Annotated in this window: 51 protein-coding genes and 1 pseudogene (1 of these 52 running past the window's edge); 35 read left to right on the forward strand and 17 right to left on the reverse strand. The window is 64.5% G+C overall.

The annotated features are described in order from the left end of the window. Positions 1 to 173 precede the first annotated feature (173 nt). Positions 174 to 1,604, forward strand: coding sequence for a sugar porter family MFS transporter (locus FB548_RS09960; protein ID WP_142124642.1), 1,431 nt, complete (start codon positions 174 to 176; stop codon positions 1,602 to 1,604). A 75-nt stretch (positions 1,605 to 1,679) separates the two neighbouring features. Here FB548_RS09960 and FB548_RS09965 read toward each other — a convergent pair whose 3' ends face one another. Continuing rightward, positions 1,680 to 2,747: a LacI family DNA-binding transcriptional regulator gene (locus FB548_RS09965; protein ID WP_142124643.1), complete on the reverse strand. Its 1,068-nt coding sequence runs from the start codon at positions 2,745 to 2,747 to the stop codon at positions 1,680 to 1,682. A gap of 194 nt (positions 2,748 to 2,941) precedes the next feature. On the opposite strand from FB548_RS09965, the gene FB548_RS09970 reads away from it, so the two are divergent. The 9 genes from FB548_RS09970 (at position 2,942) to FB548_RS10010 (ending at position 16,379) form a co-directional block, all read left to right on the forward strand. Further along, on the forward strand, positions 2,942 to 5,062 hold the full coding sequence (locus FB548_RS09970; protein WP_142125036.1) for an alpha-glucuronidase family glycosyl hydrolase: 2,121 nt from the start codon (positions 2,942 to 2,944) through the stop codon (positions 5,060 to 5,062). Next, complete coding sequence (locus FB548_RS09975) at positions 5,059 to 7,044, forward strand: sialate O-acetylesterase (RefSeq protein ID WP_142124644.1); 1,986 nt, start codon at positions 5,059 to 5,061, stop codon at positions 7,042 to 7,044. The genes FB548_RS09970 and FB548_RS09975 overlap by 4 nt, the downstream gene beginning before the upstream one ends. Next, entirely contained in the window at positions 7,041 to 8,807 is a 1,767-nt protein-coding gene (locus FB548_RS09980; RefSeq protein ID WP_142124645.1) for a glycoside hydrolase family 43 protein, read from the forward strand. The genes FB548_RS09975 and FB548_RS09980 overlap by 4 nt, the downstream gene beginning before the upstream one ends. Beyond that, a complete protein-coding gene (locus FB548_RS09985; RefSeq protein ID WP_142124646.1) occupies positions 8,807 to 11,509 on the forward strand; it encodes a glycoside hydrolase family 3 protein in 2,703 nt (900 codons plus the stop codon). The genes FB548_RS09980 and FB548_RS09985 overlap by 1 nt, the downstream gene beginning before the upstream one ends. A gap of 66 nt (positions 11,510 to 11,575) precedes the next feature. Next, positions 11,576 to 13,060, forward strand: coding sequence for an MFS transporter (locus tag FB548_RS09990; protein WP_142124647.1), 1,485 nt, complete (start codon positions 11,576 to 11,578; stop codon positions 13,058 to 13,060). A 17-nt stretch (positions 13,061 to 13,077) separates the two neighbouring features. Then, entirely contained in the window at positions 13,078 to 14,115 is a 1,038-nt protein-coding gene (locus tag FB548_RS09995; RefSeq protein ID WP_142124648.1) for a glycoside hydrolase family 43 protein, read from the forward strand. Next, complete coding sequence (locus FB548_RS10000; RefSeq protein WP_142124649.1) at positions 14,105 to 14,959, forward strand: aldose epimerase; 855 nt, start codon at positions 14,105 to 14,107, stop codon at positions 14,957 to 14,959. Before FB548_RS09995 ends, FB548_RS10000 begins: the two co-directional genes overlap by 11 nt. Then, the gene (locus FB548_RS18985) at positions 14,956 to 15,369 is read left to right on the forward strand and encodes a hypothetical protein (RefSeq protein ID WP_255470492.1); all 414 of its coding nucleotides are present in this window, start codon (positions 14,956 to 14,958) and stop codon (positions 15,367 to 15,369) included. Before FB548_RS10000 ends, FB548_RS18985 begins: the two co-directional genes overlap by 4 nt. Before the next feature lie 92 nt (positions 15,370 to 15,461). After that, entirely contained in the window at positions 15,462 to 16,379 is a 918-nt protein-coding gene (locus FB548_RS10010; protein WP_255470493.1) for a glycoside hydrolase family 43 protein, read from the forward strand. A 291-nt stretch (positions 16,380 to 16,670) separates the two neighbouring features. Here the strand turns inward: FB548_RS10010 and FB548_RS18880 are convergent, their stop codons facing one another. The 3 genes from FB548_RS18880 to FB548_RS10025 all read right to left on the reverse strand — a co-directional run bounded on the left by FB548_RS18880 (position 16,671) and on the right by FB548_RS10025 (position 18,360). Further along, positions 16,671 to 16,865 (reverse strand): hypothetical protein, encoded by a 195-nt coding sequence (locus FB548_RS18880; protein ID WP_221625938.1) that lies wholly within the window; start codon positions 16,863 to 16,865, stop codon positions 16,671 to 16,673. A 226-nt stretch (positions 16,866 to 17,091) separates the two neighbouring features. Continuing rightward, entirely contained in the window at positions 17,092 to 17,577 is a 486-nt protein-coding gene (locus FB548_RS18780) for a hypothetical protein (protein WP_221625939.1), read from the reverse strand. Positions 17,578 to 17,733: 156 nt separating this feature from the next. Then, complete coding sequence (locus FB548_RS10025) at positions 17,734 to 18,360, reverse strand: YkvA family protein (protein ID WP_185742069.1); 627 nt, start codon at positions 18,358 to 18,360, stop codon at positions 17,734 to 17,736. 380 nt (positions 18,361 to 18,740) lie between these two features. On the opposite strand from FB548_RS10025, the gene FB548_RS10030 reads away from it, so the two are divergent. Further along, the gene (locus FB548_RS10030; RefSeq protein ID WP_185742070.1) at positions 18,741 to 19,928 is read left to right on the forward strand and encodes a sodium/glutamate symporter; all 1,188 of its coding nucleotides are present in this window, start codon (positions 18,741 to 18,743) and stop codon (positions 19,926 to 19,928) included. 88 nt (positions 19,929 to 20,016) lie between these two features. On the opposite strand, the gene FB548_RS10035 is transcribed toward FB548_RS10030, so the two are convergent. Then, positions 20,017 to 21,129, reverse strand: coding sequence for an AI-2E family transporter (locus tag FB548_RS10035; protein WP_142124652.1), 1,113 nt, complete (start codon positions 21,127 to 21,129; stop codon positions 20,017 to 20,019). A 319-nt stretch (positions 21,130 to 21,448) separates the two neighbouring features. Here FB548_RS10035 and FB548_RS10040 point away from each other — a divergent pair, with 319 nt between their 5' ends. Further along, positions 21,449 to 21,937: an acyl-CoA thioesterase gene (locus tag FB548_RS10040; protein WP_142124653.1), complete on the forward strand. Its 489-nt coding sequence runs from the start codon at positions 21,449 to 21,451 to the stop codon at positions 21,935 to 21,937. 237 nt (positions 21,938 to 22,174) lie between these two features. Here the strand turns inward: FB548_RS10040 and FB548_RS10045 are convergent, their stop codons facing one another. Genes FB548_RS10045 through FB548_RS10050 form a run of 3 tightly spaced genes read right to left on the reverse strand, consistent with a single transcriptional unit; the run spans position 22,175 to position 24,256 of the window. Further along, a complete protein-coding gene (locus FB548_RS10045; RefSeq protein WP_142124654.1) occupies positions 22,175 to 22,960 on the reverse strand; it encodes a 3-hydroxybutyrate dehydrogenase in 786 nt (261 codons plus the stop codon). Between the two features lie 11 nt (positions 22,961 to 22,971). Next, positions 22,972 to 23,112 (reverse strand): hypothetical protein, encoded by a 141-nt coding sequence (locus FB548_RS18785; RefSeq protein ID WP_185742071.1) that lies wholly within the window; start codon positions 23,110 to 23,112, stop codon positions 22,972 to 22,974. Between the two features lie 4 nt (positions 23,113 to 23,116). After that, a complete protein-coding gene (locus FB548_RS10050; protein WP_142124655.1) occupies positions 23,117 to 24,256 on the reverse strand; it encodes a patatin-like phospholipase family protein in 1,140 nt (379 codons plus the stop codon). Positions 24,257 to 24,700: 444 nt separating this feature from the next. Here FB548_RS10050 and FB548_RS10055 point away from each other — a divergent pair, with 444 nt between their 5' ends. The 5 genes from FB548_RS10055 to FB548_RS10075 all read left to right on the forward strand — a co-directional run bounded on the left by FB548_RS10055 (position 24,701) and on the right by FB548_RS10075 (position 30,496). Then, the gene (locus tag FB548_RS10055; protein WP_185742072.1) at positions 24,701 to 25,987 is read left to right on the forward strand and encodes an OprD family outer membrane porin; all 1,287 of its coding nucleotides are present in this window, start codon (positions 24,701 to 24,703) and stop codon (positions 25,985 to 25,987) included. A 241-nt stretch (positions 25,988 to 26,228) separates the two neighbouring features. Then, positions 26,229 to 27,725 (forward strand): efflux transporter outer membrane subunit, encoded by a 1,497-nt coding sequence (locus FB548_RS10060; protein ID WP_185742073.1) that lies wholly within the window; start codon positions 26,229 to 26,231, stop codon positions 27,723 to 27,725. Further along, entirely contained in the window at positions 27,718 to 28,881 is a 1,164-nt protein-coding gene (locus tag FB548_RS10065; RefSeq protein ID WP_185742074.1) for an HlyD family secretion protein, read from the forward strand. The genes FB548_RS10060 and FB548_RS10065 overlap by 8 nt, the downstream gene beginning before the upstream one ends. Continuing rightward, the gene (locus tag FB548_RS10070; protein WP_185742075.1) at positions 28,878 to 29,912 is read left to right on the forward strand and encodes a DUF2955 domain-containing protein; all 1,035 of its coding nucleotides are present in this window, start codon (positions 28,878 to 28,880) and stop codon (positions 29,910 to 29,912) included. The genes FB548_RS10065 and FB548_RS10070 overlap by 4 nt, the downstream gene beginning before the upstream one ends. Positions 29,913 to 29,986: 74 nt before the next feature. Next, positions 29,987 to 30,496, forward strand: coding sequence for a hypothetical protein (locus FB548_RS10075; protein ID WP_142124660.1), 510 nt, complete (start codon positions 29,987 to 29,989; stop codon positions 30,494 to 30,496). 60 nt (positions 30,497 to 30,556) lie between these two features. Here the strand turns inward: FB548_RS10075 and FB548_RS10080 are convergent, their stop codons facing one another. Both FB548_RS10080 and FB548_RS10085 read right to left on the reverse strand, forming a co-directional pair. Beyond that, positions 30,557 to 30,988 carry a response regulator gene (locus FB548_RS10080; RefSeq protein WP_221625940.1) on the reverse strand — a complete coding sequence of 144 codons (432 nt, stop codon included), beginning with the start codon at positions 30,986 to 30,988 and terminating at the stop codon, positions 30,557 to 30,559. A gap of 280 nt (positions 30,989 to 31,268) precedes the next feature. Further along, the gene (locus FB548_RS10085; protein WP_142124662.1) at positions 31,269 to 31,781 is read right to left on the reverse strand and encodes a hypothetical protein; all 513 of its coding nucleotides are present in this window, start codon (positions 31,779 to 31,781) and stop codon (positions 31,269 to 31,271) included. 305 nt (positions 31,782 to 32,086) lie between these two features. Here FB548_RS10085 and FB548_RS10090 point away from each other — a divergent pair, with 305 nt between their 5' ends. The 9 genes from FB548_RS10090 (at position 32,087) to FB548_RS10130 (ending at position 41,541) form a co-directional block, all read left to right on the forward strand. After that, positions 32,087 to 33,445, forward strand: a complete 1,359-nt coding sequence (locus tag FB548_RS10090; RefSeq protein ID WP_185742077.1) for a HAMP domain-containing sensor histidine kinase — start codon at positions 32,087 to 32,089, stop codon at positions 33,443 to 33,445. Positions 33,446 to 33,481: 36 nt separating this feature from the next. Continuing rightward, complete coding sequence (locus tag FB548_RS10095; RefSeq protein WP_221625941.1) at positions 33,482 to 34,213, forward strand: response regulator; 732 nt, start codon at positions 33,482 to 33,484, stop codon at positions 34,211 to 34,213. Between the two features lie 396 nt (positions 34,214 to 34,609). Beyond that, positions 34,610 to 35,371, forward strand: a complete 762-nt coding sequence (locus tag FB548_RS10100; RefSeq protein WP_185742078.1) for a DUF2092 domain-containing protein — start codon at positions 34,610 to 34,612, stop codon at positions 35,369 to 35,371. 275 nt (positions 35,372 to 35,646) lie between these two features. After that, positions 35,647 to 36,069: a hypothetical protein gene (locus tag FB548_RS10105; RefSeq protein ID WP_221625942.1), complete on the forward strand. Its 423-nt coding sequence runs from the start codon at positions 35,647 to 35,649 to the stop codon at positions 36,067 to 36,069. A gap of 168 nt (positions 36,070 to 36,237) precedes the next feature. Then, on the forward strand, positions 36,238 to 38,520 hold the full coding sequence (locus FB548_RS10110) for a patatin-like phospholipase family protein (protein ID WP_142124666.1): 2,283 nt from the start codon (positions 36,238 to 36,240) through the stop codon (positions 38,518 to 38,520). 44 nt (positions 38,521 to 38,564) lie between these two features. Beyond that, the gene (locus FB548_RS10115; protein WP_142124667.1) at positions 38,565 to 39,317 is read left to right on the forward strand and encodes a DUF2092 domain-containing protein; all 753 of its coding nucleotides are present in this window, start codon (positions 38,565 to 38,567) and stop codon (positions 39,315 to 39,317) included. A gap of 251 nt (positions 39,318 to 39,568) precedes the next feature. Beyond that, positions 39,569 to 40,396, forward strand: a complete 828-nt coding sequence (locus FB548_RS10120) for a hypothetical protein (protein WP_142124668.1) — start codon at positions 39,569 to 39,571, stop codon at positions 40,394 to 40,396. Positions 40,397 to 40,473: 77 nt separating this feature from the next. Further along, entirely contained in the window at positions 40,474 to 41,064 is a 591-nt protein-coding gene (locus FB548_RS10125) for a DUF4136 domain-containing protein (protein ID WP_142124669.1), read from the forward strand. Positions 41,065 to 41,193: 129 nt separating this feature from the next. Continuing rightward, a complete protein-coding gene (locus FB548_RS10130; RefSeq protein WP_142124670.1) occupies positions 41,194 to 41,541 on the forward strand; it encodes a hypothetical protein in 348 nt (115 codons plus the stop codon). Between the two features lie 13 nt (positions 41,542 to 41,554). Here the strand turns inward: FB548_RS10130 and FB548_RS10135 are convergent, their stop codons facing one another. The 7 genes and pseudogenes from FB548_RS10135 to FB548_RS10165 form a co-directional block, all read right to left on the reverse strand. Next, positions 41,555 to 41,848: an I78 family peptidase inhibitor gene (locus FB548_RS10135; protein ID WP_185742079.1), complete on the reverse strand. Its 294-nt coding sequence runs from the start codon at positions 41,846 to 41,848 to the stop codon at positions 41,555 to 41,557. A 32-nt stretch (positions 41,849 to 41,880) separates the two neighbouring features. After that, positions 41,881 to 42,654: a DUF4239 domain-containing protein gene (locus FB548_RS10140; protein ID WP_142124672.1), complete on the reverse strand. Its 774-nt coding sequence runs from the start codon at positions 42,652 to 42,654 to the stop codon at positions 41,881 to 41,883. Positions 42,655 to 42,928: 274 nt separating this feature from the next. Then, positions 42,929 to 43,126, reverse strand: a pseudogene (locus FB548_RS10145) (IS30 family transposase); the annotation flags it as partial. Positions 43,127 to 43,576: 450 nt separating this feature from the next. Continuing rightward, positions 43,577 to 43,996, reverse strand: a complete 420-nt coding sequence (locus FB548_RS10150; RefSeq protein ID WP_142124674.1) for an organic hydroperoxide resistance protein — start codon at positions 43,994 to 43,996, stop codon at positions 43,577 to 43,579. 135 nt (positions 43,997 to 44,131) lie between these two features. Next, positions 44,132 to 44,353: a DUF2798 domain-containing protein gene (locus tag FB548_RS10155; RefSeq protein WP_142124675.1), complete on the reverse strand. Its 222-nt coding sequence runs from the start codon at positions 44,351 to 44,353 to the stop codon at positions 44,132 to 44,134. Positions 44,354 to 44,398: 45 nt separating this feature from the next. After that, positions 44,399 to 44,809, reverse strand: a complete 411-nt coding sequence (locus FB548_RS10160) for a cupin domain-containing protein (RefSeq protein ID WP_142124676.1) — start codon at positions 44,807 to 44,809, stop codon at positions 44,399 to 44,401. 108 nt (positions 44,810 to 44,917) lie between these two features. Beyond that, on the reverse strand, positions 44,918 to 45,844 hold the full coding sequence (locus tag FB548_RS10165; RefSeq protein ID WP_142124677.1) for a LysR family transcriptional regulator: 927 nt from the start codon (positions 45,842 to 45,844) through the stop codon (positions 44,918 to 44,920). A gap of 108 nt (positions 45,845 to 45,952) precedes the next feature. On the opposite strand from FB548_RS10165, the gene FB548_RS10170 reads away from it, so the two are divergent. From FB548_RS10170 to FB548_RS10220, 9 genes are all read left to right on the forward strand, one after another. Beyond that, positions 45,953 to 46,684 carry an SDR family NAD(P)-dependent oxidoreductase gene (locus tag FB548_RS10170; protein WP_142124678.1) on the forward strand — a complete coding sequence of 244 codons (732 nt, stop codon included), beginning with the start codon at positions 45,953 to 45,955 and terminating at the stop codon, positions 46,682 to 46,684. Between the two features lie 55 nt (positions 46,685 to 46,739). Further along, a complete protein-coding gene (locus tag FB548_RS10175) occupies positions 46,740 to 46,952 on the forward strand; it encodes a 4-oxalocrotonate tautomerase family protein (protein ID WP_142124679.1) in 213 nt (70 codons plus the stop codon). 1,454 nt (positions 46,953 to 48,406) lie between these two features. After that, positions 48,407 to 50,092, forward strand: a complete 1,686-nt coding sequence (locus tag FB548_RS10190; protein ID WP_142125040.1) for an AarF/UbiB family protein — start codon at positions 48,407 to 48,409, stop codon at positions 50,090 to 50,092. Positions 50,093 to 50,430: 338 nt separating this feature from the next. Then, positions 50,431 to 51,333 (forward strand): Ku protein, encoded by a 903-nt coding sequence (locus FB548_RS10195; protein WP_142124682.1) that lies wholly within the window; start codon positions 50,431 to 50,433, stop codon positions 51,331 to 51,333. 184 nt (positions 51,334 to 51,517) lie between these two features. Continuing rightward, complete coding sequence (locus FB548_RS10200) at positions 51,518 to 51,865, forward strand: CBS domain-containing protein (RefSeq protein WP_142124683.1); 348 nt, start codon at positions 51,518 to 51,520, stop codon at positions 51,863 to 51,865. A gap of 9 nt (positions 51,866 to 51,874) precedes the next feature. After that, the gene (locus FB548_RS10205; protein WP_142124684.1) at positions 51,875 to 52,501 is read left to right on the forward strand and encodes a GIY-YIG nuclease family protein; all 627 of its coding nucleotides are present in this window, start codon (positions 51,875 to 51,877) and stop codon (positions 52,499 to 52,501) included. Between the two features lie 83 nt (positions 52,502 to 52,584). Further along, positions 52,585 to 55,155: a DNA ligase D gene (gene ligD, locus FB548_RS10210; protein WP_142124685.1), complete on the forward strand. Its 2,571-nt coding sequence runs from the start codon at positions 52,585 to 52,587 to the stop codon at positions 55,153 to 55,155. A 354-nt stretch (positions 55,156 to 55,509) separates the two neighbouring features. Further along, positions 55,510 to 57,339 (forward strand): sensor domain-containing diguanylate cyclase, encoded by a 1,830-nt coding sequence (locus FB548_RS10215; protein WP_255470521.1) that lies wholly within the window; start codon positions 55,510 to 55,512, stop codon positions 57,337 to 57,339. A gap of 128 nt (positions 57,340 to 57,467) precedes the next feature. Continuing rightward, positions 57,468 to 57,671: the 5' end (the start) of an EAL domain-containing protein gene (locus tag FB548_RS10220; RefSeq protein ID WP_142124687.1), read on the forward strand. 2,754 nt of this gene lie beyond the right edge of the window; only the first 204 of its 2,958 coding nucleotides appear in the window; it begins with the start codon at positions 57,468 to 57,470; its stop codon lies off the right edge, out of view.

Below are 57,671 nucleotides of genomic sequence, written 5' to 3' on the forward strand. Positions count from 1 at the left end.
GCGCTGGCGGCCAAGCAGGGTGAACCGAAGCAGATCAGCGGCAAGCAGGAGCGTTACGAGAACCTGCTCAACCAGTACCTGCTGCGCTGAGCGCGTGATGACGGCCTCCGCCCCCGTGGTTCGGGCGGAGGCATTGGCAGCAGGTCGATTCGAAGCCTGGAGGGGCGCAACGAATGAACAGCACCACGCTTGAGGGTGGCAACATCGCCAGTGGCGAAAACACCCGCTTCATCATCCTGATCAGCTGCGTGGCCACGATCGGCGGCTTCCTGTTCGGGTTCGATAGCGGCGTGATCAACGGCACCGTGGACGGCTTGCAGGCGGCCTTCGAATCGGACTCGGTCGGTACGGGATTCAACGTTGCCTCGATGCTGTTGGGCTGCGCGATCGGCGCCTTCTTCGCCGGCCGCCTTGCGGACATGTACGGCCGGCGCAACGTGCTGATCGTGGCCGCCATCTTCTTCATCGTCTCCGCATGGGGGTCGGGCATCGCCACCGGGTCGCTGGAGTTCGTGATCTATCGCGTACTGGGCGGGTTCGCCGTGGGCGCGGCCAGCGTGATGTCGCCGGCGTACATCAGCGAAGTCTCCTCGGCACGCTATCGCGGGCGGCTGGCCACGGTGCAGCAGATCGCGATCATCGGCGGGCTCTTCGCTGCCTTCCTGAGCAACTATCTGCTGGCGAAGGTGGCCGGCGGATCGGTGACACCGTACTGGCTGGGATACGAAGCCTGGCGCTGGATGTTCTGGGTGGAGATCCTGCCGGCGGGCCTGTTCCTGGTGGCGCTGCTGTTCATCCCCGAGAGCCCGCGCTATCTGGTCGTGAAGGGCAGGCACGAGGAAGCGCTGGCGGTGTTGCAGCAGCTCTACGGCAGCGAAGAGGGGCAGCGGAAGCGGGTGGAGATCCAGGGCAGCCTGGTGTCGGACCACCATCGTCCACGCCTGTCGGATCTCATCAGCAAGACCACCGGAAAAGTGCGACCCATCGTGTGGGTCGGTATCGGCCTGGCCACATTCCAGCAGCTGGTCGGCATCAACGTGGTGTTCTACTACGGCGCCGTGCTGTGGCAGGCCGTCGGCTTCTCGGAGAATGACGCGCTGCTGATCAACGTGCTGTCCGGTGCGTTGAGCATTGGTGCGTGCATCGTCACCGTGCTGCTGATCGACCGGATCGGCCGCAAGCCACTGCTGTGGACAGGCTCGGTCGGCATGGCGGTTTCACTGGCCGCGGTGGTGGTGGCGTTCGCCAGTGGTTCGCTGGACACGGCGGGCACGCTGCAGTTATCCGGCAGCATGGGCGTGCTGGCGCTGGTGGCCGCGAACCTGTACGTGGTGTTCTTCAACATCTCGTGGGGCCCGGTGATGTGGGTGATGCTGGGCGAGATGTTCCCCAACCAGATCCGCGGTTCGGGACTGGCTGTCGCGGGCCTGTTCCAGTGGAGCGCGAACTTCCTGGTCACGATGACCTTCCCGATGCTTCTGGCCGGCATCGGGCTGGCGACCACCTATGGTCTCTACACGTTGGCGGCCATCATCTCCGTCTTCTTCGTGCTGAGGTTCGTCCACGAGACGAAGGGCAGGGAACTCGAGCAGATGGAAGGCTAGGAGCGGAGCATGCCTTTGCCGGCGCGCCAGCCCAGTCGTCCCGTCGCGCCATGTGCACGGCGGGACCGTGGCGTGTCAGCGGCGCTTGGCCTTGGGCGGAACCGAGACCGAATCGCGCACGACCAGCCGGTGCGCCGCCACGTGGTCGGCGAGCACGCGGGTCGTGCCATCCTGGCGGCGGATGCTACGCAGCAGGACGTCGATGGCGTCGTTGGCCATCGAGGCGATCGGCTGGTGGATGGTGGTGAGTTCCGGCCATACCGTCGTGGCGGCCGAGGTGTCATCGAAGCCCACCACCGAAAGATCACGCGGCACATCCAGCCCGCGCCGGTGCGCCACCGAGATGACGGCGGCGGCCATGTCGTCGTTGCTGGCGATGATGGCGCTGGGCATCCGGCGCAGCGACAACAGTTTCTCCGCTGCCTTAAGCCCCGCGCGATACGTGTAGTCGCCGGGCTGCACCAGGCCGGGCTCCAGTGCCAGGCCCGCCTCATGCAGGGCCGCTTGGAAACCCTCGAAGCGCCGTGCACTGGCGCTGAGATCGGACCTGCCCTTGATGAATCCGATGTGGGTATGGCCGTGCTCGATGAGGTGTTCGGCCATTTCCTTGCCCGCGCGGAAGTCGTCGATGCGCACGCAGGAGATCTCGTTGCTGAATCGTCCGGACGCGATGGCGACTACCGGGACACCGGCGCGAACCAGTTCGCTCACCGCCGCGCGGGATTCGCACAGGGGCGGCGGCAGGATGACGCCATCGACACGTTTGGCCAGTTCGCGCGCGGCCTTGCGCTCGGATTCGGCATCCAGGTCGTCCCAGTATTCGCTCACCAGCTGGATGGTCGTCCGCGAGGCGACGCGCAGCAGGCCAAGCAGCAATTCGCGCAGATAGGCGCCGGTGGGATTGGTATAGATCAGCGCGATGCGGGTGTGCTGGGCGGCCGCCAGCGAGCTGGCCGCCAGGTTGGGCGTGTAGTCGAGCTTGCGGACGGCGCGCATGACCCGTTCGCGCGTCGCATCCTTGACCTTGGTCTTGCCGTTGATCACGCGCGACACGGTCATCGGGGAAACGCCCGCGAGCGCGGCGACTTCGTCGATGGTGATGCCGCGGCTCTTGCGTCGCACGGCTCTCGTCGGCTTTTCCAAAACGGGTTCCTTTCAGGGGTCGGAAGGCGGGCGACCCATGACCGCTCCGCGCGACAGCAGCCAGCGCGGGGACGGCCATGAAATCCGCGTTCTGGCCCGGTTTGCTGTCGTGCCTCATGGTATCGCCAACGCGGCGGGGCGACGAGGGGCGTGCCTTTCGGCGCGGCCTCCACCTGCTTGTCGTGGGCTGCCTGATGTGCGTGCAGGCGGTCGGTGTGCAGGCGGAGGACGGCTACGACCTCTGGTTGCGCTATGCGCCCGCCGCACCGGCAACGGCGGAGCACTACCGGTCACGCACCACGCAGTTGGTGATGCCGGCGCCGTCGGCCACGTTGGCGGCCGCGCACGCGGAGCTGCGGCGTGGCGTTGCCGGTCTGACCGGGCAGGCACCCGATCCTGCAGTGGCGGTCACGCGCGATGGCGCGGTCGTGGCGGGCACGGCCGCTTCATCTCCCGTCGTCGCCGGCCTGCGGCTGGACACGCGTGCGCTGGGCGCCGAGGGTTACCTGATCGGCAGTGTGCGCGTCGGTGGCCACGCGGCCACGGTGATCGCGGCGAACACCGATGTCGGCGTGCTCTACGGCAGCTTCCATTTCCTTCGCCTGCTGCAGACGGGGCAGACGATCGATGCGCTGGACGTGCGCGAATCGCCGCGCGTGAAACTGCGCGTGCTGAACCATTGGGACAATCTCGACGGCTATGTCGAGCGTGGCTACGCCGGTGCTTCGATCTGGGACTGGCACACGCTGCCCGACTACCTGGATCCCCGTTACACCGACTACGCCCGCGCCAATGCATCGCTGGGCATCAACGGCACGGTGCTCAACAACGTCAACGCCAATGCACTGAGCCTGACGCCCATGTACCTGGACAAGACCCGGGCGCTGGCATCGGTGTTCCGTCCTTATGGCATCCGCGTCTACCTGAGCGCCCGCTTCAGCGCACCGATGGAGATCGGGGGACTGCAGACGGCCGACCCGCTGGACCCGGCCGTGCGGCGCTGGTGGAAGGACAAGGCCGACGAGATCTATCGCCTCATTCCGGATTTCGGCGGCTTCCTGGTGAAGGCGAACTCGGAAGGCCAGCCCGGTCCGCAGGACTACGGCAGGTCCCACATCGATGGCGCGAACATGCTGGCCGAGGCGCTGGCGCCCCATGGCGGCACGGTGATGTGGCGCGCGTTCGTCTACTCGCATGAGGAACCCGAAGATCGCGCCAAGCAGGCGTATACAGAATTCGTGCCTCACGACGGCAAGTTCCGCGACAACGTCCTGGTCCAGGTGAAGAACGGCCCCGTCGATTTCCAGCCGCGCGAGCCGTTCCATCCGCTGTTCGGCGCCATGCCGCGCACGCCGTTGATGCTGGAGCTGCAGATCACCAAGGAATATCTCGGGTTCGCCACGCATCTGGTCTATCTGGGGCCGCTGTACGAAGAAGTGCTCGCCGCAGACACGCATGCGCGCGGCACCGGTTCCACGGTCAGGAAGGTCATCGACGGCACGCTCGAGGGACACGCGCTCACCGGCATGGCCGGTGTGGCGAACATCGGCGCGGACCGCCAATGGAGCGGGTCGCACTTTGACCAGGCCAACTGGTACGTGTACGGCCGGCTTGCGTGGAATCCCTCACTGACCGCGCGCGGCATCGCCGACGAGTGGGTACGCATGACCTTCTCCGACGATGACCGCGTGGTGGCACCCGTCGTGGAGATGATGATGGGGTCGCGCCAGGCGGCCGTGGACTACATGACGCCGCTGGGCCTGCACCACCTGATGGGGCGCGGGCATCACTACGGTCCGGGGCCGTGGGTGCAGGGCGGTCCGCGTGCCGACTGGACATCGGTGTACTACCACCACGCCGACCTGCAGGGCATCGGCTTTGACCGGTCCGCGACGGGGAGCAACGCCGTGGCGCAGTATTTCCCGCCGGTGGCGCGGCAGTTCGGCGATGTAGAGCGCGTGCCGGAGGAGTTCCTCCTGTGGTTCCACCACGTGCCCTGGGATCACCCGATGGCATCGGGCCGGCCGTTGTGGGACGAACTGGTGATGCGCTACGCCCGCGGCGTGGCCTACGTAAGCGGCATGCGGTCCACGTGGGACGGATTGGCGCCGCATGTCGATGCGCCGCGGCATGCGCAGGTGGCGGCCTTCCTGGGCATCCAGCAGAAGGAAGCGCAGTGGTGGCGCGACGCCAGCATCGCGTACTTCCAGACCTTCGCGCGCCGCCCGCTGCCGGAAGGCCAACTCCCGCCACTGCATCCGCTGGCGTACTACGAAGCCCTGCAGTTCCCGCATGCGCCGGGGGACGGTCGATGAAGGCTTCCAGCATCACGGGGTTGCTGCTGGCGGTCGCGCTGCTGGGGAGCGGCGCGACCGTCGCGCACGCCCGCGAGCCCGATGGCGCACTGCTGCATGCCCTGTTCCAGGACCACATGGTGCTGCAACGCGACGCCACCATCCGCGTCTGGGGTCATGCCGATCCGGGCGAACAGGTCAGCGTGATGCTGGACGGCACGAAGGCGCGTGCGCGTACTGCGGCCGATGGCACGTGGGAGGCGACACTGCCGACACGCGCCGCCGGCGGACCCTACGATCTGGTGGTGGAAGCCGGCGCGGGCGCGCAGACGGTGCGCGACGTATACGTGGGCGACGTCTGGCTTTGCGCCGGGCAGTCGAACATGGAGTTACCGGTCTGGCGGGCGCTGGATGCGAGTTCGGAGATCGCATCCGCGGCGCATCCGCGGATCCGGTTGTTCACGGTGCCGCAGGCAGGTGCCGTCGCACCCCAGTCCCGTTTCCAGGGTGATGCACGCTGGCAGGTGGCGTCGCCGGATTCCGTGCGGGATTTCTCCGCCGCCTGCTTTTACTTCGCGCGGGAACTGCAGAAGACGGTCGACGTGCCGATGGGCCTGATCCAGGCGGCCTGGGGCGGCTCGCGGATCGAAGCCTGGACCAGCGCCACGGCACTGCGTACCGGTGGCGGGAGCGCTGAAGCGCTCGACGTGCTTGCGCTTTACGCCACGGATACGCCTGCTGCGCTCGCGCGATGGGGCCGTCATTGGGAGCGCTGGTGGACCGTGCGCGAAGGCGCCACGCCGGGCGACGCCCCCTGGCGTGCAGATGCGCCCGACACCGGGTGGCGCACGGCGCCCGCAACGCTCGGCGCATGGGAGCGCTGGGGCGTGCCGGCGCTCGACGACTACAACGGCATGGTGTGGTATCGCACGCAGGTGACGTTGACGGCGGCGCAGGCGACACGTGGCGCAACGCTGGAGCTCGGGCCCGCCGACGAGACCGACATGACCTGGGTCAACGGCACCGCCGTGGGCAGCCGCTACGGCGCCGGTGAGCCGCGTCGCTATCCGCTGCCGTCCGGATTGTTGAAGGCGGGCATCAACACGGTGGTGGTCAACGTGCTGGACACCTATCGCGACGGCGGGCTCGCGGGCCCGGCCAGTGCGCACGCGCTGACCTTCGACGATGGCACGCGCGTGGTGCTGGACAGCCGCTGGCGCTACCGGCCCGAGCCCGGTGCCGATGAGCCCCCCCGTGCGCCGTGGCATACGGCATCGGGGGTGTCGACGTTGTACAACGGCATGATCGCGCCGCTGGGCGCGGTCGGTCTGCGCGGCATGCTCTGGTACCAGGGCGAATCCAATACCGGTGACGGCGCTGCCTATGCCGTGCGGCTGCGCACGCTGCGTGATGACTGGCGGCAGCGCTTCGGCGCGCAGGTGCCGTGGGTGGTGGTGCAGCTGGCCGGCTATGGCCTGCCACCGTCGGCGCCGGTGGAAAGCGGCTGGGCACAGGTGCGCGAGGCGCAGCGGCGGGTCGTTGCTGAAGATCCGCACTCCGAGCTGGTGGTCGCCATCGACATCGGTGACGCCTACGACATCCATCCGCCGAACAAGCAGGAACTCGGCCGCCGCCTGGCGCGCGTGGCACGCCATGTCGTCTACGGTGAACGTGCGCTTGCGCCGTCCGGACCAACCGCGCGTGCTGCAGCACGCGCGCCGGACGGCGTCAGGGTGGCGTTCGACGATGTCACCGGCGCACTGGTGACGACCGGCGCGAACGGCCCCATCGGCTTTGAACTCTGCGATGCGGCGAAGCGCTGCGACTACGCGGATGCCGCCCTCGACGGGCGGTATGTCGTGTTGCGCAGCCCGCGCGCTTCCAACGCCATGTACGTGCGCTACTGCTGGGCGGATGGCCCGGTATGCACGCTTCGCGATACCGCCGGGTTGCCGGCAGGTCCCTTCGAACTTCCCGTCCCTGCCGTCGAGGTGCCCCGATGAAGCTGTTCTCCCCGCGTCGCCACCAGAACGACCGCCGACATGCCAGTGCGCAGGGTGCAACCCGCCACGCCGCGCGCGGCCTACTGGCCGCCGCGCTCCTGCTGCTGACGGTCACCGGCAACGCCCAGCCATACGACGGGGCGCCGCCGGTCTACTTCGACTGGTTCGAATACACCGGCCGCGATGCGGCATTCGAACCGCCGCTGCCGTCCGGCCACTACCGCAACCCCATCCTGGCCGGTTTCCATGCCGACCCCAGCATCGTCAGCGCGAACGGCAAGTTCTACCTGGTCAATTCCAGCTTCACCTTCTTCCCGGGCATCCCGGTGTTCGAGAGCACGGACCTGGTGCACTGGAAGCAGATCGGCAACGTCATCGACCGGCCGTCGCAGCTCGACTTCGACGGCCTGAGCGTGTCGCGGGGCATCTTCGCGCCCGCCATCGAATTCCATGACGGCATGTTCTACCTGGTGACCACGGCCACGGACAGTGGTGGCAACTTCATCGCCACCGCCCGCGATCCGGCGGGTCCCTGGTCGGACCCGCACTGGCTGCCCAGCATCGGTGGCATCGACCCGTCGCTGTTCTTCGATACCGATGGCAAGGTCTACCTGCTCAACAACGACGAGCCGCCCGGACCGGCGCGCTATGACGGCCACCGCGCCATCTGGATGCAGCAGATCGACATCGCCCGCTTCCAGCCCATCGGCCCCCGCAAAGTGCTGATCGATGGCGGTGTCGAACCTGAAAAGAATCCGATCTGGATCGAGGGGCCGCACATCTACAAGCGCGACGGCTGGTACTACCTGTCCGATGCCGAAGGCGGCACGGGGCCGCAACATTCGCAGGTGGTGTTGCGCAGCCGCGATGTCTGGGGCCCGTATGCCCCGTACGCAGGCAATCCGATCCTGACCCAGCGCGACCTGGCGCCGGACCGGCGCCTGCCGATCACCAATGCCGGCCACGCCGATCTGGTCGAAGGCCCTGACGGGACGTGGTGGGCGGTGTTCCTGGCCAGCCGCAACTACCAGCATCGCCACTACAACACCGGGCGCGAAACCTATCTGCTGCCGGTGCAGTGGCGCGATGGCTGGCCGGTAATCCTGCCGGCGGGGCAGACCATCCCCTACATTGCCGCCGCGCCCTCGTGGATGCGCGGGAATGCCACGCAGGCGCCGTTCACCGGCAATTTCGTGCATCGCGACGAGTTTGACGGCACCACGCTGCGGCCCGAGTGGCTGCGCGTACGCGTGCCCAAGCAGGCGTGGGCCGACCTGGCCGCGCGCCCGGGTGCGCTCGCCGTGCATCCACTGCCGGAAGGACTGGACACGCTGCGCAACCCGGCGTTCCTCGGCCGGCGCCAGCAGCACCTGCGCTTCGAGGCCAGCACGGCGATGACGCGGCCCGCGCCTGGCATCGCGGCGGGTATGGCTGCCTTCCAGAGTGAGGCGTACTGGTATTTCCTCGGGGTGCGGCCTGCGGCCGATGGGCGCATGGCCGTCTTCCTTGAAGGCCGCGACGGTGGCGGCACCACGCGCACACTCGCCACGCGCGAGGTCGAGGGCAGCGACACGCTGCGGCTGAAGATTGAAGGCGATGAAGGTGCCTACGGGTTCGCGTTCGATACCGGCGATGGCCGGGGCTGGCAATCGCTGGCGCGCGATGTCGATGGCACCGTGTTGAGCACCGATCGCGCCGGCGGCTTCGTTGGCACGCTGCTGGGCCCTTTTGCACGCGATGAACGTCCCTTGAGGAGCGAATGATGAAGACCGTGAGCCGTCCCCTTCCTGCGTACCGGCGTGCCGGCCCCGGCCTGTGCGCGCTCGCGCTGTGTGTCTTCGCGCTGGTGGCGCGGCCCGGATGGGCGGCGGACGCAAAGCCCTGGCTCGATACGTCGCAGAGCTTCGAAGCACGCGCGGCCGCGCTGGTCGGGCAGATGACGCTGGAAGAAAAAGCGGCGCAGATGCAGAACGCCGCGCCTGCCATCGAGCGCCTGGGGGTGCCTGCCTACGACTGGTGGAATGAAGCGCTGCACGGCGTGGCGCGCGCGGGCCAGGCGACGGTGTTCCCGCAGGCCATCGGCCTGGCCGCGACCTTCGACGTGCCGCTGATGGGCGAAGTGGCCACCACCATCAGCGACGAGGCGCGCGCCAAGCATCACCAGTTCGTGCGCGACGGCTCGCATGGCCGCTATCAAGGCCTCACTTTCTGGTCGCCGAACATCAACATCTTCCGCGATCCGCGCTGGGGTCGCGGCCAGGAAACTTACGGCGAGGATCCGTACCTGACCGCACGCATGGGGGTGGCGTTCGTACGCGGCCTGCAGGGCGACGACCCGGTCTATCGCAAGCTGGACGCCACCGCCAAGCACTTTGCCGTACACAGCGGCCCCGAGGCCGACCGTCATCACTTCGATGCGCGCCCGAGCCAGCGCGATCTGTACGACACCTACCTGCCTGCCTTCGAGACACTGGTGAAGGAAGGCGACGTGGACGCGGTGATGGGCGCCTACAACCGCGTCTATGGCGAATCGGCCAGCGCCAGCCGTTTCCTGCTGCGCGACATCCTGCGTCGCGATTGGGGATTCAAGGGGTACGTGGTATCCGACTGCTGGGCCATCGTGGACATCTGGAAGAACCACAAGATCGTCGCCACCCGCGAGGAAGCCGCGGCGCTGGCGGTCAAGAACGGCACCGAACTGGAATGCGGCGAGGAATACGCCACGCAGCCCGCTGCGGTGCGACAGGGACTGATCAGCGAAGCCGAGATCGACGACGCGGTGACCCGGCTGTTCGCGGCGCGGATGCGGCTGGGCATGTTCGACCCGCCGGAGCGCGTGCGCTGGGCGCGCATTCCGTACTCGGTCAACCAGGCACCGGCGCACGATGCGCTGGCACTGAAAGCGGCGCAGGCATCGCTGGTCTTGCTGAAGAACGACGGTACGCTGCCATTGCCGCGCACCCTCAAGCGCATCGCGGTGATCGGCCCGACCGCCGACGACACCATGGCGCTGCTCGGCAACTACTACGGTACGCCGGCCGCGCCAGTGACCGTGCTGCAGGGCATCCGTGACGCCGCGAAGGGCATCGAGGTGACTTACGCGCGCGGCGTGGATCTGGTGGAAGGGCGAGACGACCCGGCGGCCACCCCGTTGATCGAAGCGGCCTTCCTGCGGCCCGCGGACGGTTCCCCCGAGCGTGGCCTGCGCGGCGAGTACTTCCGCACGGCGGATCTGTCCGGTACGCCGGCACTGGTGCGCACCGATGCGCAGATCGGCTTCCGTTGGGATCGCGGTTCGCCGACCGACAACCTGCTGGCGCGCGGCGAGGCGGCGCCGGGGCAGGGCATTCCGAACGACGGCTTCAGCATCCGCTGGAGCGGCCAGCTGCTGCCGCCGGTGTCCGGTCGCTACCGGATCGAGGCGGCCGCGGACGACGGCTACCGCCTGTACCTGGACGGCAAGCGCGTGCTCGACCGCTGGACGAACAGCGACCGACTGCGCAGCGATGGCGTGGAATTGGATCTGCAGGCCGGGCGCGCCTACGACCTGCGCCTTGAGTATTACGACGCCGAGCGCGATGCCGGCGTGCGCTTGGCCTGGCGCATGCCGGGCGCGAAGCCGCCGTTCGAGGAAGCGCTCGACGTGGCACGCAGGGCGGATGTGGTGGTGTTCGTCGGTGGCCTGACCGGCGACGTGGAAGGCGAGGAGATGACGGTCAACTATCCCGGGTTCGCCGGGGGTGATCGCACCGACATGCGCCTGCCGTCGCCGCAACGCGCATTGCTGGAAGCGCTGCATGCCACCGGCAAGCCGGTGGTGCTGGTGCTGACCGGCGGTTCCGCCCTCGCCGTGGACTGGCCGCAGGCGAATCTGCCCGCGATCCTGATGAGCTGGTATCCCGGGCAGCGCGGCGGAACCGCCGTGGCGGATGCGCTGTTCGGCAACATCAATCCTGCTGGCCGCCTGCCGGTGACGTTCTACAAGGCCGACGAAACCATGCCCGCGTTCGACGACTACGCGATGGAGGGCCGGACATACCGGTACTTCCGCGGCACGCCGCTGTACCCGTTCGGCCATGGTCTGTCCTACACGCGGTTCGACTACAGCGACCTGCAGCTGGACAAGCGTGTCGTCGCGCCCGATGGGCGCATGACGGTGCGGGTACAGGTGGCCAACACCGGCAGCCGTGCCGGCGAGGAGGTCGTGCAGCTGTACGTGCGGCCCTTGCAGGCCACGCCCGGCGCCGCGCTGCAGGAGCTGCGCGGTTTCCAGCGCATCCACCTGAAGCCAGGCGAGCGGCGCACGGTGTCGTTCGAGCTCGCGGCCGATACCGCCTTGCGTCGCTACGACGAAGCAAGCAGGGCCTACGCCGTGGCACCCGGGCGTTACGAGGTCCGGGTGGGCGCGTCCAGCGCCGACCTGCGCGCCAGCGGACAGTTCGACGTGCAGGCGGCCGGCCGATGACATCCCTTTCATCCTGTGCCCGCGACGCGGCACGTGCACGCCATCGAACACCTTCGGAAGAACCGCATGTCCAGCCTTGAACAACCGTTGTCGGTCCGGGAGAAAGTGGGTTACAGCCTGGGCGACCTGGCGGCGAACCTGATCTTCCAGACGCTCATCACCTATCTCGCGTTCTTCTACACCGATGTCTACCGGCTGCCACCGGCGACGGCGGCGACCATCATCTTCGTGGTGGGACTGCTGGGTGCGTTCGTATTCACGCCCGTCATCGGCATCCTCGCCGACCGCACGGCGACGCGCTGGGGCCGGTTCCGTCCGTGGATCCTGTGGACGGCGATCCCGTTCGGCGTGCTTTCGCTGCTGGCCTTCAGCACGCCTGATTTCAGCGAGCGGGGCAAGGTCGCGTATGCATTGCTGACCTACAGCTTGCTGGTGTTGGTCTACGCGGCCAACAACCTGCCGTACTCCGCACTGAGCGGTGTGCTGACCGGCAGCATGGCCCAGCGCAACAGCCTGTCGGCGTATCGCTTCGTGGCGGTGATGATCGCGCAGTTCATCATCCAGGTGCTGCTGATGCCGCTGGTGCTGATCCTCGGCGACGGCGACCGCGTGCAGGGTTTCGAACGCGTGATGACCGTCTTCGCCGTGGTGGGCACGGTGTTCTTCCTGATCACCTTCGCCACGACCCGCGAACGCATCGTGCCGACGAAGGCACAGTCCGGCGGAGTGATGCAGGATCTCGCTGATCTGGCACGCAACCGGCCCTGGCAGGTGATGCTGGCGCTGACCGTGCTCGTGTTCATCAACCTGGCGTTGAAGGGCGGCACGTACATCTACTACTTCCAGTACTACATGAGCGAAGCGTCCTTGGCGGCCTTTCTCGACAACTCGGGTTTCAACGGCTTCATCGCGGTACTGAACGCGGCGCTCACCGGCATGGGCCTGTCCGGCTTCACCTGGCCCGAAGATCCGGCCACCTCCACCTTCAGCCTGTTCAACGGCAGCGGGATCATCTGCATGATCCTCGGCATCGGCGTGTCGCGCCGGTTGGCCGACCGCTTCGGCAAGCGGGATGTGTTCGGCGGCGCGCTGCTCGTGTCGACGTTGTTCCTGCTTGCGTTCTACGCCTTTCCTCCCACGGCGGTGGCGTTGGCGTTCGGCGCGTTCATGCTACATGGCTTCTGCTACGGCATCACCATTCCGCTGCTGTGGGCGATGATCGCCGATGTCGCGGACTACTCCGAGTGGAAGAACCACCGGCGCGCCACCGCCATCATCTTCTCCGCCATGTTGTGCGGCCTGAAGATCGGGCTCAGCGTCGGCGGCGCGCTGGTCGCCGGCATCCTGGCGCATTACGGCTACCAGGCCGGCGCTGCCGAGCAGTCCCCGGCCGTCGTCGACGGCATCCGCATGACCGTCAGCGTCTATTGCTCCATCCCCTTCCTGGTCGCGGTGGCGCTGCTCTTCATCTACCAGATAGACAAGCAGATGGAGACGCGTATCGAGCACGACCTCGCCCAGCGTCGCCGCGAAGCAGGCGCAGCCGCGTGACCCCTACCTCTGCAACCATGAACGACACTTCCATCCACGACGAAACCCAGCCCAGCGAAGCCGAGCTCGGACTACTGGCGGAACGCGCCATCTCCCAACCGCTGGTCACCCATATCTACACGGCCGATCCCTCCGCGCATGTGTTCGAGGGGCGGCTCTACATCTATCCCTCGCACGACATCGACGGTGGCGGGGCGTTCGATGACGAAGGTGGCCACTTCGGCATGGAGGACTACCACGTGCTGCGGATGGACAGCCCGGACGGCGAGGCCATCGACTGCGGCATGGCATTGCATCTGCGCGACGTGCCGTGGGCCGACAAGCAGATGTGGGCACCCGATGCCGCGTGTCGCGATGGCCGCTACTACCTCTATTTCCCCGCCAAGGACGGCGGCGGCCTGTTCCGCATCGGCGTGGCCGTCGCCGATCGACCGGAAGGCCCGTTCACTGCCGAGCCGGAGCCCATCGAGGGGGCGTACTCGATCGATCCGGCCGTCTTCGAGGACGACGACGGAACGCATTACCTGTACTTCGGCGGCATCTGGGGCGGCCAGTTGCAGAAGTACCGCGACAACCGCTACGACATGGCGCACGAGGAACCGGTAGGCGATGCGCCCGCGCTGGGACCTCGCGTCGGCCGGTTGGACGCGGGCATGACCAGGCTGGCCGAAGCCACGCGCGAGATCGTGATCCTGGACGAACACGGGCAGCCGCTGCGCGCCGACGACCACGCGCGCCGGTTCTTCGAAGGTCCCTGGGTACACAAGTACGAAGGCCGGTACTACCTGTCGTACTCCACCGGCAACACGCATCTGCTGTGCTATGCCGTGGGCGATGATCCGTATGGCCCGTTCACCTACGGTGGCGTGATCCTGAAGCCCGTTGTCGGCTGGACCACCCACCACTCCATCTGTGCCTTCGATGGCCGGTGGTATCTGTTCTATCACGATGCCTTGATGTCGGGCGGCGTGACGCACCTGCGTTCCGTCAAGTGCACCGTGCTGTACCACGAAGCGGATGGGCGCATCCGCACCATCGATCCCTATGGCGGCTGACCGGCTTTCGCCTTGCGACGATGCGCTCGCACCGATGCCGGCCGGTCCGTTGCACTCGTTGCGCGCAGGTCGGCTGCAGGTCGCGCTGGCGCCGGACGCCGGTGGTCGCCTCGCGCAGATACGTTTCGACGGAATGGACTGGCTGGTGGGGCCTGACGACGGCTGGCCCGCGACCATCGCCTGGGGCTGCTATCCGATGGTGCCCTGGGCAGGACGTCTGCGCGGCGGGCGATTCGATCTCGACGGCATGGCCCATGCCTTGCCGGTCAACTTCGGCGGTCATGCGATCCATGGCATCGGATTCTCGCGGCCCTGGCAGATGGATGTGCTCGATGCGAACCGGGCAGAGATGTCGCTCGTGCTTCCGGAGGACGACTACTGGCCCTTCGGAGGCACCGCGACGCAATCGGTGCGCTTGGAGGGCGATCGGCTGTTCCTGCAACTCGCTGTGCAGGCGGGGACTCAGGCGATGCCCGCCGTGCTCGGTTGGCATCCGTGGTTCCGCAAACCCGATCGGCTGGTCTTCGAACCCACCGCCATGTATCCGCGCGACGCCGACGGTATCGCCACGCTGCCGCGCATACCGCCCAGCCCGGGCCCGTGGGACGACTGTTTCGTGGCGGGCGGCGAGATCGCCCTGCATCGGGCCGACCAGGTGTTGCAGCTGCGTGCCGACACCGATCACTGGGTGGTGTACGACGGTGCCGCGCATTCGACCTGCGTCGAACCCCAGACCGGCCCACCCGATGGGTTCACGCTTGTGCCGCGCGTGTTGTCGCCGGGCCAGCGCCTGCACCTGGCATTCGAACTCGCTTGGCAGGCGGGTGCGGGGAGGGCGGCATGACGCCGCAGCTGCGATGGCTCTCTCGCATCAATCCGTTCGCATGCGGTGTTGGCACCGATGTCGTCCGCTCTGTCGCGCTCGCGTTATTGACGTGGATGCTTGCCATCTCCGCGCATGCGCAGGGCGACGCGATGACCGCCATTGCACCACCGCTGTTCCTCGCGATCGCGGCCGACGACGGTCTGTTCGCCGATGGTGGTTTCGGCCTGGTCGAAGGGTGGCGCGCCGCAAGGCGGCCGGTGGAATTCCATCTCTACGAACAGGGCGGCCACGGCTTCGGCATGTATCGCAAGCCGACGACGAGCACGGGCTGGTTCGATGCGTTCGCGAGCTGGATGGCGATGCACGGCTGGCTGGCGCGGGTCGGGCAGAGGCGTGAACCCGGGACGGAGGAGGAAATGACGCGATGATGTTCCGTTGCTTGGCATGTGCATCGCTGTTGACGGTCCTGTTGCCGCTGCCGTTTGCATCGCGGGCGACCGGGGAGGGGACGCATGTCACCATGCCGCGGTCGAATCCGCTGATACGCGACAAGTTCACCGCCGATCCGGCGCCGCTCGTGGTCGGCGACCGTCTCTATCTTTACGTCGGGCACGACCAGGCGCAGCGCGACGAGATGTTCAACATGCGCGAGTGGCTGGTCTATTCGACCACGGACATGTCGACCTGGGTCGACCATGGCCCGATCATGAAGGTGGCCGACTTCGCTTGGGCCAAGGCGGACGCGTGGGCGTCGCAGGCCATCGAGAAGGACGGCCGGTTCTGGTTCTACGCAGCCGTCGAACATGACGACTCGCATCCAGGGAAGGCCATCGCCGTAGCGGTGGCCGACAGCCCGACGGGCCCCTTCGTCGATGCGAAGGGCGAAGCGTTGATCACCAACGAGATGACGCCCAAGGGCACGCACAGCTGGGAGGACATCGATCCGACGGTCTTCACCGACGACGACGGCACCACCTGGATCGCGTGGGGCAATCGCCAGTGCTACATCGCGCGACTCAAGCCGAACATGATCGAGCTCGACGGCCCGATCACCGAAATCACGCCACCGCATTTCGAAGAAGGCCCGTGGCTGCACAAGCGTGGCGACCTCTATTACCTCACGTACGCCTCGCTGGACCGTGCCACGCACCGCGATGAGAAGGTGTCCTATGCCACGGCGGCATCGCTGGCGGGCCCGTGGAAGTACCGCGGCGAACTGACGGGCTCCGGCAAGTACAGCTTCACGATCCATCCGGGCATCGCCGAGTTCAAAGGCCGCTGGTACCTGTTCCTGCACAACGCCGCACTCGCCATCGGCGACCAGAACGGCGCGATCGGACGGCGCGCGGTCACGGTCGAACACCTGCAGTACAACCCGGACGGGACGATGAAGCCGGTAGTGCAGACGGAGGCGGGGATATCGGTGGGGGCGCCGTAGGGGTGCCGACAGGGGGTAGTGATTAGGGATCGTTATCAGGGGTAGGGAAGGGCAGCTAGCGACCTGTTCCGTTGAGAAACTCGGTTCATGACCTCGGCTGCGGCATTGCCGGATCGTCAGGGCCTGAATCTTTCAGAGAAGGATGACTGGATTGAGGAGCGTAAGCGCCCTTGAACATCATATGGGCACCGCCGTCGAGCCATGTGCGGCAAGGTCCCGCCTCGGCTTTCACGGGAACAATGTGTTGAAGAACTACAGCTAGATCAGGGGCCTCAGCTCGTCCGCACACCACTACCGAAAGCCGGTCACTGTGGTGTTCTCGGATGTCCGGGTTTCGACCTTGTCGATGCCCGCGTTCTTGGCCGCGTACATGTCGGCCATGCCCTTGGCTACGGCATCTGACATCCCGAAGCCCAGGAAGCCGGCCTTGTGATCCTCGTACGAGATTTGCTGGTGGCGCACTGGCTTGCCCAACACATCAGACATGCTCCTGACTTTTCGCGGGGATGTTCGGTGGAACCATCCGCGCCCTCGAACGCACGTTGGACGACCTCCAGCTCGCTGTGTGATCCCTCAATGACCTCGACATGAGCGCGCGTCCCCTCTGAAAGTCGTGAGGGATCCCGCGCGATCACCCGCACCGGCTCGTTGGTCGGCAGGAGTGGGCGTTGCTCAAGGCGCGCGGCTGGGGCGAGACTCGGAGCTGGCGCGTCTACACAGCGCTCAAGCTCAACCCGCTGCGCCGAACCAAGAAGCGCCTCCTCACCGCGCGCGACCGGCTGGAGATCCCGGCGGCCGCCAGCGATACGTGGTCGGAGGACTTCATGGCCGGCGCACTGCGTCGGGCAGGCGCTTCCGGACCTTCAATGTCAACGACGACTTCAACCGCGAGTGCGTGAAGATCGAGATCGACACCAGCCTGCCGTTGGCAAGGGTCATCCGTGCTCTGGATGAACTGGTGGACGTTCGCGGCGCACCACGACACCTTCGCCTGGGCAACGGCCCCGAGTTCATCAGCATCGCCCTGCGGGACTGGGCCGGGCGGTACGGCGTGGAACTGGCGCACATCCAACCAGGAAAGTCGACACAGAATGCGCTTATCGAGCGCTTCAACCGCACGTATCGAACCGAGGTTATGGATCGTTACGTTCTCACCAGCGCGCCCGAGATTCGCCGCATGACCGAAGACTGGCGCCACCGCTACAACCACCACCGCCCGCATAGATCGTTGGCCCGTCCTTCGCCGGTCGCCTTCGCTCGGACACAATCCCGGTCAACCTCTACTTCTGGGTGGCTCGAAGAAATGGAGATGCTTCACTCGTACTCCGATGCAGCTTCGCATCGCCAGGGGACATCAACGAATGCGAAGTACGCTTGGCCGCCACCCGCTGTCGGCGTAGCTGCTGGCGCCTCCGTAGCCGCTGCTGGCGCCGTATCCGACGCCCAGATTGCCGGTGCCCAGCCGCGATCGGCGCCGACGCATCCGTTCCTGCAGTTCCTCTCGTCGTCCAGTGAGCCAGTCGGCCCTGCCGACCATCTGCGGCGCGAGGCCATGGCGTTGTGCTTCTCTCTCCCGGAACTCGCAGAAATCGTTGTAGGCATCCACCTCGTGGCAAAGTTCGCGCGCACACAGTTCGATCATGATCGCGTCATCCAGGTAGCCGAGCACGGGAACGTGGTCGGGAATGGAATCGGCTGCCTCGGCGAAGTACGCCAGGGTTGAACGCAGGCGCGCCTTCTCGTCTTCCGGGAGCCCCCATCCTTCGTCCCGGGCCATCGCGATGAATGTATCCAGCAAGACCAGACGATCTTTGACGAACCCGGGAGGATTGCTCTGTTGTGCCTTCATCAGCATGTCTGTCGCCGATTTCAGGACGTCCTCCATACTCCTGCCCGCAGCGGCCTTGCTGGCGGCCTGGCTGGCCTCCTTGAGGTGCTCCAGATCCGACCCGGAAAGATCAATGACAATGGACAGGGACATGCCGGCGCTCCTTGACTGTGCAGACTCATCAGGGCTGAAACGATGCCCGGCCATCGAGGCCGCGCTGCGCTGAGCAACACCGACGCCATGAAGATGCAGCATGGAGTCCGCATCGACTGGTCGATACGTGTCACTCGAAAGTCCTGGACGCGATCAATCCTACGCTCGCCCGAGCAGGCTGGAGATTGACCGTCGGGGCGGCCCGTATTGCCCTTTGGGGACCCTGTCCAGACGCTGGGCAAGCTGTGTATCTTCCGTGGAAACCCGCTTGCGTCGGACCGTATGCGGCGGGTGCGGCTCTTGCGCTGAAGGCGCGCTTCTGGCGACGCCAAGCGTCCCGCCGCAAGAGCATACTGGATCGACAGGGCAGGTGACTCGTGGTGATCTCGGATTTGGGGACCTTCGCGCTCGGGTTGCTGGCGCTGCTGCTTGCCGGCGCTGCGATGAGGCGGATTCCCGTGCTGGCGCGGATGAACATCCCGGTGCCGGTAATTGCCGGCGTGACGGTCGCGATATTCGTAGGTCTGCTGCAGCGATTCGCGGGAGTGTCGGTTCAGTTCTCCGCTCAGTTGACGGACTTCTTCCTGCTTGTGTTCTTCACCACGGTAGGATTGTCGGCCAAATTCTCCGCATTGCGCGCCGGGGGCAAGCCACTGCTGATCCTGTGCGTGGTGACGGTGCTGCTTCTGGTCGTACAGAACGCGGTCGGCATTGCCATTGCAACGGCATTCGACGCGCATCCCTTCTACGGCGTGCTGGTCGGCAGTGTCTCCTTCGTGGGTGGACCAGGGACGGCGGCGGCATGGGCCAAGGAGGCACAGGCAGCTGGACTGCAGCACGCACCGGAAATCGCGGTCGGCGCGGCAACGCTGGCTGTGGTGGTAGGCGCGATCGTTTCCGGACCGGTGACGGACTGGCTCATCAGGCGGAAGAATCTTCGCGGGCCCACAGGCGACTCACCGGCAAGCTGGGTGGCGCCAGGGAAAAACAGCGTATCGGCGCCCACCATTCCGATGGTGATGCTGGTGCTGCTGTTGATCGTGACGTCGGTGCTGGCAGGCGCTTTGGTCAACCAGTGGGCACGAGCCATGGGCCTCATGCTGCCGGGGTTCCTGACCGCCATGCTCGCAGGTGCCGCCATCACGAACATCGGCGATGCCATCGGTGCCAAGCTCGACCTGGTGGCGGTGGAACGCGGTGGGGAGATTGCGCTGCAGGCGTTCCTGGTGATGTACCTGATGAGCCTCAAGCTCTGGGCCCTGACGGCTGCCTTCACGCCACTGGTGGTCAATGTTGCTTTGCAGGTCGTTATCACCGTGATGGTGGGGATCGTGATCCTGTTCCGATGGCTGGGGAAGGACTATGACGCGGCGGTCACCATGGGAGGCTTCCTGGGATTCGGCCTGAGCTCGATGCCGGTGGCGATGGCCACGATGGACAGCGTGGCCTCACGGCACGGTCCTTCGCCCAAAGCCTTCCTTCTGATTGCGTTGGCGGGCTCATTCTTCGTCGACCTCGCCAATGCGTTCGTGATCAAGGCGTTTCTCTCGTTGCCATGGTTGCGCTGACGATGGTGCGATCGCGCGTGTTCCCGGCATATGCATCGTCCGCCACTCGGCGACTGCACCTGCTGTTCTGCGACGCGTCCTGCGTGGATCACGCTGAGCCGTCGTGGGTCGTATGGCGAGCTTGATCCTCGACGGGCCATTGCTCTATCCATTGCCAGAACAGGACATAGCCCACCGCCAGCACCACGGGACCGGTGAACAGTCCGATGATGCCGTTCGACACCATTCCGCCAAGCGCACCGATGAGCACGACAGGCATGGGAACCCGTACGCCACGCCCCAGCAACAATGGCTTCAGGACGTTGTCGATCAGGCCGGCGATGAATACGTAGGTGGCGAAGGCGATGGTCAGGGGCCCTGCGCCGTGGGTCGCGAACACGAAGATGATGACCGGCAGTGTGATGAGGGTGGCCGGGATCTGCATTATTCCCAGCAGCAGGACCGCGAGGGAGAGCAGCGCGGCACCGGGTACATCCATCAACACGAATGCAATGCCAATCATCAACATCTGCACGAACGCGATGCCGACCACACCCTGTGCCACGGCACGCACGGTGCTGGTGCAGAGGTCCGTGATGGCCGCGGCTTTTCCAGGCCCGACGATGCGCGCGGCGATGAGAAGCGCATGGCGATGGCCCGTGTGAGCGAAGGCCATGAACACCCCTGATACCGCCAAGGCGGCGAAGAACATCAGTACCCCCATGCCCGCCCCCGCCACTTTGCCCAGCGCGACAAGAGCGAAAGGCGCTATCTGGGGTGCCAGTTTCCTGGAAACGCCGGTCAGATCGGTCGCGGCCTGCGACCACGCGGCATGCAGGGGTGCTCCGAGGAGGGGCCAGTCTGCAACACTCTGCGGAGGGGGCGGTATGTGGAAATTCCCGGCCCTGACAACATCCAGAGCGTCGCCGACCCACGAGGCCAGGGACATCCCAAGCAGATAGACGGGGACGATCAACACGGCGATGGCGAACAGGATGATCACCGTCGCGGTCAGACCCGACTTGCCGCGGAGTCTCGGTTCCAGTTTCCGCTGCAGCGGGAAGAGGGTGATCGAGAGGATCAGCGCCCATACCAGCAGGTCGATGAAGGGGCGGAACACGCGATAGCACGCGAACGCCAGTATCGCGATCAGGACGGCGCGTATCAGCAGATCCAGCAGCCCGGGCGGCAGCGTCTTGCCTGGCGTGGCGGTGAGGATCATGGGGGCCAGTCCTCGCAGGTGAGCACAACGTCAGAAGGACAGACCGCAGGTGCCCGACGAATCGCTGCAGCCGCACGCTCCCATGGTCGGCCTGGGCCAGCGTGCGGACCCTGACCAAGCACGCTGGATTATGACCACCTGCCGCGATGAAAGGACCTGTACCAAGGTGGCCGTCCATGTTCCCGGAGGAACACTACTGCTTTCGAGCGCGGACTTGTAGAACAGCTGTGCCTGCGTCCGATTGGCGTGACCGCATCCCTGTATGCCGTGGTCAAGCAAGGGCCTGAGCAGGAAATGCGGAATCCGGAGGGAAAGGATGATGACCAGCAGACCTCGTGGCCTTACCCTGCAGTTCCTGGCCGAACCCACCGACGTCAACTACGGTGGCAAGGTCCACGGCGGCGCGGTAATGAAGTGGATCGACCAGGCGGGATTCGCTGCGGCCGTCGGCTGGTCGGGCAGCTACTGCGTCACGGTGGCGGTCGGCGGCATCCGTTTCGTTGCGCCGGTGAAGATATCCAATCTGGTAGCGGTCTCGGCCACGCTGGTCCGTACCGGTCGCACGTCGATGCAGTTCGTCGTCGAAGTGCGTGCGCGCAGCCCCTTGGGCGGCGAGGATACGTTGTGCACGCATTGCATCATCGTCTTCGTCGCGGTGGACCGCGAGACGGGCGCGTCAGTGGAAGTGCCGCAGTGGCAGCCACAGACTGACGAGGACAGGCAGTTCTTCGAGTATGCGGAAAAGGTGATGATCCTGAGCAGGAGCATTGAAGATACGGTGGCGCGCTACACCGCCAAGGCACCCTGAAACACGTGAACGATCTTCCCGGCGGAAGGTCGGCGCCCGCTTGAACCAGTGTTCCCATCTTGGTGACCCCCAGGGCGTCATGGAGCTGGGATTCGCAGTTTGCACCACCACCATCCAGTCGCTGCACAGGCACCTGTGATGCCTCCAGCCATGATGCCGGCGGCGCGGCCGTCAGCCCTCGTCCGTGCAGGGAATGATGGCGCGTGCGAAGCACCTGTGACCGCTGCCACACAGGGATTACTCCATGCACCAGCCATGGCTGACGATCACCGATTGTCCTGTCAGCGCGTTGGAAGGAAACGCAGCCAGGAACAACGCGACCTGGGCGACATCGTCGACCGTCGTGAACTCTCCATCTACGGTCTCCTTCAGCATCACGTTCCTGATGACGTCCGACTCGGAGATTCCCAGCGTCCGTGCCTGCTCGGGAATCTGCTTGTCTACCAAGGGCGTGCGTACGAACCCGGGGCAGATGACATTTGCCCTCACGCGATGCGCCGCTGCTTCCTTCGCCACCACTTTCGCCAATCCGATCAACCCGTGCTTGGCAGCGACGTAAGGCGCCTTGAGCTTGGATGCCTCTTTTGAATGGACCGACCCCATGTAGATGATGCAGCCGCCACGTCCGGCGGTGTACATGTGCTTGAGGCAGGCACGAGTGGTGAGAAACGCACCGTCGAGATGGATGGCGATCATCTTCTTCCATTCGGCATACGGAAACTGTTCGACCGGATGGACGATCTGGATGCCCGCGTTGCTGACCAGGATGTCCACGCCGCCGAAGGCGTCTATCGCGGCCGACACGCCGGCCTCGACCGCATCCTCATCGGAAACATCCATGGCCACGCCGATCGCCCGGCCCGCTCCGAGCGCGGATATCTCGCTGGCCGCCGTGTCGGCTGCGCTCTTGTTGAGGTCGGCAATGGCGACATTGCAACCTGCGGCCGCGTAGACCAGGGCAATGTCCTTGCCTATGCCACTGGCTGCGCCCGTGATGATGGCCGATTTGCCTTGCAGGTCCATGCCGTTCTCCTTCACTTGGCCAGGTAGTCGTGGACGATCCCGCCCGGCCCGGAAGCCAGACCGATGCGGCTGCGTACGCGGGGCAGGACTTGGCAGACGGGCAGTGACGCCACCGGACTGGCGCGCAACGTCGCGAATGCGTTGCGGCGCACGTCTTCACTCCCCCGACGCGGTCAGATCGAAGATGCGGATGCCCTTGGTCACTTCTTTTGCAACGTGTCCCGAGGCATCGGCTACGGCGCGACGCACGTCATCTTGGCCGCCTTGCCACAGATCGAGCATCGTCGCGCGGGAGAATTCGTAGTCCTTGAAATCCAGCGAACGGGTGTCGTGCTTGTTGACGAACTGGACAAGGGTGATCGCGCCGCGCGTGCTGATCGCGCTCAGCCGCTTGACGTCAGGATCGGACAGGGCGGATTTCGGAAGTTTCGCCAGCAGCCGGTGCAGGGAACCCCGCAGCTCCTCCATGTCCCGCAGATGGTCCATGTTGAAGCGCGCCTTGCTCGAATACTGGATGTCCTTCTGCCGTTCCTGCACCTGCGAAAGGTTCTGCGGCGCCGGCGAACTGGGGTTGAACAGGTCCACCTGGAAGATGAGGGCATCGATCCTCGGGTCTTCGTCGTGGATGTACCAAAGGGGTGTATTGGACACGATGCCACCATCCCAGTAGATCTCCCCGTCGATCTCCACGGGTGGGAATCCCGGAGGCAGTGCGCCGCTCGCCATCACGTGCTCGGCGCGGATCCGGTTCCGGGCATTGTCGAAGTAGATCGACTTGCCGGTACGCACGTTCACTGCGCCCAGCGACAGACGCACATTCTTGCGGTTGATCAGGTCGAAGTCGACCAGCTCTTCCAGCGTCGTCTTCAACGGCGCGGTGTCGTAGTAGCTCAGCGCACCCGGGGTGCCGTCCTGCACCATGGCCGGCGGTGGAAATCTGGGCCTGAAGAAGCCCGGTATGCCCAGCAACAGCGCCGACGTGGCGCTGGCCCGGTTGAACATGGGGCGCATGATGTCGAAGCTGGCCGGCAGGAGGGCGGGAGAGTTGGACGAAACCCGCTCCCAGAACGCGCGCAGCCGGGCCACGCGTCGTTCCGGTGGATTGCCCGCGATCAGCGCCGCGTTGATACCTCCGATCGACACCCCGGCGATCCAGTCCGGAGCTTCGCCGATCTCCGCCAGGCCGGCATAGACACCGGCTTGGTAGGCACCGAGTGCACCACCGCCCTGGAGCAGGAAGATCTTCTGCGAGTGCTGCCCCCACCGCGAACCTGATCTTTGCTTGCTTGCGGCCATGTGCTCTTCCCGTTGGGCAACGCGACGGATGACGAACCCGCCCCGGATGCGCAGTGCGCAGGTGTATCGCAGGCAGTGTGCTGAAACCGCCTGCACGGCCACAACGGTATTTGGGGAATCCGTACTGCCCTTACGGGCATCTGTCCCGCGTGCCCCCGGGACGTAGACTTGCCGGAAGCGCTGAGAACGGGGCGCACGCGGTGATGTCTGCGTGCGCCCGCTACGTGGTTGAACGCTGCAGATGCAGCGATCGAGCGAAGGTGGCAGGCGATGCGTTCATCCCCTCTGTATGGAGTGCGGATTCCGCAGACGGATCCAAACGGGCCAGGTGTCCTGCGAAGCGGCGCAACCTTGCTTGTGCTTTCTCTCGGTCTGCTGCTCTCGGGCCGTTGCATAGCCGGGCCTGTACCGGTGGCGGCCACGCGCCACGGCGGAGGACCCGGAATGCCGGGGGCTGTCGATGGCATTCCTGCAAAGGAGAGCGCCAGGAGCGAGCTGAGTTCCACCGAATCCGGGCAGACGCCACTCGACCAGAGCTTCGCCGATCAGTCCCATGCGGACTGGGTGCAGCAGACCCGGCGCCGCGCCTGGCAGGACACAAAGTTCACCGCACAGGCACGCAGCTACTTCCTGGGCCGCGAGCGATACGACCGCTCCGAAGCCGAGGCATGGACACTCGGCGGATCCGTTGGCTTGAAGACCGGCTATTTCCGTGAGTCGTTCGCCCTGGGCGCGACGGCCTACACCTCGCAGAAACTGTACGGCCCGGCCGACAGGGACGGCACCCAGTTGCTGAAGCCGGGACAGCGCAGCTATTCCGTGCTGGGTGAACTCTATGGCGAATTCCTGCTCGGTGAGCAGACGCGTTTCTCGATCGGCCGCTTGGCCCTGGACACGCCGTACCTCAATCGCAGCGATAGCCGGATGACGCCGCAGACGTACGAAGCCGTCACCCTCGTGGGTGTCTATGGCGGGGAGCAGGGCCTCCCTGAGTGGAAGCTGGGTGCCGGCTACTTCGGCCGCATGAAGCCGCGCAATGCCGACGATTTCGCATCCATGTCCAGCGTCGCGGGCGCCGCTGCGGGGGTGGATCGCGGTGTGTACGTGCTGGGTGGAAACTATCGCAACGGCGCATTCTCGCTCGGCGCGATCAATTACTTCAGCGACGACATCATCAACATCTTCTATACCGAAGCCAACATCGCCCGCCCGTTTCGAGAGAACACGATACTGCGTGCGGGGCTGCAGTTCTCCGATCAGCGCAGCGTAGGCGCCGAACAGCTGCAAGGGCGGCGGTTCTCCGCTCGTCAGGCAGGCGGAAAACTCGAACTCGCCCTGGGCCATGCCCTGCTGACGGCGGCGTACAGCAGCGCCTGGGGATCGGCCGACATGCAGAGTCCCTGGAATGGCTATCCGGGCTATGCGAGCGTCCAGGTGGAAGATTTCTTCCGTCGTGGAGAAAGTGCCGTGATGCTGCGTGCCGCCTACGAGTTTGTCTCGGTGGATGGACTGAGCGCCCATGCGCTTTGGGTGCATGGGTCCGAGCCGGACGATACATCCCAGCATGCCCGGGACGAGTACGACCTCAACCTGCAATGGAAGCCGCAGCAGGGCGCCTTTTCTGGTCTGAGCGTGCGCCTGCGGTATGCACGTGTGATCCAGCGGGACGCCACGCGTTCGACCCTGGAGGACCTGCGGCTGATGGCCTTCTACGAATTGCCCTTGCAGTAGCGCGTGGAGTTGCGGTGCGCGGCGGCGATCGCTTCTGCCAGGGAAGATGCCGCACGGAGAAGCTTCTACGTCTCGAGACCGCATCGCGGACCAGTACTCGCAGCATGCGCAAGCACTGCACGCACACGTGCGTACCCTTTCGTACGGCCCGCCGCTGCACCTAAGTGCAAGTGACTTGGGTATCCGCTGCGCGCAGCATCGCGTGGTCTCTCATGGTGCTGACGACAATCGGAGCCGACACGTGGGCGTTGCAGGCAGCCGCATTGCCACTCCATCGACAGTGGGCCTGGCGATAGGCGCTGTCTGCCTGGTGTCCGCCTGCGTCATGGGGCCGGACTACGTCAGGCCGCAGGTCGATGTACCGCAGGCGTATCGCTTCATGCACGACCACGACAGTTTGCAGGGCGAAGTCAAAGCGCCAGTAGCCGGATGGTGGCAGGCCTTCGGGGACTCCCGGCTGGATGCGCTGGTGGCCGAGGGACTGCGCGCCAACCACGATCTCCGCATCGCCGCGCTGCGTGTCGATGAATTCGCTGCGAGGGTGACGGGCGCGAGAGCGGCCGGACTCCCCCAGATCGGCTACGGAAGCAGCGCCAGCCGTCAGGCGCTGGGGGGAGGCAATCCGGATACACGCTATTCGGCGCTGCTGTCGGCAAGCTGGGAAATCGATCTTTGGGGTCGCATCCGGCGGGAAAGCGAAGCGGCGCGCGCCAGTCTTCTGGCGACGGACCAGGCGCGCATCGGCGTCGGATTGACGGTCGCATCCGCCATCGTATCGGGCTACGTCACGCTGCTGGACCTCGACCAACGCCTCCGTATCGCGCGATCGACGGTGGAGGGGCGTCGCGCCAACGTCGAACTCTTCCAGCTTCGCCTGGACGGGGGCGTGGTGTCGGACTTCGAGATGATGCAGGTCGAGGTTGAATACGAGGCCGCGCTCGCAGCGATACCCGATATCCAGCGTGCGATAGACCTGCAGGAGAATGCATTGTCGCTGCTGGTGGGTCGCAATCCGGGCCCGATCGAACGTGGGCCGGCGTTGGAGGCCCTCGTCACACCGCGTGTGCCTGGGGGCATTCCGTCCCAGTTGCTGGAGCGGCGCCCCGACATCATCCAAAGCGAGCAGCAACTGGTTGCGGCGAACGCTACGGTGGGCGCAGCGCGGGCCTTGTACTTTCCGAACCTGTCCCTCACTGGATCGGCGGGTGGCAGCAGCAACGAACTCGACGGACTGTTTTCAGGGCCGGGACGTTCATGGTCGTTCGTCGGAGAGCTGCTGGGGCCAATATTCAGTGGTGGAGCGATCGAGTCGGCCAATCAGCAAGCTGAAGCACGCAAGGCGCAAGCGGTCGAGTCCTATCGCAGAACGGTCCAGAACGCATTCCGGGATGTCGATGACGCATTGGTGTCGTTGAGTGCCAGCCGCGCGCTAGTCGCATCCTATGAGCGGCGCGTGCATTCGCTGGAACGGGCCGTCGAACTTTCGCGCGAACGCTACGACAACGGCTATGCCGACTATCTGGACGTTCTCGACAGCGAACGAGGGCTGTTCTCGGCCCGGCTGGCATTGACTGCGGTACGCGGGGATGCGCTGCGCAACGTGACCGATCTGTATCGCGCACTGGGCGGTGATTGGACCGTCACCGATGCGGCGGTGCCCAGCGTGGGTGTGGCCATCCGGCACGAAGGCAACGCTTTGGCTTCCCCTCCTGATGCGGCAACGACATCGCATGACTGAGCAGACCGACACTGCCGCGCAGGCACCGGGAGCGAAGCAAGCCCCGGGCGAGGCCGCCACCACGCCACCGTCGGCCGACGCGGCTGCCCGCAAGCTGCGCAAGCTGATCCGGATTGCGGTGGCGACGATGCTGGCGATGTTCCTGCTGCACCTGGTCGCCGATCGCATCACGCCTTACACGTCGCAGGCCGCCGTGGATACGCTGCTCGTGCAGATCACGCCCGAGGTGGGCGGACCTGTGACTGCGGTGGGCGTGCGCGATAACCACGAAGTCAAGCGTGGGCAGGTGCTGTTCCGGATAGATCCACTGCCGTTCGAGATCGCCGCGCGCGCGGCCGAGGCCAGCCTGGCCGCCGCGGTGCAGGGCAGGGACTCGTCGGAGGCGGATGTGCGTGTCGCGGACGCGCAGTTGCACAGGCAGCGCGTGGACCTGGCGACAACCCGCGAGCTGGGCAGGATCGTGATCGATCTCGCGGCCAAGCGCGCGTTGTCCGAAACCGCGGCGATCCGTGCGAACGCCGACATCGCCAAGACGAGCGCGGACATCATGCGGGCCGAAGCCGAAGCGGAACGCGCGAGGATACGCCTGGGTGAGGCGGGCGATGGCAACGTGCAGGTCCGCCAGGCGCTGGTTGCCTTGGAACAGGCGCGACTCGACCTCAGGCGTACAACGGTGGTCGCGCCGGCCGATGGCGTGGTAACCAATCTCCGACTGTCTGCAGGGCAGTACGCGAGCCGTGGCCAGCCCGTGCTGAGCTTCATCGAGAAGGGCCCGCGATGGGTGACGGCCGCCATGCGGGAGAACCAGCTGGGCAACATCGCGCCGGGCAATCGCGCATGGGTGGCCCTGGATGATCGGCCGGGTGAGGTGTTCGACGCGCGCGTCGATAGCATCGGGTGGGGCATCGCACAGGGAGGTGAGACGCCGAATGGCCAGCTCCCCACCGTGTCGGCACCCACCGGCTGGCTGCGCGAGCCACAACGTTTCCCGGTCCGGATCGTGCTTGATTCTTCCCCCGGGGAAGAGCAGGTCCTGGTGCCGGCGCGCAGTGGAGCCCAGGCAAGCGTCGTCATCCTGACGCGCGATCGGTCGCTGATGAATCCGCTCTCACGACTGTGGATCCGGATGATCTCGCTCCTGAGCTTCCTCAGGTGAGCGTCGCGACCATCGACGCCGGGCTCGGAGAACAAGGTCGCCTGGCGGCACTGCGGTTGGCGTTTGCCGGCACGTCGTGCCTGCTCGTATGCGAGGCCATGCAATGGACGCCCACGTTCCTGGCGCCGGTACTGGTGGTCGTGCTGCTCGGCAATCTTCCAGGCCGTCCTCCGGCGAAGGCAATCGTCGCCCTGACCATGGTGACGGCGGTGTCGGCCTTGGGTTCCTTCGTGCTGGCGTCGCTGCTGCGCTTCATTCCTGTCCTCCTCGTGGCCGCGATCGCGCTGTTGTCACTGCTGTGTTTTCATTCCATTGCGGCGGGAAAGCCCGTATTTCCTGCTTTGCTCGCCTTGATCTGCCTCGCGACGATTCCCGTCGCGGTGATGGTCGCGCCTGCACAGGCAGGGGCATTACCCCTCGCCTTGATCCGCGGCATCGCAATGGCGCTGGCGGGGGTATGGGTGGCGCACGCCCTATGGCCCGCCACGCGGGTTCGATCATCTCCACCTGTGTCGCAGCCCCGCCCCGATCCGGTCATCACGCCTTTGGCGCGGGCACTGGTTTCGGTCGCGGTGGTCATGCCGGTGATGCTGGTGTACCTGTTGTTTGGCCTTGCCGACGTGCTGCCTGTCCTCGTCGCTACGGTGATGCTGGTAGTGACGTTCGATGCGCGCCGCAGCCTTCTGCAGGCCGTGGCCATGGTCCTGGGAAATCTCGCCGGTGGATTCATTGGCCTATTGCTATACGCCGTGCTGCTCATCACGCCCAATCTGGCGCTGCTTGCGCTGCTTGTATTCACGGCACTGCTCTTCTACGGCGGCGGCATCGCCAGGGGCGGGCCCATGGCGCCCGTCATGCTTATCGCATGCAATGCCACGTTGATCATCTTCAGTTCCGCCATCGCTACCGGTCCCGCACCGCTCTCGATCTGGTGGGGGCGACTGTTCCAGTTTGCCGTTGCGGGCGCGTTTTCGGTGGCGGCAATGAGCTTCTTCTGGCGCTATCACGGAGCAGTACACGGTCCACGCTAACCGACGCCCAATCACGACCGACTTCGACCTGACAGGAGCACACCATGAGCACCGCTTCGAAACAGCCTGCCGAAATGCTGGATGCGCCCGATCCCGCACAAAAAAAACGGCTGATCATCGGCGTATTAGTCTGGGCCGCTGGATGGGCGCTTGGACTTGGTCTTGTTCCGTTGGTCAATGGCTCGGACCTGGCGGACGGACTGAAGGCAACAATCAACGGCATCCTGCTGCTCGGTTTTCCGAAGCTCTTCCTGGTCTTTGCGGTAGCGATCATGGGAAAGCCCGGCTTTGCCTACCTCAAGCGGCTGATTGCGTCGCACTTCAAGCGTTTCGCGCCTCCCGCGACGGTGAGTCCACTGCGCTACCGCATCGGACTGATCATGTTCGTATCCCTGATCGTGCTGGGCTCCATCGGTCCCTATATCGCGCCCGACGCGTTGCCCACCTTGCAGGAGAACCGCCGTGCATTCGCGATGGCAGGCGATGCCCTGTTGGTCGTCAGCCTGTTCGTGCTGGGCGGCGACTTCTGGGACAAGCTGCGTGCCTTGTTCATCCGGGAAGCCAGGGTCGTGTTCGACAAGTGAGCTGCGCATGGCCAGTACCCACGGGTACCGGCCCCGGCGTTGCGGGATGAAAGCAGGAAGCTAAGTGCGCCCCGGGGGCGAGTGGGAGGCGACCAGCGCCAACAGCGTCTTGCCCGGGAAGGGCTTCTGGAGGAAATCCGCACCTTCCCGCTCGACCTGCCGGCGCGTAGTGACATCGTCGAAGGCGGAGATGTAGATCCAGGGGGGCAGCGGTGCAAGCTCTGCAGCCCGGCGGCGCAACTCGAAGCCTCCGATGCCCGGCAGCCGCACGTCGCATATCACGCAGCGGCAGCTGGAGGGGAATCCGGTGTTTCCCAGCAGTAACTGCAGTTCTTCGCCTGATCCCAGTGCAACCACATCGTATCCCGAGCTGCGCAGCACGCGCTCGAGCGCCTCGCGCAGGCCCTGATCATCCTCGATCAGCACGATCCCGTAGTCAGCACGCAACATGGGGTCCTCCAACACCGCGCCATCGAAAGTCTTCGCGGCCATCATCGTTCGTCCGCACTGAACGCAGTATTGGCAGTTCGGGTGCATCGCATTGTCCCCGGGGGCAATGGACCGATGCCGGTGAATGAAGATAGTCCATCTGGCTTCCAGCCCGGGCACGCTTCTCACGAACCTACCGGTGACTGTACGCCATCACATCGGGCTCCAGCGCGAAGGCTGCCGCGTCGAATAGGGTGACGCGCAGATTTTTTTCGCAGCGAGAACGGTCGTCATGTCCAGGAAACGATCATCCTGCGGCGTACTTGCCGGTTGCGCGCATTCTCTACCGCGCGTACGGAATCTGCGCTGCGTGCTCGTAACGGACGAGGGAGCGGATCTTGGCCTCAACCTGCAGGTAGCGTGCCGCTTTGACGCCGGGGAGAACGCGGCTGATCTTCTGAAAGGCACGCTCCATGTGCAGCGCTTCGTCCTTCTCCAGGCGCAAGGCCTGCTGGGCAAGCTTGGTCGCTGATGCGTCCTGCATGTCGCCCGCGTTGAACTGCTCGGCATAGCTCACGATGATCTGCAGGCGGCGCTGATTGAAGGTGGAAAGGTTGGATTGGTACTCCTCGTACAGTGGCCAGAAACCGGAGGCTTCCCGAGGCGTCAGCTGCAACTGTGCGTCGACAAATGCGCGCTTGCCCGTCCGGACCCGCGCCTCAAGTTCGCGCATCTCGGCTGAAGCCATCGCTGCCGCATCGATGGAGGCGGCGGCACCGTCCTGTCCAGTTGCAATGCAGAGTGTGGGTGCGATCGAGAGCGCGATGGCGAACAAGGTGCGCGGGATGAAGGACATGAAGAATTCCTCGAATGGAGACCTGGGCTGGGGCGTGCATGACGCACGCCCGGGTTGCCGGATTCTGGTGCGGCGTGGTGTGCGCAGGAATTGGCTTCGAGGGAAGCGTACCTGCCCCTTGGGGCACGCCACGCCATCCCGGCGAGCGCGCGGCATCCATTCAACGGGCAAGGTCGCCCATGTCCGCGTTGCGTGATGATGCTCGCACCCCGGGATATCAAGGTGCGGGCGGCCAGGCATGCACGGCTGGCTGCTGGCCATGGGCGCGTGTATTGTGCGCCAACCTCTACGGACGGGAGACGGCAGTGAATCTCCACCATGTTCTGGAATGGGCACTGGCGGGAGCATTCCTTGTGTGCGGCGTCCGGCAGTTCGCGACGTCTTCCGTCGAAACGCGCCCGAAGGGCGACCCGCTACTGGGCGTGCTGTGCGGCATCGCTTCCGTCGGCGTCGCGAGTGCGCATGTCTTGCCTGTCCCCTTCGTGACGTGGCTGCTAATAATGCTGGGCATTCTTGCCACATGGCGGCTTCGAAGTGGGGCAGGCAATCCCGGGGGAATGGTCTGGTTATTCATCGCCACACTATGTGCCGCGCTGTTCGCCTCGGGAGGTCTTCTCCTTCAGGGCCCGCGCCCCGACCCAGTATCCGCAGGCCTGGTATGGAGTGCGGTCGCTGTACCTGCGGTCGTGTTTGCCGCCTATTCGATGGGGCTTGCCAGGAAGGCGTCGACGCGCCCTGGCCGGACCGGCTCGCGGTACCGGCTACCGTTGTTGGCGCTGGCCGTAGCGCTGGCTACGTTGGCGAGCATGCAGCACCTGTGGACCACGCACTGCTTCTATGCTGCGGGCTTCGTTGCGTTGCTGGGTGCCATGCTGTTCGCCGAAGGTGGCGCCGAGGACGACACGGTTTCGATGGAGAATCCACCGGCGTCCGACAACGAGCTTTCTCACACCTCGCGGCTGGCGGTGGTCGGCGAGCTGACCGCCTCGATTGCCCATGAGATCAACCAGCCACTGAGCGCCATCCTGAGTAATGTCGATACGGCGGATATCCTGCTGGAGGATTCCGAACCGGCGCCGGACGAACTGCGCAAGATCATCCGCGATATACGCCGCGACGGTTTGCGTGCCAGCGACGTGATCAGGAATGTCCGCACGATGGCGCAGAAGCGCGACCCGGATCTGGTCAAGCTGGACCTCAATGACGTGGTTGAAAGCGTGGTGGAACTCCTGGGCCACGAGATGCGCCGCCGCGGAATCGGGATCGTCGTCATCCCGTACTGGAAGTCCGCTTACGTCAGGGGTGACCAGTCGTTGCTGGTGCAAGTGCTGATCAACCTGGTCGTTAATGCAATGGATGCATTGGAGGCGGGCCGCATCCGGCACAACGCCCCGGCGCAGTTGCCACCCGTGGAACTCAAGATTGGCATTTCTCAGTACGACGAAATCCACCTGAGCGTGGTGGACGAGGGGCCCGGTATCCCCGACGAGCACCTGGACCAGTTGTTCAGTTCCTTCTATACCTCCAAGTCGCATGGCATGGGACTCGGGCTCTCGATCTCCAGGTCTATTCTGTCCGCACATGGGGGGCGCATCCAGGCCACCAACAATCCCGGACAAGGCGCGACTTTCCATATCTTCCTGCCTCCTTACTCGGACGAATAGGCGCCGTTTATCGGAAAGGCGGGCATTTGCACTTTGGTGGCGATTCCCTCGATCTGGCGTTCCTGTAAAACCTCTCACAAAGCCAACCGGCTTGCGGGAGGCGGTATGGAGAGCTGCAAAGCCGTCATCCACGTGGTGGATGACGATGATTCCTTGCGGGAGGCGGTTTCCCGGCTCTTGTCGATGATGGGGTTCGAGGTTCGCCAATATCCCTCCGCGGGGGACTTCCTGCTCGCGTGGCCCACCGGGGAACCAGGGTGCGTACTGCTCGATGTATGCATGCCGGGGCCGAGCGGCCTTGAACTGCAGTTGGCGCTGTCGAAGCACCCTGATTCGCTGCCGGTGGTTTTCCTGACCGGCAATGGCGACATCCCGATGAGCGTACTCGCGATCCGGCGTGGCGCGGTTGATTTTCTCACCAAGCCCTTCGATCGCGAGCAGTTGCTGGCCGCCATCATCGCCGCGTTGCAGCAGGATTCGGAAAGCAGCGAGAAGAAGCAGCGGCGGCAGGAAGTGAGGCGACGCTTCGACACGCTGACGCCACGCGAGAGAGTCGTGTTCTCCCAGGTCATCTCGGGAAGGTTGAACAAACAGATCGCCGACACCCTGGGTACCTGCGAGCGAACGGTCAAGGCGCATCGTGCCCATGTCATGGAGAAGATGCAGGTGCACTCGGTCGCGGGGTTGGTGCACCTTTCGCTCGATCTGCCTGAAACGATGGCGGGTGGGTCGTCGCCGATGCCGCAGGTTGCAGAAGCGGCGGCGTGACTTCCATGGATGCGTCCACTACTGGCGTGCGCGCGTCAAGCGCGTAGATAACTGCCTTCGCGGGCCAGCTTCAAAACTTCTTTGCTGTCTGGATGCAGGCGTTGGCGAGCCGGCGAGCCAGGCAACCGCATGGACTCCCTCAGGATAGTGACGCAGCTTGTTTCAGCGCATCCGTCATGACCATGCCCGTCATCCTGGATTGAACGACGCATGCGGTGAAGTCCTGTGCATATCGCGGAAAATCCCTTGCCCCCAGGGACAATTCAACTTGCGCCGGCAAGGTGCTGGAATCCGTGCCGCGTTGTTGATTCTCCGTTCCGCGAAGGGAGGCATACCATGGCTCGTTGCAATGAGTCGCCATCAAGCATGAAGTTGTTCGCTCCGGTCTTCTTGTCCATGGCGCTTGCCGCGCCGCAGGCGAAAGCGCAGGCAGAGCCGCAGCAAGAGACCCCTGCGGTGGAGATCGGCGACGTGGGTGGCGTGGTGACTGCCGACGCACAGGCGGTGCTCGACCGCATGACGGCTACGCTCAGGCGCATGGGACGGTACTCGGTGACGGCGGCGATCAGTCGTGACGAAGTGCTGCCCTATGGATACAAACTGCAGAACAACGAAACTGCGCGGATGTGGGTCGATGCCCCGCAGCGCCTGCGCCTGGAAGTCCAGGGGGACATCAAGAACCGTGCCTATATCTACGATGGCAGCACGCTTACCACGTACGTGCCGGACCTGAACGTCTACGCCATTTCTCCCGCCCCCGGGAAGATAGGTGATCTCGTTTCAGCGCTCCTCGATGCGGGCGTGGAGATGCCGTTGATCGATCTTCTCTACCAGGGAGTCGTGGGCGATCTGACCCAATCCGTGAAGGTGGGACTCATCGTCGGCGACAGCGAGGTTGACGGCACGCCGACCGATCACCTCGCGTTCCGGCAGGCGGATGTCGACTGGCAGTTGTGGGTGGAGAAGGGCGCCAACGCGTTGCCGCGGAAACTGCTGATCACGACCCGTTATGAAGTCGGCGATCCGCAGTACGTGGCCGTTCTGCATTGGGACCTGAAGCCGAAGATCGCAGCCGGAACATTCGCGTTCCGCATTCCGGAGGGCGCGGTCGAGATACCCATGCAGACAACGCTGGCAATGAAGGAGGGCGCAAGATGATCAGGTTCCTGTGCGGATCCACCAGAACGAAGGGTTTGCTGCTGGTGATGGCGGGCACCATCGGCGCCGGTACGATGCTGGTTCCCGAGGAGGCTAGCTCCCGGGGTGGCCGCGGGGGCGGCGGCGCGATGGCACGCTCATCCATCAGTGGCGCATCGATGGGTGCACGCGCCGGGGCAGGACGTGTCAATGCCGGGGGCAGGATGAGTTCGGGTGGTCGCTCGAGTGCCGGCCCCCGACCGAGTCAAGGACAGAGCATGGGGGCGGGCAACCGCATGTCCCCCGCGCGTGGAGACGGTGCGGTGGGAGCCGATCGACCGGGTGGCGGGAACCGGGTCAGTACCGGCGACCGAGTGACCGGCGGCGGACGCGAGAACTTCGGCAATGCCGTCAATTCCGGCAACCGGGAGAACACCGGCAACAGGATCAACACCGGCGACATCAACATCGATCGCGGTGACTGGAACATCGACGTCGATCCGGACTATGGCGTGCGTCCCGGATACGGCGTCGGCGCGGGATTGGTGTGGGGCGCTGCCGTGGGATCGGCCATCACCCTCGGTGCGATGTATGCATCGGTTCCACCCGGTTGTCCGCTGGTGCACACCTATGCGACCCCCTACTACTACTGCGGCGGGCACTACTACCAGCAGCAGATGCATGGCGACGACGTCGTTTACATCGTCGTGATGCCGTGAGGACGGGCGATCCTTCGTCCCGTGGCAGGGATTCGGTGAGATGCCCCAGGCCCGCTCCCTGAGCGTGGGCATGCCGGCTGTTGCCTGGCGCATGCGCATTCCCTTTCCGGATGACGGGCCTCCAGGTCGGCGCGAACCGGGCTTCCTGCGAGGATGCCCGGAGTTGCAATGACGATTCCCGACGCCACTACCCTCAGCGACAGCTTCGGGCGATGCGCCCTTGCATGGATGCTTGCCGTCTGCGTCGGCATTGGGCTGGCACCCAATGCGGACGCACAGACCCGAGGGGAGGGCATGGCGCACACGGGTTGCGGCGCTCCTTCCTCGCCTTCGCGTCCACGCATCGGACTGGCCCTCGGCGGGGGAGGCGCACGCGGCATCGCGCACCTCAGCGTACTGCGGATGCTCGAGCAGCAGCGCGTTCCGATCGACTGCATCGCGGGTACCAGCATGGGCGCCCTGGTGGGCGGGCTATACGCATCCGGCATGTCGGTTGACGACATGGAACAGCTGTTGGCATCTTCAGACTGGAAGCAGCTGTTCGACGACTCCCTCAGTCGTCCTGAGCGCTCCTTCCGGCGCAAGCAGGACGATCGCGATGGACTGGCAACGGTGGGCGTGGGAATCAGCCGGACGTCGCTCAAGCTTTCGCCAGGCATGTTGCAGGGGCAACGTATCCTGGCGATGTTCGAGAACTCGACCCTCCGTGCCAGCGCGGTCACTGATTTCGACCGGTTGCACATCCCTTTTCGTGCAGTCGCAACGGATCTGAACTCGGGTCACGCCGTGGTGCTGGACCACGGCAGCCTGGCGCTGGCGATGCGCGCGAGCATGTCGTTGCCTGGCATCTTCCAGCCGGTCGAGATAGAGGGCAGGGTGCTGCTCGACGGAGGGCTAGTGAATCAGGTGCCCATCGATGTCGTGAGGGCCATGGGCGCCGATGTCGTCATCGCCGTGGATGTCGGGACCCCCATGGCGAACCTTCAGGGCGACGCCAGCCTGCTGGACGTGGTTTCGCAGATCAGCGGCATGATGACGACGGGCAATACCCGCAGGCAGCTCGATACGCTGGGTAGCGCCGATATCCTCATCACCCCCGACCTGGGAACCGACGTCAAGACCGGTGACTTCACCAAGGTCGCCATCGCCCTGGAGATAGGCGAGCGCGCAGCGGAAGGTGCGCGGGCTCGCATTGCCGAGCTCGCCGTACCGGACCGCGACTACGAAAAGCATCTCGAGGCGCGGCCCTCGTTGCCCGGTTCAGCGCCCGTGGTCGAATTCGTCCGGGTGGAGAACCACACTCGCTATGCCGACGAGGTGCTGCTTGCGGGATTGAAGATCCTGGTCGGTGAGCCTTTGGATACGGCGCGCATCGAACGGGAGCTTCTGCGCGCTTACAGCATGGGGACGCTCTCGAGCGTTACCTATGAAGTGACCACCGAGGATGGCCGCACCGGCGTACTCATCCAGGCGCGGCCCAAACCGCAAGGCCCCAACTACCTGCAACTTGGCTTGACGCTGAACACCGATTTCGAAGGATCGTTCGAGAGTAACCTGCGTGCGGCCGTGCTTTTTGCGCCGCTGACGCCGTATGGTGCGGAAGCGAGGGTCACCGTTGCCGTCGGCAGTGAGCCAGGACTGAAGGGCGAGTTGTACTTTCCGCTGGATGCAGGCAACCGAAACCTGCTCTACGGCAGGATCGAGTACGAAAATCCCAACATCCATGTGTTTGACCGGCAGGGGAGGAATACCTCCACTTACGATGTCAGAGCCGGCGGACTGACCATGAAGGCGGCGCGCGAGTTCGGCAACCACGGCGCGCTCAGCATCGGCGTGCAACGCATGCGTGGCAAGGCACGCGTCGAGGTCGGCGACCCCGCCAACCAGGGGTTTGATTTCGACCAGGGCGAGGCATTCGTCTCGCTGGCGATCGATCGGCTGGACAGCCTGTACTTTCCCCGCGATGGCTACTACGGCCAGTTGGGCTACACCGCATCACGGGAAGCGCTGGGCAGTGATTCCCAGTTCAACCAGATGGACGTGGATGCACTGTTCGCCGCGAGTTTCGGGAACCACGCGCTGCAGCTCGGCGCCTCTTATCACACGACACTGTCCGGTGAACTCCCGATCCAGAGCAGGTACCGGTTGGGCGGTCGTGCGCGTCTGTCCGGGTACCGCCTCAATGAACTGACGGGTCAGCACTACGCACTGGTGCTGGCTGGATACAGCTACCAGTTGGCCAGCTTCATGGGGCGGTCCGCCCTGCTCGGCGGGACGCTGGAGTATGGCAACGCCTGGGAACGTCGCCAGGACATGGCGCTGGACGACGGTGTGTTCAACGCGAGCGTCTACGCCGGCTTCGATTCCTGGCTGGGCCCGATGTTGCTGGGCATCGGGTGGCGGGAGCGCGGCAGCGGCATTCTCTTCCTGGAAGTCGGCCGGCCCTTCTAGTCCGGCACACCACATCTGCACACAACACCCATCGAGGCTACGACATGAAAACGTTGAAGATCCTGGCGGCCACCGCACTGCTGGTCACGTGCATCTCGAGCAGCGAGCCGGCCGCGAGCCAGAGTGGGCCCATAACACCGGAAGCCGAGAAAGCCATGCGTCAGATCGGGGCGGCACTGAGGAAGCTGAAGGGCTACCACATGGAAACCAGCGTTACCACGCGCGCCGCCATTGGGGACGGCAAGTACCGGGAGTTCAAAGGGGCGGTAGGCTATACCGTGGCCTCGCCAAACCAGCTGTTCGCTGAGGTGAGAGGGGAGGGCCTGAATCGCCAGGTCTATTACGATGGCAACGTGATCACCGTTGTTGCGCCCACGCAGCAGAAGTACGCACAGGTGGATGCACCCGGCCCCTCCTTCGCCGTCTTCCGGAAAGAACTGACGCAAAGGCGTGGACTTGAGCTTCCCATTGCCGATCTATTTTCATGGGGAGAGAAGGATGGTCCGGTCTCCGCAATCACGGAGGGGCGTTACGCGGGGAAGGGTACCGTGGCGGGGCGTAGCTGCGAGCACCACACGTTCTCCGGTGCCGGGATCATCTGGGAGGTCTGGGCTGACGAGCGGAACCTGCCGTGCAAGGTGGTGATGGTAGATACCCGCGACTCCGGACTGCCCGGCTACAGCGCCGAGATCGACTGGAAGAGCATCGACGCCCAGGTGCAGGTGCCCCGCTTCACGCGCGCAAACGATATGCAGCAGGTTGAACTCGCGGAACTGCCGGACAGCGACGCGCCGTGATGGCGGCGCCCCAAGCCGATCGCTGCTTGAGGACCGGCTGGCATGCGCGCGCATGGACACAAAGGGCAATGGCCCGCGCCCCCAATGCCAATTACCTGCAGCAGCGGTCTTGACCACACTTCCGCACGGCGCTCCCCTTCGGCTTGATCGACGGCGTCCCCCTCCCACCTGTTGACGCCCGTTGGCACGCCGCGTCCCAATCGATACCGGGACAGTACCGATATCCACCCACCGCAGCACCGGGAGGTTTCATGCTTGCTCAAGCGCGCCGGATCAATCGCCTGTCGATCATGGCACTCCTGTCCTGCCTCGCCTGCACCGTACGTGCAGCCGAACCTCTGGATACGTTCAGTGCCCGCATCGGTGGATATGTCACTACCTTCGACACCGAGGTGAGGGCGGACGGGGAAACGCAATCCGGTACCGATATCGACCTGGATCGTGACCTCGGCCTGGATGACGATGCTGTCATCGCGTATGTCGGCCTCACCTGGCGCCCGTGGGACCGTCATGAATTCGGGCTCTCCTACCATGGCAATGGTACGGACGAGACACGGGTACTGAGCCGCGACATCGAGTTCGATGGCAACGTGTACGAGGCATCCGCCACGGTGCGTGCCGAGTTCGACGTTAAGGCATATGAGGCCTACTACGTCTGGTGGGCAGCGTCGGATGAAACCTGGGCGCTGGGGCCACGTGCAGGCCTGGTCTGGTATAGCGTCGACATGAAGATAGACCTGGAGCTCGACGCCCAGGGAGAGCAGGCAGGGGGAACGGTCAGTGGACGCGTATCGGCCGACTTGCCAGCGCCGACCATCGGTGCCGCGTGGCGCTGGTCGCCCGCAGAAGACTGGCGTATCTCCGCCGACGCCGGTTATTTCTCTGCCGAGATCAATGACATGGACGCCGACGTCATTTTTGGCCGCGCCGGCGTTGAATGGTTCCCTTGGGACCGGGTCGGATTCTCCGTGGACTACGTGATCAGCAGTATCAAGGTCGATGCAATGAAGACCAGCTTTGACGGCCATCTTGATTTCGTGGACAGCGGCATACGACTGGGAGCGGTCTACCGCTTCTAGGCGGGTGAGCCGTCCTGTCTTCGCGCCGATGCCACGCTCTTTGATCCGGATGCAGGTAATCGACAGGGACCCTCGAAATGAACAAGACCTCATCGAATTCCGCAGCGTATGCCGTACGACTGTGCCGCGCGTTGCTCGTCCTGGCCGCGCTCATCCTGTGCGCATGCGCGACCGGTCCCAAGGTGAGTGCGGACTATGATCGCGCCGCCGACTTCAGTGCGTATCGCACCTTCGGATTCTTCGAGCCCTTGGGTGCCGATACCGCGGGCTACGAAACCCTGGTCACCCAGACGCTCAAATCGGCAGCGCGCCGCGAGATGGAGTCACGGGGCTATGCCTACCGAGTGAGTGGGGCCGACCTCCTCATCAACTTCAGTGCGAAACTGGCCCAACAGACGAGAGTGAGCCAGGTTCCCGCCCCGATGCCGATGTACTACGGGTACCGCCGAGGTTTGTACGGTGGCTGGGGAGGCTACGAGACCCATGTCGATCAGTACATGGAGGGCACGCTCAACATCGACATCGTGGACGCGCGGCGCAAGCAATTGGTGTGGGAAGGTGTGGCTGTCGGGCGCGTGCGTGACAAGGCGACGGACCAGCGCGAGGCGGACATCAACGCGGCGGTGGCCGAGGTATTCATGCAGTACCCGTTCCGGGTGGCGCCTTGAACGTTGGGCTGGCGGTCGCGCAAAGCGAGTGGGGCAGTGGGGACGCAGGCAAGATCGCCGGGATGCGGGAATCAATGACGCGGATGGCGGTACGCATCCGGCTTCTCCGCACCGCAACAAGGCGCGAGCGTGGATCGTTCATCGATCAATAGCGCGCTGTTCGAGCGCGGTGGGTTGCGGACGGCCTTCGAACATGCCCGAAATGCCGTCGTCGCGACCCTCATCATCGCCGCCGGACTCGAGGCGTCGAAGGGCGCCAATGCCATAGGGGTGCTGGGGATCAGTCCGCTTGTCGCGGGGTATCTGGTTGCAGCCGTCGGATACGTGCTCATTCTGCTCAACTGCATCGATGGCTTGCGCAGGCTATCGAGACTGCGATGGCACGTGATACCGCAGGTCGCGCTGAGCCTGGCATACCTGCTCGTATCGATCAGGATTGTCGAGTTGACGATCCTCCTGCGAACAGGCGCCTGCTGATTCAACGGTCACGTCAGCCGCAACGGATCGCGATGATCTTGTTGGCGGCATCGACGTTGACGGTGAGGCGATCATCACGATAGTCCGCCAATACCGCCCTGTCCGGCGTGATGATCCTCCAAAGACCAGCACCGCTTTGCTGGAAGAGTCGCCTCCCAGTGGCTTCATCGGCCGACTTCCCCATCGCCCACTCGGTGCCCTCAGTACTGCAGCGGCCGGAAACGGATGCCTGGGGCGGGCCCTCAGTGACGCATCCCGACATGGAGAGCAGCCCGGCAACGCTTGTTGAGATGATCACCTTGTTCATGAGTTGGGTCCTGTCCGAAGGGGTTTTGAGCGTCAGTGTTCCGGAAGTGCTAGCAGCATCTTGTCCGCGGAATCGACCTGGACGAATCCCCATCGTGGAAATTCCAGATCGACGATAACGTAAACCGTCAGGGGCAGGATCGCCGAGAATATCAGCGGATGCAGCCAGTTCCGGTTCGCGCTGTCAGCGGCGCCATAGCCAACGAGAAGGGCGCCGATCAGGCTCAATCCGCCGAGGAGAAGGAAGATGATGAGAGGCGGATGATTCTGCGTGGCACCGGCCCGAGTCGAGGTGATGTCGATCATGTCGTTGAGCGCAGGGAGTACCAGCATCGTAACCGATGAGGGTGTGGTGGGCTGATTGCAGATGACGATGGCTTTCTGCCATATCCGGTTCTGCAGCACTGCTGTCTGGGCAAGACGGCTCTCGGTAAGCTGCGTATCGGATCCGTTGCGATAGACAGAAAATCGCAGCTGTACGTACTCGCGGAAAAGACGCTTCAACTCCGGCTGTGCGTCCTTGGGAAGCAGGTCAAGACGAAGGAATGCGGTGCTTATCATGTTCGCTTCCTCCACTATCAGGTGACGCCTCGCCTCGAATCGGCTTGCCGCGCCCGAGAAGGTGAACGCGATCAGCAGACCGAGCAACCCAAACACCGCCGCTTCGGCTGCCCCGGTTCCCTTGGCCAGCCCGTCGGGATATCTGCGGATGCTGCGAACGCCAATGCGACGCCCTGCTTCGCACATCAGGAGCATGCCGATGAAGAGCCCTGCGATGGCGAGAACAATGGCGGAGAATGCATCCATATCCGCTCCAGAAAAATGATCGTCGGCTGAGCGGGGGGAGGTTGTCCGCGAACGCAGCCAATCAGTCTTTACCCATCGGCCAAGAATCTATCACGTCATTTGCATGATATTGCTGTCGGGCGACTAGCCCCAAAGGGCAATGTCGCCACCCCATAAGTTCACTTCACTCGAGTCGGGGGCTCAAGCCGCATCACCGGTAGATGTCTGCATTGTTCCCGCTGCGTTCGCATGCGACGTCACCGCGGTTTTGAGTAGCACGGCGATTTGGAATCAAGGCCAGACTCAGCGTGCTCGGAGACCTTCTCCTTATCGGCGGACGAATGCCGCCATGCGCGGCCAGGAACTTCAGCACTGAGCTGTGGTGCCGATCGAACAGGGACGCAATCTGATGCAGGGGCTCGCCCTGCTGCCAGCGATCCCACATCAGCGCCTTCTGCGTGTCGGTGTAGTAGATCCTCTTCCTGCGCTTCATCCGCAATACTTCTACAGCCTGCGCAGCCGTCAGTGCTTTGTATCGACCATATGAATCCGCGGCCGAGAGTGGACATCAGCGGGGCAGGGGATTAGGGATGTTTATCGTAGGGGGTCCGCCAGAGATCCCACTTCAGCGCTTTCTGAGTGTCGCTGTGGTAGATCCTCTTCAACGCTTCACCCGCGACACTTCTGCTGCCTATGCGCTACCACTGTGTTGCATCGATCATACGAATCCGCGACCCGAAGCGGACATCAGTTTGTTGGGGGTTCGTGGGAACTCGCGAATCCTCGTTCGGCTCAAATCCCCCCTTGCGATGGCGCGGGTCCTGATCGAGAACGCATGCCAGTCTGGACATCACATCCGGCAGCTACCGAATAGTGGCCACTTCGCCCTGATCGAAGCGCCATTGCAACGACATCCGCGCATGCGGATGCCGTTGCAGCGAGGTCAGACGAGATGGATCTCCACATCGATGTTGCTGCGCGAGGCCTTCGAATACGGGCAGATCTGGTGCGCCGTGTCTACCAGTGCGCCGGCGACGGCGGGATCCAGACCGGGGAGGCTGACGTTGAGGCGTGCCGCCAGGAAGTAGGCGTCACCGGTCAGGCCCAAGTCCACTTCGGCATCGACGGCCGTGTTGGCGGGCAGCACGACCTTCGCGGCCTGCGCTGCCTTGCCGATGGCACCCAGGAAGCATGCCGACCAGCCGGCGCCGAAGAGTTGCTCCGGATTGGTCCCAGGACCGTTGCTGCCGGGCGGTGAGAGCTCAATGGCCAGGCGGCCATCATCGCTGCGGGCAGCGCCTTGTCGACCGCCGGTGGTGTGGGTCTTGCCGGTGTAGACGACGCTGTCGATGCGGTTGATCACGGTAATTCCTGATGGATGTGAAGGGATGTGCGCCATGGAACGAAGACACTGGACGTGGCGCGCGCCCGGCGACGGGAAGTCGGTGGCGGTGCTGGCCGGTACGTGGGTCGACGATCGTGTGTCGCCCGCGTTGCGTCATCGGATCAGCCGATCGATACGCGCCTGCAGGACTGGCCCGATCAGCAGGATCGCGGGGATCACGATGACGTAGCCGATCCCCCACGAACGGAGCCAAGTGGAGAGGAATTCGCGCGGGAACCCCAGGTTGAGCGCGAGCAGGGCGAAGGAAATGATGCCGGTGGTAACGGCGCCCATCGAAAGGGCAAAGGCCACCTTCCGCTTCAGTACGGTGTTCACGACGGGATTCCGGTGTGTGTCATGTGCCACTTCGGCTTGCCGGCCTCAGCGGGCGGGGTGCAGCGCGACGATCGGTTTGTCTTTCTCGACCAGATACGTCGCCAGCTCTGCTGCAGGCGTATTGCCGGGGTTGTGAGCGGCATGCGGCGTGCCGGCAGGAATGAAGAGCGACTGTCCGGCCTTCAGAGTAACGGGCGGGGCGTCCTCGAACGTGTACGCGAGGCTGCCTTCCAGCACGTACGCGACTTCGATGCCCGGATGCGTATGCATGCCGAAAGCGGCCCCGGGTGCGAAATCGACACGCACCTGCACCACTTCCCGGCCGGGAACGTCCAGGTCATGACGCAGGGCTTCGTGGCGACCGATGCCGGCGGGCTGCGCATTCGCCGCCCACAGGGAGGTGGCGGTCAGCGCCAGCAGCGTGGCGGCGATCAGGGCGTGCTTCGTGGTCTTCATGGCGGGGCCTCCGGTGATGGGAGGCCATTTCACGCCGCCTGCGTATCCCGGCTGTGTCCGGTCATAGGCCATTTTGTATCCGAAGTTGTCCGGCGCCTGCGTTGATGCTCAATCGATGGACGGATACGCGCGCACGGATTCGAGCAGGAAGTCGACGAAGGCGCGCACCCGCAGCGGCATATGCCGGCCATGCGGATACAACAGGTTGAAGGGGCGGCTACGGCCGCCATGGCGGGGCAGCAGTTCCATCAGGTCGCCCTGTGCGATCTCGCGTTCGACCGTGAAGCGGTAGGCCTGGAACACGCCCCCGCCGTTGCGTGCGAGCGAGACGCCTCCCAGCACATCTTCCGACAGGAGGAACGGCCCCTGCGTTTCCAGTTCGATCTCGGTGGCACCGTCCTTGAACAACCAGGGGACGCGCCGCCCGGTGCTGGGCAGCTCGAACTGGATGCAGTCGTGTTCGGCCAAGTCGCCCAGATGGCGCGGCGTGCCGCGTCGCTGTAGGTACGCCGGCGACGCCACCAGCACGAGCTCGGCATCTTCCAAGTGGCGGGCGACCAGTCCCGATTCGGGAGGCTTGCGCACGCGCACGGCCAGGTCGAACCCCTCGGCGGTGAAGTCGATGTTCCGGTTGCCGATGTGCACATCGGCCTGGATGCGCGGATGACGGCGGTGGAATTCGGCGAGCAGTGGCAGCAGGCGGTAGTGCCCGTACGTGGTCGGCACGCTGATGCGCAGTCGACCGGCAGGGTCGGATTGCTCACCGGATGCTTCACGGTCGGCTTCCGCCAATTGGTCCAGCGCCTGCCGGCAGTGGAGCAGATAGGCGCGTCCGGCATCCGTCAGCCGGAGGGAGCGGGTCGTGCGCACGAACAGGCGCACGCCCAGCCTCTCCTCGAGTCGCGCGACCGAGCGACTCACCGCCGCCGGTGTAACGCCCGCGGCGGTCGCCGCGCGGGTGAAGCCACCCGTTTCGGCCGCCAGACAGAAGAGCTCCAGACTGCCCACCAGGATGTCGTCGAATCGCCGTTGCATTGATTACACCGAGTAACAGGTGAAATGCATTCTGACTCATTTATCGGCGATCTTGACGGGAATAGATTGCCGCTACGCCGAAAGGCACCCCCAATCTTCGAGGATTCCATGAGCTCCAAGACCGTCATCGTGACCGGTGCCTCCAGCGGCATCGGCTTCGCCATCGCCCGCGCCTACCTGCGACGGGGCGATAACGTCGTGGCCAATGCGCGCACGCTCGACCGCCTGCAGGCCGCCGCGCTCCAGCTCGGCCAGCCTGCCAACCTGCTGCTCGTACCCGGCGACATCGCCGCGCCTGACACAGCCAAGCGTCTGGTCGATGCGGCCGTCGACCGCTTCGGCCAGGTGGACATTCTGGTGAACAACGCCGGTATCTTCATCGCCCGACCGTTCACCGAGTACGCTCCTGACGATGTGCAGGCGCTGGTGGACACCAACCTGAAGGGCTTCTTCTTCGCGGCCCAGGCCGTCGTACCGCACATGCGCGAGCGTCGCTCGGGCCACATCGTCAACATCACGGCGAGCATCGCCGCGCAGCCGCTGCAATCGGTGCCGGCGGTGATGCCGGTCCTGATCAAGGGTGGCATCAACCAGGCCACGCGCGCGCTAGCGCTGGAACTGGCGCCGCACAACATCCAGGTCAGCGCGGTGGCGCCTGGCATCATCGATACCCCTCTCTATGTGCCCGAGATGCACGACTTTCTCAACGGACTCCAGCCGGCAGGCCGCATCGGTACCGTCGATGAAGTGGCCGACGCGGTGCTCTACCTCGGCGATGCCACGTTCACCACGGGCGTCGTGTTGCCGGTCGATGGCGGCATGTCCGCCGGTCGCTGGTGATCGTGCAGGGCCGTTGCATGCGGCCCTGCCTTCCTTCCCTTGCAGGAGACATTCCATGCCTTTCGTCCACGTCAGCATCACCCGCGATGGCACCTCGCTGGCGCAGAAGCGCCAACTCGTGCGCGAGATCACCGACACGCTGGAGCGCGTACTCGGCAAGCAGCCCGACTTGACCCACATCGTCATCGCCGAAGTCGACACCGACGATTGGGGTCACGGGGGCGAGCTGGTGACCGAGCGTCGCGCCCGCGAGGCCGCGGGACGCTGAAGCACCACCAAGGATCCGGATCGCCACCGTCATCCAGGTGGCAGGCCGGCGCGCGCCGGCCTGCCAGGCGCTCGTCAGCGGGGCGTTCTTGGTGGCGGCCAGCAGCGAACGGATCTTCGCCTCTGTTTCCTCGTACTGGCCTTCGCCGAAATGCTGGTATGCGGCCCTGCGGATCGATCAGATACAGCGCGGGCCAATAGCGGTTCCCGTAGGCATTCCAGGTGTCGTACCCGTTGTCCTGGGCCACCGGGTAGGTGATCCCGAAAGGCCCTAGCTAAGACACAGGAATCGGTCGCCACACCACATATCACCAGCGATTCCACGCCAAGTTTGGCCAGTAGTATCGGCAGCGGAGTAGCGAGAAATGCCGAATGCTTTGGCTTCAGGATATGGTAGTCGTGCGGTCGCGGCGACAACAATCCAACTACTGCGCGGGATGGGCCTCCACGATCACGGCAGGCAGCGATCAAATCGCTGAATTGGCCTTGCCAGTGTGCGAAATTGTCGTTCACATAGATCGTTGGCGCTGTGCAGCGGTCGAAGCGATTCCGCAATGCGAGTATGCGCGGTGCAATACGCTTGGCGGCGGCGCCAAGACGAACGCCTCCCTCGAAATCGAAACAATTCACCATATCTAGGATGAGTAGAGCAGTTGATTGATGTGCCATATCAATTGCCGCCTAGAACATTGGATGTTCGCCCATTCCCCATACACCTCGAACAGCCACTGGTCTGCACCCACTGCCATCGCGGTTGGTGGGGCCGGCCTCGCTCTCGCTGGGCTCCGCTCCCATTTAGACTTTCAACATTGGCCTCGAATATCCGCCGTTCGCAAAGTGGATGGATGTCAGCGCCTCGTCCTGCAGGTCCGGCACCTGGATGAGCTCCGTGAAACGGGCACCAATGCTCAACGGCCCGAGTCGCATTTTACAGGTCGTTCACCGAGTCCACATGTGAAGCACTTGATGCTCAGCGAGTCGGCCGTTCCGCGCAGACCGCGCGTTAATGCGGCATCTGTCGCTCTGTTGTAAACCCCGTCGTCGACAGTATGTATGGCGCGTGCCCACGTGAGGTGGGTAGTGTGCATGGCGCAACGCCTGCCGAAACCGGAGGCCGCACTCAACGCGGTACTGCGTCGCGTGCTCCCGGGTAGTCTCGTTCTGGATCGGGTTTTTGGCTGTCCCGATCCTGGAGTTGATCATGGTCCTTCCAGCGTGCCTTCTCGTTCCTGTGCTTGTCGGGTGTGTCCGCCTTGGCGTTGTCGCTGTGAGCGTTATCGCGATGCGTGGGGGTCCGCTTCATATGGGTGCCTACATTCATTAGAGCCCGGAACGGGCGTGTACGCATTGAGCATGCCCAAGCGGTTATCGGAACGTGATCGCGCCGCGTGTTCGTTCACGACAAGCTCACTACCTCGGTCATCACAATCCGGAACAGCAACATTGAGGTTCGGCATGAGCAGTGAGACAGAATCGACCCCGCAGACCGGCCGGCTGGCACGACGCGCCACCATCCTGCGGTTCCTGTTCCGCTACCGGAAATCCGGGGTCTTCAACGGACTGGCGTTGGACGCGAGCCTTGAAGAGGACGACGTGGCCGAGGAAGGCAGTCCGGAGCGTTTCGCCGACGAGCTGGAGGCGATGGGGCCTACCTTCGTGAAGCTGGGCCAGATGCTCTCCACGCGGCCCGACCTGGTGCCGCCTGAGTACGCCGCCGCGCTGGAGAGGATGCAGGAGAACGTCGCGCCCATTCCTTACGACCGGGTGCGTGAACAGGTCGAGGATGCGCTGGGCATCCGGATCAGCAAGGCTTTCGCGTCCTTCGATGAAACCCCATTGGGATGCGCCTCGCTCGCACAGGTGCATCGCGCGACCCTGCGTGACGGACGCGAGGTGGCGGTCAAAGTGCAGCGGCCAGGCGTGGCCCAGCAGCTGCTGAGCGACCTGGAACTGCTGCGAGGCGTCACCGATGCCGCGGATCGCATGACCGAGCTGGGTAGGCACGTGCGCTTCTCCGAGTGGCTGGCGGAATTCTCTCGTTCGCTGATGGCGGAATTGGACTACGTGGCCGAGGCGGAGAACCTGGAGCGCTTCCGCCAGCACCTGCTGCCATTCAACCGTCTGTGGGTGCCCGCGCCGATCTGGGACTACACCAGCAAGCGTGTATTGACCATGGAACTGGCGCAGGGCACGCGGGTCGACCAGATCACCGGGCTGCGCCGCACCGAGGAGTCGATGACGCCGCTGGCCGAGGAGCTGCTGCGCGGCTACCTTGATCAGATCTTCGTGCATGGCGAGATCCATGCCGATCCCCATCCCGGCAACCTGCGCGTCACCGATGACGGACGCTTGGCGATCTTCGACCTGGGTATGGTGGCCAATGTCCCTCCGCGTCAGCGCGACCGCCTGTTGAAGCTGCTGTTCGCCGCCGTGGACGGCAGGGGCGAGCAGGTCGCCGAGGAGAGCATCTCGCTGGGAGTCCGCCTTGATGACTATGACGAGCCGCGCTACCTGCGCGAGGTAGGGCAGTTGATCTCGCGGTACAGCGCGCACCAGGCCTCGATGTCGGAGGGCCGTGTCGTCCTGGAACTGGTCCGCATCGCGACGCAGTGCGGTCTGCGTACGGCGCCGGAACTGAGCTTGCTGGGCAAGACGCTTTTGAATCTGGATACCGTGTGCCATGCGCTGGCCCCCGGGCTGGACACACAGCGGCTGGTGGAAGACCAGTTGCAACACGTGATGCGCGCGCGCCTGCGCAAGTCCCTGTCCTCGCCCAATTTGGCCAGCGAGATGATGGAGGTGCAGGCGCTGATGCGCGACGGGCCGCGCAAAGTATCCGACATTCTGTCGCTCGTCGCTGAGAACCGCTTGCAGATGCGCGTCACCGGGCTGGAAGAGTCGCGGTTGATGGAGAACCTGCAGAAGATCGCGAACCGTATTTCGGTCGGGGTCATTACCGCAGCACTCATCATGGCCTCGTCGCTGATGATGCGTGTTTCGACCCCGCACACGATCTGGGGATATCCCGTAGTGGCGTTGGTATTGTTCCTGGTCGGCGTAATGCTCGGCTGCGGGATCGTTGTCAGCTCACTGCTGAGCGATCACCGTGCGCGCAAGCGGGAAGAGGCCGGGCCACGGTAGCGCCGTCGCCATTACGATGGGCGAGGCAAGCATTTCATTCACTTCGCGGGTCAGGTAGGGGGTTCTGCGCGGGCCGGACAAAGGTCGGGGGCAAACTTGGGTGGCGTCGCGTGTCTGCCAATGGCACGACCCGACCAGTGAGCCTTGCGGGATGGCGGGCTGCGGCGTCAGCGCTCTGCTGTCGTTCTCGTCGTACACAGACCCCCGGCAGACGGGGGAACTGAGGCTGCCGAGCATCTGGTCGGAGCGCGCGGACTGCCGCACCGTCCCGCTTCACATGGTCTTGCCTACGCACGCATGAAGATCTGGGCCTCAGCCGTAGCGCCCAAGGTGTTGCCATGCCACGTCCCATCTGGACCGGAACCCTGTCTTTTGGCCTGCTGAACATTCCGGTGTCGCTGATGTCGGGCGAACGGAAGGTGGACATCAGCTTCCGCATGCTGGACTCGCGCGACAGGAAGCCCATCCGCTTCGAGCGGGTGAACGCGGAGACCGGCGAAGAGGTGCCCTGGAAGGACATCGTCAAGGCCTTCGAATACGACAAGGGCAGTTACGTGGTTGTCGAGAAGGAGGACATCCAGTCCGCGGCCCCGGAGACGCACGAGTCCGTGGACGTGGAAGCCTTTGTCGACGCCGACAGCATTGGCATCCGCTTCTACGAAAAGCCCTACATCCTCGTTCCCGGGAAAAAGGCCGAGAAGGGTTACGTGCTGTTGCGGGAAACTCTGAAGAGCACGAAGAAGATCGGCGTGGCCCGCGTGGTCATCCGCACGCGCGAATACCTGTGCGCGGTCATCCCCGAAGGCGACGCGCTGGTGCTCATGATGCTCCGCTACCCGCAGGAACTGGTGGATCCGGAAGAGTACAAGCTGCCCTCGGGCAAGGCCGCCGACTACCGCATCGCGGCCAAAGAAGTAGAAATGGCGAAGAGTCTCATCCAGTCTATGGAGGCGACCTGGGCGCCGGATTCCTACCATGACGAGTTCCGCAAGCGTCTTGAGGCGATCATCAAGAAGCGCATCAAGGCGAAGGGCGCGACCACGAAATTCATCGATGCTCCCGTCGAGCAAGACGACGCGGCGACCAATGTTGTGGACTTCATGGCACTGTTGCAGAAGAGCCTGGACAGCAAGAGCAGGACGCCCGCGAAGAAGACTGCCACACGCAAGAGGCCGACAAGCAAGGCAACAAAGAAGAAGGCTCCCGCCAAGCGGACGACGAAGCGCGCGGCGGCGAAGTAGGAAGTATTGATGCCCACAAGTGCGGAATCCGTGTGCTTTGCCCTGGCAACGATGGCCGGGAACGCCAAGTCATCGACTCGCAGTTGCCGGTTCTCGTCTCCATCACCGGTGGCGTTGCGTGGGTTGTCCCGACGAATGGACGGATGCGACAAGATCATGGCTAAGGAAACGAAGGACGGTTCGCATGAAGGTGCGTGATGTCATGAATCCGGATGCCTGCGTGGTATCCCTGGATGACACCGCGCAGCAGGCCGCCACCCTGATGGCCGAAAATGACATCGCCAGTCTGCCCGTAGTCGACGAAGGTCAGCTGGCCGGTGTGGTAAGTGATCGAGACATCGCCCTGAATGTCGTCGCTGAGGGGCGGAGTGCATCCACCTCCGTCCGTGACGTCATGACATCCAGGGCGATCTACTGCATTGACGACGAAGACGTTGATGACGTTCTCTCGCGAATGGCGAGGTTGGCATCGAACCGGCTTCCCGTGGTGGACCACGGCGGAAAGCTGGTCGGCATCCTCATCCGTCGCTGACGCCGCATCATGGCTGGACGGAAGATCGTCCCGTTGGATAGCGTGGGCACGGGTGCGTCGGGCGGTGCGTTCCTCTATGTGTTCCCGTGCGCTTACGAGGACTACGCCAAGCTCGGCATCTCGAAGGAGCCGTTCGCCCGGCTGTCCGCCTTTGCACCCCGCTACTTCGAGTTCTTCGACCTAGAGCGTGGCTGGCTGGTGCGCGCGGACGCCGTACGCGAGGCGCGACAATGGGAAACCCGATTGCACCGGCACCTGCGTGCGCACGCAGCACCCCCGCCGCTGCTCGTGCCCCGTCGAGCGGCAGGCCACACCGAATGGCTGCGCGGGGCGCAGACCGCGCTGGAAGCGGCGCGTGACGACTTCATCCAGCAAGGGTTCACCGTGCACGCGAGCCTGCGGACCTGGGCCCGAGAGCGTCTGTTCGCCGAGCGGTGGCGATTGGCGACGATGGAGCAGGCGGCGGTGGCGAAATGGGGTGCCATCGAATTCTGGCCATGGCAGGTGGAGCGCACGCCACTGGCGGCCGTCCGCGACAGCCTTGATGCCTGTCGTGCGCTGGAGGTCGAGATCTCCGGCGTCGTTTCCGCTGCGTTGCGCGATTGGCACCGGCGCAGCAGCCTGCTGCCTCCCTGAGCAGGAAGACGGCACAGGCACGCGCATGCACATCGCGTTGACGACCCGCGTCGCATAAAAGGAGGGCGTTGAAGGAGGCGGTGATGAGCCTGGTGGAATATCGGCGCAAGCGCCGTTTTGACAGCACGCCTGAGCCTGCGCCGGGCAGCCGCCTGCCGCGCGGGCGTCGCCCCATCTTCGTCGTGCAGCTGCATCACGCCAGCCATCGTCATTACGATTTCCGGCTGCAGGTCGGGGACACGCTGAAGAGCTGGGCGGTCCCCAAGGGCCCCAGCCTGGATCCGGCGGTCAAGCGCCTAGCGGCGGAAGTGGAAGACCACCCCGTCGACTATGCCGATTTCCAGGGCGAAATACCGAAGGGCGAGTATGGCGGCGGTCATGTGGCGACGTTCGACAAGGGCCTCTGGACCACCGAGGGAAATCCGGAGGAACAGCTTGCCAAGGGCCATCTGCGTTTCGAGATGTTCGGCGACAAGCTGAAAGGCGGTTGGCATCTCGTGCGGACGCAGAAGCCTGCACGCACGCCGCAATGGCTCCTCTTCAAGGAGCGTGACCGCTACGCCAGCAAGCAGGAGGCCGACGACCTGCTGGAGGATGTCGCCCGCGCGCCAGCGAAGCCTGCGCGGCCCGGGACGGGAAAAGCGGCAAAGGTGGCAAAGGCGTCTTCGTCTTCGCGCGGGTCGCCGAAACGCTCCGACCCTTGGGGCGCGCGCGCCGCCAAGCTGCAGGGTGCCAGGGCGACGAACGATCCGCCGTCATTCCGTTCGCCGCAGCTCGCCAAGCTGAGCGCTACCGTACCTGCGGGCGACGAGTGGCTGCATGAGGCGAAATGGGATGGCTATCGCCTCATCGCGCAGATCAACCGCGGCAAGGTGCGCCTGTGGTCGCGCAACGAACTGGAGTGGACGAAGAAGGTGCCGGAGATTGTCGGCGCGCTCGAGGCGCTTGGGCTGCAGGACGCCGTGCTCGATGGCGAACTGGTGGCGGGGGCAGGGCGCCAGGAAGACTTCGGCCTGCTGCAGGCCGTGCTGTCCGGCGAGCGCAATGCCGTGCTGTCCTATTTGCTGTTCGACGTACTGCAGATCGACGGCGTGGATCTTTCGCACAGTCCCCAGTACCAGCGCAAGGCCCTGCTGGCGGAAATCCTGAAGAAGCCGCCACCGCACCTGATCTACAGCTCGCACATCATCGGCCGTGGCGAGCAGGCCCTGGCCATGGCCATCGAACGTGGCCTGGAAGGCATCATCTCCAAGCGCGCGGATGCGGCCTACCGCGGCGGGCGTGGCGATGCCTGGCGCAAGATCAAGCAGCGCAACGCGGAGGAGTTCGCCATCGTCGGCTTCACCCCGCCCAAGGGAAGCCGCGCGGGCCTGAGCGCCCTGTTGCTTGCCACACCGGATCCCGACCATGGATGGCGCTACGTGGGTCGCGTGGGAACCGGCTTCAATGCGCAGTTGCTGGCCGACCTGCCGACCAGACTCGGCCGGGATGCGCGCGTCAAGCCCATGGTGCACGTCGCGGTGGATGATCCCGAGCTGCGCCACGCTCGATGGGTGCGGCCGCGCCACGTGGCGGAAGTGTTCTTCCATGGCTGGGGCAGTCAAGGGCTGTTGCGGCAGTCGTCGCTCAAAGCGATCCGCGCGGACAAGACGGCAGACGATCTGCAGCAGGCTGGAATGCGCAACGCGACGGAAAAGCTGCAACCCTCACCAACGAAAAAAAAGAAGAAGCGCTCGGCTTCCGCGGTGACCTTGAGCAGTCCTGGTCGGGTGGTGTTCGCGGAAGGTGGCATCACCAAGGCGCAGGTGTTCGATTACTACCAGGCGATGCTGCCCTGGCTGCTGCCCGAGCTGGCGGGGCGGCCACTGTCAGTGGTGCGTTGCCCCCAGGGCGCGGACCGGCCGTGCTTCTTCCAGAAGCACCACACGGCGGGCATGGAGCACGTGGGCGCCGTCAGCATCGAGGAAGACAGCGGCGAGCGCGCGGACTACCTGGTGGTGGAAGAGGGAACCGGATTGCTCGAGATGGTCCAGTTCAATGCGCTGGAATTCCATCCTTGGGGTGCCACGGCGGCCTCGCCCGACAAGGCGGACTACATGGTCTTCGACCTGGACCCCGGCCCGGGTGTCGCATGGCCGCAGGTGGTGGAAGCCGCGCGCCAGGTGCGCGGGCGGCTGGAAGCGATGGGACTGGATTCGTTCGTGCGGACATCAGGCGGCAAGGGCCTGCATGTGGTGGTGCCGCTGAAACCTGCGTGCCCATGGACGCAGGTGAAAGCGTTCGCGCATGCCTTCGCCGAATCCATGGCCGCATCGGAACCGCTGGCGTACGTTGCGACGGCCAGCAAGAAATTCCGCAAGGGCCGCATCTTCATCGACTACCTGCGCAACGGCCGCGGTGCCACCAGCGTCGCATCATTCTCGTTGCGTGCCAGGCCGGGAGCGCCCGTAGCGATGCCGTTGCGCTGGAGCGAGCTGGGGCGGGTGAAGGCAGGCGATGTCTACGATCTGGGATCGGCCCGTCGCCGCATGGAGCGCATGAAGGCACATCCGTGGGGGGCTTGGACAGAGGTCAAACAGGACTTGGATGGCGCAATGCGCCTAATCGACACGATAGTCCCCAAGGCGCAAGGAAACCAGCGCAAGAATAGATGACGCGAACATCCGGACGGGGAGGGGATGGTCCTTACGCAAACTGACCTTTGCAGATCGTTGGCGGTTCACGCAGGTGGCCACTATCGGTCAATAACAGGTGCCAGTTGGGCCATGCCCCGATCAATGACAACTTCTCTCCGGATAGCCTCCTCTTCGAGGATCCAAATATCTCGAACAGTGCCTTGCTCTACTGTTGCCTTGCGTGCCTTCTCCGAAAGCACATGTCGAGCATGTGCCGCCTGCAGTGCGCTTCAGCATCCATGAACAGTCCGGCACTCACAGCCGTGCACGCCGTGCTTACATTGTCCATTCCAATATCCGCGTGGCATGAGGCTGACAGGATGCGATGTGTCCATGCAGGAGCGGAGGAGCGCGTCGGCTGATCTCGCGCTGGTTGCCGTGCTGGTCGCGGCAGGCGCTTGGTTGTCCAACACCTGGGGCGGACGCCCAGGGGACCTGTCTGCTGTCTGGATTTCAGGAGGCATCCTCTGTGCATGGCTGTTGCTCCGGCCCAGCGCCTCGTGGGTAGCGTATTGCGTGGTGGGCGGCATCGCCGATATCGCAGGCCAGTGGGCGGCCGGCACGGCAATTCCCATGGCCATCGCCCTGTCGATCTGCCAGGGAATCGAAGTGGTGGGCGTGGCATATTTCATCCGCCGCGAGATTCCCAACATCCGCGACCCCCGCCACTGGATACATCTGGGTGGCGTGGCGACGGTCAGTACACTGCTCGCCTGCGCGGTCTCGGGCCTCCTCGTTGCCGCACTGGCACACCACGTCATGAAGGCAGACTTCGGTGTCGCGTTCGCCACCTGGTACGGTGCGCACGTGTTGGGCATGGTTATCGTGGGTACCGCCACCCTCGTGCTGCACGTCGAAGGCCTGCGCGCATTGGCTCCACGCGGCCGGCGCACCCGCTTCGCAGTCAGTATGGGATTGATTGCAAGCGTTGGACTGGCAGTGTTCACCCATCCGTATCCGGTGCTCTTTCTCACGTATCCACCTTTGCTGCTGGGAGCGTTCCGTCATCGGTTTGCTGGTGTCGCCATCGGCGTGACGCTGCTTGCGGTAATCGGCATAGCGCTCACCACCACTGGCCATGGTCCCCTCGCTGGCATTTCCACCTCGCAGCCCGCGGTGGGTATCGTGCTGTTGCAGCTCTATCTGGCGGGCGGCTGCCTCCTGACCATCCCCGTGGTGCTGGCAATGGCGGAGCGCGATCGGTTGACCGCACGCGTGCGGGACAGCGAGCAGCGCTACCGACTGCTGGCAGATTTCTCGGGCGACCTCGTGGTGCGACTGAACCAATCGGGCGAGCGCACCTACGTGTCGCCTTCCGCAAGAGAAATGCTGGGTTGGTCCCCTGAAGAAATGCTGGGGTCCCGCTGGCACCTCATGCATCCTGATGATCGCGAAGGACAGCGGCGGGCGATGGAGGAAGTGGTCGTGTCCGGCCTTCCGCAGACGCATCGCTTCCGGATCCGGCACCGCGACGGCCAATATATATGGGTGGAAGGGGTCATGCGATCCGTTCCCGGCGGCGATCCCTCGGTTCCGGTAGACCTCATCCTATCTGGGAGGGATATCAGCAAGCGAGTGGCCGCTGAGCGGGCCTTGGAAAAGAGCCGACTCGAACTGGAGCGCCTGAGCCTGGTGGATGCCCTGACCGGATTGGCCAATCGACGCCAGCTGGAACGCCGGCTTGCACTGGCCATTGCACGCCTCAACAGGGGCAGGGGCGCCATCGCGCTGTTCTTCCTCGACCTGGATCACTTCAAGGAGGTGAACGATACGCATGGCCATGCGGCAGGAGACGGCGTGATCCGCTGCTTCGCCGATCGCCTGCAAGCGGTGGCGAACGAGGAGAAGGGCCTGGCGGTCCGTTTGGGTGGGGACGAGTTCGTGATTCTGCTCGATGGCAACATCACGGCAGCGGCAGTCGAGGATGTCGCACGACGCATATTGGCATCGGTCGACGCACCCATGTACTTCGGAGAAATTTCGCTGATGCTCACCACGAGTATCGGGATCGCGTTCGCGCCATCGCCTGTGGGGGAGGACGACCTGCTGGCTACGGCGGACGAGGCGCTGTACAAAGCAAAGCAGCAGGGGCGCAATCGGTTCCATCTGACCATGGCGCGTGCATCGCGTCCGCAGCAGTCCGCCCCCAATGTGTCTGCGTAGGCACTCAACTGCCAGTCCGCAGGCACCTGTGCGGCCGACCCATGCACGTGTCCGCTGGAACCGCTGTCGCGGCGCGTGCATGATCGGCGCGTCGAAGGGACGTCCAATATGGCAGGGGTGACGACGCCATGAGAGCGGCGCTGACGCAGGCAACCGCGGCCTCCCCATCCACCGTGCGCTGGATCGGCACCTGCCTAGGCCTATTCATCAGCATTGGGATGGTTCTGACGGTCGTGCAGGATCGGCTTGCACGCGTAGAAGCAGCGCGGCGCCAGAGTACGGCCGTGGCCATTGGTGTGGATCGCCTGCTCCATTACGAGATCCGCAACCTC

The sequence above is a fragment of the Pseudoxanthomonas sp. 3HH-4 genome (assembly GCF_006716465.1).
In the GTDB taxonomy this organism is placed as follows: domain Bacteria; phylum Pseudomonadota; class Gammaproteobacteria; order Xanthomonadales; family Xanthomonadaceae; genus Pseudoxanthomonas_A.

Bases quoted from the DNA above. Each gene is read 5' to 3' on its own strand.
- FB548_RS10165 (WP_142124677.1), bottom strand. From the start codon at position 45,844: ATGCAACGGCGATTCGACGACATCCTGGTGGGCAGTCTGGAGCTCTTC.
- FB548_RS09980 (WP_142124645.1), top strand. From the start codon at position 7,041: ATGAAGCTGTTCTCCCCGCGTCGCCACCAGAACGACCGCCGACATGCC.
- FB548_RS10040 (WP_142124653.1), top strand. From the start codon at position 21,449: ATGACCAGCAGACCTCGTGGCCTTACCCTGCAGTTCCTGGCCGAACCC.
- FB548_RS10075 (WP_142124660.1), top strand. From the start codon at position 29,987: ATGCTGGATGCGCCCGATCCCGCACAAAAAAAACGGCTGATCATCGGC.
- FB548_RS10175 (WP_142124679.1), top strand. From the start codon at position 46,740: ATGCCTTTCGTCCACGTCAGCATCACCCGCGATGGCACCTCGCTGGCG.
- ligD (WP_142124685.1), top strand. From the start codon at position 52,585: ATGAGCCTGGTGGAATATCGGCGCAAGCGCCGTTTTGACAGCACGCCT.
- FB548_RS10160 (WP_142124676.1), bottom strand. From the start codon at position 44,809: ATGAAGACCACGAAGCACGCCCTGATCGCCGCCACGCTGCTGGCGCTG.
- FB548_RS10010 (WP_255470493.1), top strand. From the start codon at position 15,462: ATGCCGCGGTCGAATCCGCTGATACGCGACAAGTTCACCGCCGATCCG.
- FB548_RS10140 (WP_142124672.1), bottom strand. From the start codon at position 42,654: ATGGATGCATTCTCCGCCATTGTTCTCGCCATCGCAGGGCTCTTCATC.
- FB548_RS10195 (WP_142124682.1), top strand. From the start codon at position 50,431: ATGCCACGTCCCATCTGGACCGGAACCCTGTCTTTTGGCCTGCTGAAC.
- FB548_RS10085 (WP_142124662.1), bottom strand. From the start codon at position 31,781: ATGTCCTTCATCCCGCGCACCTTGTTCGCCATCGCGCTCTCGATCGCA.
- FB548_RS10125 (WP_142124669.1), top strand. From the start codon at position 40,474: ATGAACAAGACCTCATCGAATTCCGCAGCGTATGCCGTACGACTGTGC.
- FB548_RS10105 (WP_221625942.1), top strand. From the start codon at position 35,647: ATGTCCCCCGCGCGTGGAGACGGTGCGGTGGGAGCCGATCGACCGGGT.
- FB548_RS09970 (WP_142125036.1), top strand. From the start codon at position 2,942: ATGTGCGTGCAGGCGGTCGGTGTGCAGGCGGAGGACGGCTACGACCTC.
- FB548_RS09985 (WP_142124646.1), top strand. From the start codon at position 8,807: ATGAAGACCGTGAGCCGTCCCCTTCCTGCGTACCGGCGTGCCGGCCCC.
- FB548_RS10080 (WP_221625940.1), bottom strand. From the start codon at position 30,988: ATGGCCGCGAAGACTTTCGATGGCGCGGTGTTGGAGGACCCCATGTTG.
- FB548_RS09990 (WP_142124647.1), top strand. From the start codon at position 11,576: ATGTCCAGCCTTGAACAACCGTTGTCGGTCCGGGAGAAAGTGGGTTAC.
- FB548_RS10065 (WP_185742074.1), top strand. From the start codon at position 27,718: ATGACTGAGCAGACCGACACTGCCGCGCAGGCACCGGGAGCGAAGCAA.
- FB548_RS09975 (WP_142124644.1), top strand. From the start codon at position 5,059: ATGAAGGCTTCCAGCATCACGGGGTTGCTGCTGGCGGTCGCGCTGCTG.
- FB548_RS10110 (WP_142124666.1), top strand. From the start codon at position 36,238: ATGACGATTCCCGACGCCACTACCCTCAGCGACAGCTTCGGGCGATGC.
- FB548_RS18985 (WP_255470492.1), top strand. From the start codon at position 14,956: ATGACGCCGCAGCTGCGATGGCTCTCTCGCATCAATCCGTTCGCATGC.
- FB548_RS10120 (WP_142124668.1), top strand. From the start codon at position 39,569: ATGCTTGCTCAAGCGCGCCGGATCAATCGCCTGTCGATCATGGCACTC.
- FB548_RS10215 (WP_255470521.1), top strand. From the start codon at position 55,510: ATGCAGGAGCGGAGGAGCGCGTCGGCTGATCTCGCGCTGGTTGCCGTG.
- FB548_RS10100 (WP_185742078.1), top strand. From the start codon at position 34,610: ATGGCGCTTGCCGCGCCGCAGGCGAAAGCGCAGGCAGAGCCGCAGCAA.
- FB548_RS09960 (WP_142124642.1), top strand. From the start codon at position 174: ATGAACAGCACCACGCTTGAGGGTGGCAACATCGCCAGTGGCGAAAAC.
- FB548_RS10035 (WP_142124652.1), bottom strand. From the start codon at position 21,129: ATGATCCTCACCGCCACGCCAGGCAAGACGCTGCCGCCCGGGCTGCTG.
- FB548_RS10045 (WP_142124654.1), bottom strand. From the start codon at position 22,960: ATGGACCTGCAAGGCAAATCGGCCATCATCACGGGCGCAGCCAGTGGC.
- FB548_RS10000 (WP_142124649.1), top strand. From the start codon at position 14,105: ATGGCGGCTGACCGGCTTTCGCCTTGCGACGATGCGCTCGCACCGATG.
- FB548_RS10170 (WP_142124678.1), top strand. From the start codon at position 45,953: ATGAGCTCCAAGACCGTCATCGTGACCGGTGCCTCCAGCGGCATCGGC.
- FB548_RS10055 (WP_185742072.1), top strand. From the start codon at position 24,701: ATGCCGGGGGCTGTCGATGGCATTCCTGCAAAGGAGAGCGCCAGGAGC.
- FB548_RS09995 (WP_142124648.1), top strand. From the start codon at position 13,078: ATGAACGACACTTCCATCCACGACGAAACCCAGCCCAGCGAAGCCGAG.
- FB548_RS10205 (WP_142124684.1), top strand. From the start codon at position 51,875: ATGGCTGGACGGAAGATCGTCCCGTTGGATAGCGTGGGCACGGGTGCG.
- FB548_RS10025 (WP_185742069.1), bottom strand. From the start codon at position 18,360: ATGTCCCTGTCCATTGTCATTGATCTTTCCGGGTCGGATCTGGAGCAC.
- FB548_RS10135 (WP_185742079.1), bottom strand. From the start codon at position 41,848: ATGAACAAGGTGATCATCTCAACAAGCGTTGCCGGGCTGCTCTCCATG.
- FB548_RS10050 (WP_142124655.1), bottom strand. From the start codon at position 24,256: ATGGCCGCAAGCAAGCAAAGATCAGGTTCGCGGTGGGGGCAGCACTCG.
- FB548_RS10115 (WP_142124667.1), top strand. From the start codon at position 38,565: ATGAAAACGTTGAAGATCCTGGCGGCCACCGCACTGCTGGTCACGTGC.
- FB548_RS18880 (WP_221625938.1), bottom strand. From the start codon at position 16,865: ATGTCTGATGTGTTGGGCAAGCCAGTGCGCCACCAGCAAATCTCGTAC.
- FB548_RS10190 (WP_142125040.1), top strand. From the start codon at position 48,407: ATGAGCAGTGAGACAGAATCGACCCCGCAGACCGGCCGGCTGGCACGA.
- FB548_RS10200 (WP_142124683.1), top strand. From the start codon at position 51,518: ATGAAGGTGCGTGATGTCATGAATCCGGATGCCTGCGTGGTATCCCTG.